Source organism: Amycolatopsis sp. NPDC004378 (genome assembly GCF_053602455.1).
In genome coordinates, this window is record NZ_JBSGDR010000017.1 from 167543 (window position 1) to 220077 (window position 52535).

Annotated in this window: 11 protein-coding genes and 1 pseudogene (1 of these 12 cut by a window edge); 1 reads left to right on the forward strand and 11 read right to left on the reverse strand. The window is 74.1% G+C overall.

What is annotated here, in order from left to right; all coding sequences use genetic code 11:
* The 11 genes and pseudogenes from ACWEN0_RS36600 to aceA all read right to left on the reverse strand — a co-directional run.
* A protein-coding gene (locus ACWEN0_RS36600; protein WP_451984136.1) for a type I polyketide synthase crosses the window boundary here: on the reverse strand, positions 1–3556 show its 5' portion. It extends 20621 nt beyond the left edge of the window; the window shows 3556 of its 24177 coding nt (coding positions 1–3556); it begins with the start codon at positions 3554–3556; its stop codon lies beyond the left edge, outside the window.
* 39 nt (positions 3557–3595) lie between these two features.
* Complete coding sequence (locus ACWEN0_RS36605; RefSeq protein WP_451984172.1) at positions 3596–16939, reverse strand: type I polyketide synthase; 13344 nt, start codon at positions 16937–16939, stop codon at positions 3596–3598.
* A gap of 95 nt (positions 16940–17034) precedes the next feature.
* Positions 17035–31320 (reverse strand): annotated as a pseudogene (locus ACWEN0_RS36610) (type I polyketide synthase); the annotation flags it as partial.
* Positions 31321–31343: 23 nt separating this feature from the next.
* Positions 31344–43067 (reverse strand): type I polyketide synthase, encoded by an 11724-nt coding sequence (locus ACWEN0_RS36615; protein ID WP_451984138.1) that lies wholly within the window; start codon positions 43065–43067, stop codon positions 31344–31346.
* A gap of 127 nt (positions 43068–43194) precedes the next feature.
* Positions 43195–44409 (reverse strand): cytochrome P450, encoded by a 1215-nt coding sequence (locus ACWEN0_RS36620; protein ID WP_451984140.1) that lies wholly within the window; start codon positions 44407–44409, stop codon positions 43195–43197.
* Positions 44406–45620 carry a macrolide family glycosyltransferase gene (locus ACWEN0_RS36625; RefSeq protein WP_451984142.1) on the reverse strand — a complete coding sequence of 405 codons (1215 nt, stop codon included), beginning with the start codon at positions 45618–45620 and terminating at the stop codon, positions 44406–44408. Before ACWEN0_RS36625 ends, ACWEN0_RS36620 begins: the two co-directional genes overlap by 4 nt.
* A 9-nt stretch (positions 45621–45629) precedes the next feature.
* A complete protein-coding gene (locus ACWEN0_RS36630; protein WP_451984144.1) occupies positions 45630–47057 on the reverse strand; it encodes a cation:proton antiporter domain-containing protein in 1428 nt (475 codons plus the stop codon).
* A gap of 85 nt (positions 47058–47142) precedes the next feature.
* Positions 47143–48492 carry an NAD(P)/FAD-dependent oxidoreductase gene (locus ACWEN0_RS36635; protein ID WP_451984146.1) on the reverse strand — a complete coding sequence of 450 codons (1350 nt, stop codon included), beginning with the start codon at positions 48490–48492 and terminating at the stop codon, positions 47143–47145.
* 32 nt (positions 48493–48524) lie between these two features.
* Entirely contained in the window at positions 48525–48797 is a 273-nt protein-coding gene (locus ACWEN0_RS36640; protein ID WP_451984148.1) for an acyl carrier protein, read from the reverse strand.
* A gap of 44 nt (positions 48798–48841) precedes the next feature.
* Complete coding sequence (locus ACWEN0_RS36645) at positions 48842–49462, reverse strand: hypothetical protein (protein WP_451984150.1); 621 nt, start codon at positions 49460–49462, stop codon at positions 48842–48844.
* Positions 49463–49572: 110 nt separating this feature from the next.
* Positions 49573–50868, reverse strand: a complete 1296-nt coding sequence (gene aceA / locus ACWEN0_RS36650; protein WP_451984152.1) for an isocitrate lyase — start codon at positions 50866–50868, stop codon at positions 49573–49575.
* Positions 50869–51059: 191 nt separating this feature from the next.
* Here aceA and ACWEN0_RS36655 point away from each other — a divergent pair.
* Positions 51060–52535, forward strand: a 1476-nt coding sequence (locus tag ACWEN0_RS36655; RefSeq protein ID WP_451984154.1) for a UbiD family decarboxylase, incomplete at its 3' end; no start/stop codon positions are given.

Below are 52535 nucleotides of genomic sequence, written 5' to 3' on the forward strand. Positions count from 1 at the left end.
CGAGGAGCCCGGCCACGGCGTCGCGGTCGCCGACGTCGCAGGCGGTGACGGTGACGCGGGTGCCGAGCGCGGCCAGTTCGTCCCGCAGCGCCGTGGCGCCGGGCGCGTCGAGGCCGCGACGGCTGGTCAGCACGAGGTGTTCGGCGCCGGCTTCGGCGAGGCTGCGCGCGACGACCGCGCCGAGCGCGCCGGTGCCGCCGGTGATCAGCACGGTCCCGGCCGGCGACCACGGTTCGGCGGCCGGGCCGGTGGTCCGCTTCACCCGGCGGCCGAACACGCCCGACGCCCGAAGAGCCACCTGGTCCTCGGCCGAGTTCAGTACCGCCGTCAGCCGGTCGAGGGCGCGTTCGCCGAGGTCTTCGGGCAGGTCGACGAGACCGCCCCAGCGCTGCGGGTACTCGAGCGCGGCCACCCGGCCGAGACCCCACAGCGGTGCTTGATCGACGGTTCGCAGCGGGTCGGACGACCCGGTGGAGACGGCGCCACGGGTGGCGACCCAGACCGGGGCGGTCGCGGCCCGCACCAGCTCGACCGTGCGCAGCAGCGTCGTCGTGACGGACGCGGTTTCGTCCAGGGCCAGCAGCGAAAGCACACCGTCCACAGCGGAGTGCGCGGCCAGCTCGGCCGGGGTGACGGGCACGAATCCGCGGCTCGTCAGGCCGTCCAGCACCGGCGACGCGAAGTCCGCGGCCGGGACGACGGCCAGCCAGGTTCCCGAGACCGGGCCTGGCAGGGAGACGGGCGTCCAGTCGATCCCGTACCGCCAGGAGTCCACAGTGGACTGCTCCTGGCGCCGGGCGCGGTAGGCCGAGAGCGCGGGCAGCAGTTCGCCGACCGCGTCCTCCGGCAGGTCGAGCACCTCGGCGAGAGTGCCGGAGTCCACCGCGGACCAGAACGCGTCGTCCCCGGTGCCGGTGGGGAGCGTGGGCTCCAGCCAGTAGCGCTGCCGCTGGAAGCGGTACGTCGGCAGGTCGACGCGGCGGCCGCCGGTCAGCACCTTCGCCCAGTCGGGCCCGTGGCCGGAGACGTGCATCCGGGCCAGGCCGGTCAGCGCGGCCGGCCCTTCCGGCCGGTCGCGGCGCAGGAGGGCGGCCACGGCGGCGCCGTCGGGCAGGCAGTCCTGGGCGAGCGCGGCCAGCGCGCCGTCGGGGCCCAGCTCGAGGAAGCCGGTCACGCCCGCCTCGCGCAGCCAGCCGACGCCGTCGGCGAACCGCACGGCCTCGCGGACGTGCGAGACCCAGTAGTCCGGCGAGGTGAGCCGGTCGGCGAGCGCCCCGGTGACGTTGGAGACGACCGCGATCTTCGGCGGGTGGAACGTGAGGCCGTCGAGGACCTGGCGGAACTCGGCGAGCATGCCGTCCATGCGGGCGGAGTGGAACGCGTGCGAGACGTCGAGGCGCTTGGTCTTGCGGCCCAGCTCGGCGAAGCGCGCGGCGGCGGCCAGCACTTCGTCCTCGTCACCGGAGAGCACGATCGACGACGGCCCGTTGACGGCCGCGACCGAGACCCCGTCGACCTCGTCTTCGGTCGCCTGGACGGCCACCATCGCACCACCGGCGGGCAGCGCCTGCATGAGCCGGCCCCGCGCGGCGACCAGCGTGCACGCGTCGGCCAGCGACAGGACCCCGGCCAGGTGGGCGGCGACGAGCTCGCCGATGGAGTGGCCCAGCAGGTAGTCCGGCCGGTAGCCCCACGACTCGGCCAGCCGGAACAGCGCCACCTCGAGCGCGAACAGCGCGGGCTGGGTGTACGCGGTCTCGTCGAGGTGCTCGCCCGAGGCGATGACCGTCCGCAGTGGACGGTCCAGGTGCCGGTCGAACTCCGCGCACACCTCGTCGAAGGCGGCGGCGAAGACCGGGAAGCGCCCGGCCAGTTCGGCACCCATGCCGCGGCGCTGCGAACCCTGGCCGGTGAACAGGAACGCGAGCTTGCCCGGCTGGATCGTCCCGCGCACCAGGCCGGGCGCGACGCCGTCCGCCGCGAGGGCGTCGAGACCGCGCAGCAGTTCGGCGCGGTCGGCGGCGAGGACGACCGCGCGGTCGTCCAGCGCCGCCCGGCCGGTGGCGAGCGACCAGGCCAGGTCCGCCAGGTTTCCTTCTTCCGCGACGGTCCGGACGCTCTCGGACTGCGCGCGCAAGGCGGCCGCACCTCGGGCGGAAACCAAGAACGGGTACGGGCCGGGCGCCGGGACCACTTCGGCCTCTTCGGCCACGGGCGGCTCGGACAGCAGGACGTGCGCGTTGGTGCCGCTGACGCCGAACGCCGACACCCCGGCGCGGCGGGGCGCGTCGCGCTCCGGCCACGGCATCGCCTCGCCCAGCAGCTCGACCGAGCCGGCCGACCAGTCCACATGGGACGTCGGGGCGTCGAGGTGCAGGGTCTGCGGCAGGTGCCCGTGGCGCAGGGCCAGCACCATCTTGATGACGCCCGCCGCGCCGGACGCGGCCTGGGTGTGCCCGATGTTGGACTTCAGCGCGCCCACGCGCAGCGGCCGGCTGGCCGGGCGGTTCTGCCCGTAGGTGGCCAGCAGGGCCTGCGCCTCGATCGGGTCGCCCAGCGTCGTGCCGGTGCCGTGCGCTTCGACGACGTCCACATCGGACGGTGAAAGTCCGGCCGCGGCGAGAGCCGCGCGGATCACCCGTTGCTGGGACGGGCCGTTCGGCGCCGTCAGGCCGTTGGACGCGCCGTCGGAGTTGACCGCCGAGCCCTCGATCACCGCGAGCACCGGGTGGCCGCGGCGCTGCGCGTCGGACAGGCGCTCGAGCAGCAGCAGGCCGACGCCCTCGCCCCAGCCGGTGCCGTCGGCGGCCTCGGCGAACGGCTTGCAGCGGCCGTCGCCGGCCAGGCCGCCCTGGCGGGCGAACTCGAGGAAGACGGCCGGGGTCGACATGATCGTCGCGCCGCCGGCCAGCGCGAGCGAGCACTCCCGCCTGCGCAGGGCCTGGCCGGCGAGGTGCAGGGCGACCAGCGCGGACGAGCACGCCGTGTCGACGGTGACCGCGGGGCCTTCCAGGCCGTAGCTGTAGGCGAGCCGCCCGGAGAGCACGCTGCCCGCGTTGCCGGTGAGCAGGTGCCCGGCGACCTCGCCGGATTCGCTGCCGATGCCGTAGCCGGACGGCGTCGAGCCGACGAAGACGCCGGCGGACGTGCCGGTCAGCGAACCGGGGTCGATCCCCGCGCGTTCGAAGACCTCCCACGACACTTCGAGCAGGAGCCGCTGCTGGGGGTCGGTGGCCAGCGCCTCGCGCGGGCTGATCCCGAAGAAGGCCGGGTCGAACGTCGTGGCGGTGTCGACGAACCCGCCCGTGCGCGCGTAGTCGCCGCCCGCGACGTCCCAGCCGCGGTCGCCGGGGAACGCCGACATCGCGTCGGTCCCCGCGGTGACCAGGTCCCAAAGCTCTTCCGGGGACGTGACACCGCCCGGGAACCGGCAGCCCATCGCGACGATCGCGATCGGCTCCCGCTCCCCCGCCTCCAGGTCCTGGAGGCGTTGCCGGGTCTCGGCGAGGTCGGTCGTGACCCACTTCAGGTAGTCCCGGAGCTTCTCTTCGTTCACCAGCGCCCTCGCCTGCGGTCCTCCACCGGCGCCGGGCCGTCACGACCTGCCGAGCTCCCGGTGGATGAAGTCGAAAATTTCGTCGTCCGTCGCGCCTTCCAGCTGCCGGGCGGCCCGCGGCCGGCCGTCGGACGCCCGCGCTTCTCCCAGCTTGTCCAGCATGGTCCGAAGTCGGCCGGTGATCAGGCCGAAGGCGTCATCCTCTGGGGAAACCCCTGAAACCAGCGCCTCGATCCGGTCGAGCTCGCCCAGCACGGAGACCTCCTCGCCGACCAGCGCGGACAGCAAGAACGCGGCCAGTGCCGACGGCGTCGGGTGGTCGAAGACGAGGGTGGCGGGCAGCTTGAGCCCGGTCGCCGCGCGCAGGCGGTTGCGCAGCTCCACCGCCGTCAGGGAGTCGAAGCCGATCTCCTTGAACGGCCGGTTCGCGTCGACCTCGTCCGCGCCCGCGTGCCCCAGCACGCGGGCGATCGCGTCGCGGACGTGGTCGAGGACCACCCGCTCCTGCTCGACGGGCGGCAGGCCGGTCAGCCGGCCGGCGAACGACTCGGGGGCCGGCCCGGGCTCGGCCGCCTGGGCCGCCAGGGCCCGGCGGACCGCGGGCAGGTCGTCGAGCAGTGGGCGCGGCCGCGCGGCGGTGAAGCCCCGCACGAACCGCTCCCAGTCGACGTCGGCGACCGTCAGCACGGTCTCGTCGCGGTCGATCGCCTGGCCCAGCGCGAGCAACGCCCGCTCCGGGGGCATCGCGCCGACGCCCCGGCGGCGCAGGTGCTCCTCGGCGTCGTTGTCGCCGGCCATGCCCGCGCCCCGCCAGGCACCCCAGGCCACCGACGTCGCGGTGAGCCCGCGGTCGCGACGGCGCTGGGCGAGCGCGTCGAGGAACGCGTTGCCCGCCGCGTACGCGCCTTGCCCGCCACTGCCCCAGACGCCGGCGTTGGAGGAGAACAGGACGAACGCGTCGAGGTCGCCGAGGAGCTCGTCGAGGTGCGTGGCGCCCGCGACCTTCGCGGACACGACCTCGGCGAACTCGCTCAGCTCGGTGTCGTCCACCGCCGTGCCCCGGACGATCCCGGCCGCGTGGAAGACGGCCCGGACGGGCGTTTCGGCGAGCTCGTCGAGCAACCGTGCCAGTGCCGCTCGGTCGGCGACGTCGCAGGCGGCGATCGTCACCTCGGCGCCGAGGGCGGCCAGCTCCGCGCGGAGTTCGGCCGCGCCGGGCGCCGCTTCGCCTCGACGGCTGGTGAGCACCAGGCGCTGCGCCCCGCGGCCGGCGAGCCAGCGGGCGACGTGGGCCCCGAGGGCCCCGGTACCGCCGGTGATCAGCACGGTCCCGGACGGCCGCCAGTCGCGGGCCGGGGCGCCGTCGCCGAGCGGCGCGGGCACCAGGCGGCGGGTGAGCACGCCCGACGCCCGGACGGCGACCTGGTCCTCGTCGCCCGCCGCGGCCAGGACACCGGCGAGCCGTCGCCGGTCGCGCTCGTCCGTCGTCTCGGGCAGGTCGACGAGCCCACCCCAGCGGTCGGCGTGCTCGAGGCCGATGACCCGGCCGAGGCCCCAGATCTGGGCCTGCGCGGCGTCGGCCAGTGCGTCGCCGCGGCCGGTGGTCACCGCGCCCGCTGTGGCGAGCCAGAGCGGGGCGGTGATCCCGGCGTCGCCGAGGGCCTGAGTCAGCAGCAGGGTGTTCGCGACGCCGCGGGGCAGCACCGGGTCGCCGGTCGAGTCCAGGGCGAGCAGGGACAGCACGCCGTCGACGGGCCCGGCGGCCAGGTCGACCAGCCGCTTGCCGAGCGTGGCGCGGTCGGTGTCGCCGACGGCGAGCGGGACCGCGGTCCCGACGGCCTGCCGGGCGGCGTCGAGCCACGGGTGGTCGCCACCCTCCGGCGTCACGACCAGCCAGGTACCGGTCAGCGGCTTTGCCCCGGCGTCCAGGGGTTTCCAGGTGATGCGGTACCGCCAGCCGTCCACTGTGGAGCGTTCGAGCCGGGTGCGCCGCCAGCCGGCGAGCGCGGGCAGGACGTCCGCGAGGGGTTCCGGTGCGACGGCGAGGGTATCGGCGATCGACGCCAGGTCTTCGCGCTCGACCGCCGCCCAGAAGGTGTCGTCGACCGGGTCGCCGGTGGTCGCCACGGCGGCCGGTGCCTTCGGCCAGTGGCGCCGGTGCTGGAACGGGTAGGTCGGCAGGGCGATCGTGCGCCGCTCCGGGACGACCGCCGCCCAGTCGACGTCGTGCCCCTGCGTCCACAGCTCGGCGAGCGAGGTCAGGAACCGGCGCGGGCCGCCTTCGCCGCGTCGCAGCGTCCCGACGACGACACCGGGCGTGTCGTCCAAGGTCTCCTGGATCGCGCTGAGCAGCACCGGGTGCGCGCTCACCTCGACGAAGAACCGGTGCCCGCCCTCGACGAGCGCCCGGGTCGTGTCGAGGAAGCGGACCGGTTCGCGCAGGTTGCGGTACCAGTACCCGGCGTCGAGGGTCGCGGTGTCGACCGGTCTGGCCGTCACCGCGGAGTGGAACGGGACCTCGCCCGTGCGGGGCCGCAAGCCGGTCAGGGCCTCGAGCAGCTCGTCGCGGATCCCCTCCACGTAGGCGGAGTGCGAGGCGTAGTCGACCGGGATGCGCCGGGCCCGGATGCCCTGCCCGGTGCACCGGGTGATCAGTTCGTCGAGCGCGGCCGGGTCGCCGCAGACCACCGTCGACGCCGGGCTGTTGTAGGCCGCGATCGCGACCCCGTCCGGCAGCAGGTCCGCGACGCGGCCGGCGTCGAGGGCGATCGAGGCCATGCCGCCCCGCCCGGCGAGCCCGGCGGCGATCGCCTTGCTGCGCAGCGCGACAACCTTCGCACCGTCCTCAAGCGACAGTCCACCCGCGACGACCGCGGCCGCGATCTCACCCTGCGAGTGTCCGGCGACGGCGTCGGGCTCGACTCCGTGCGCCCGCCAGAGCGCCGCGAGCGACACCATGACCGCCCAGGACGCGGGCTGCACGACGTCGACGCGTTCGAGGGCCGTCGCGTCGGCCAGGACGTCGGTCAGCGACCAGTCGACGTGTGGTTCGAGGGCCGCGGCGCATTCCGCGATCCGCTGCGCGAAGACCGGCTCGTCGAGGAGTTCGACGGCCATGCCCGCCCACTGCGCGCCCTGACCGGGGAAAACGAACACCGTCTCGCCCGCGGCCGCGGCGGTGCCGGTGACCAGGGACGCTCCGGCCGGTTCGCGGTGGTCGTCGAGCACGACCGCGCGGTGTTCGAAGGTGGACCGGGTGGTCACCAGCGACCAGGCGATCTCGGCGACGCTGCCGGGTGCGCCGGCGAGCGCGGCCACCTTGTCCCGGAGCGCCGCTTCCGACCGGGCGGAGAGCACCCACGGCGCCATCGTGTCGTCCACAGTGGACTCGACGGGCGGCTCGGGCACCTGCTCGACGATGATGTGGGCGTTCGTGCCACTGACGCCGAACGACGAGATCCCGGCGCGGCGCGGACCCTCGCGCTCGGGCCACGGGCGGGCCTCGGTCAGCAGGGACACCGCGCCGCTGCTCCAGTCGACGTGCTTCGACGGCTCGCCGACGTGCAGGGTGGCGGGCAGGACGCCGGTGCGGATCGCCAGCACCATCTTGATCACCCCGGCGACCCCGGCCGCGGCCTGCGTGTGCCCGAGGTTCGACTTGATCGAGCCGAGCCACAGCGGTTCTTCGCGGTCGCGGCCGTAGGTGGCCAGCAGGGCCTGCGCCTCGATCGGGTCGCCGAGCGTCGTCCCGGTGCCGTGCGCCTCGACGGCGTCCACCTCGGACGGTGCCAGCCCGGCGTTGGCCAGCGCCGCCCGGATCACCCGCTGCTGCGACGGGCCGTTCGGCGCGGTCAGGCCGTTGGACGCACCGTCCTGGTTCACCGCGCTGCCCCGCACGACCGCCAGCACCGGGTGGCCGTTGCGGCGCGCGTCCGAGAGCCGCTCCACGAGCACGACGCCCACACCCTCACCCCAGCCGGTGCCGTCGGCGTCGTCGGAGAAGGCCTTGCACCGGCCGTCCGGGGCCAGGCCGCGCTGGCGGCTGAACTCGACGAACAGGCCCGGCGTCGACATGACCGTCACGCCGCCGGCCAGCGCGAGCGAGCACTCGCCGGCCCTCAGGGACTGGGCGGCCAGGTGCAGGGCGACCAGCGACGACGAGCACGCGGTGTCGACCGTCATGGCCGGGCCCTCCAGCCCGAGCTCGTAGGAGATCCGTCCGGAAAGGACACTGCCCGCGCTGCCGGTGGCGAGGTAGCCGTCGACGCTCTCCTCGCCGAAGTGCAGCGCCGCGGTGTAGTCCTGGCCGTTGGTGCCGGCGAACACGCCGACCGGCGCGCCGCGGACCGACCGCGGGTCGATGCCCGCGCGCTCGAGGGCCTCCCAGGACGCCTCGAGCAGCAGCCGCTGCTGCGGGTCCATGGCCAGGGCCTCGCGCGGCGAGATCCCGAAGAACTCGGCGTCGAACTTGTCGGCACCGGCCAGGAACCCGCCTTCGCGGACGTAGGTCGTCCCGGCGTGGTCGGGGTCCGGGTCGTAGAGCGCGTCGGTGTCCCAGCCGCGGTCGGCGGGGAACTCCGAGACCGCGTCACGGCCCTCGGCGAGCAGCGCCCACAGCTCGTCCGGGTTCCGCACCCCGCCGGGGAACCGGCAGCTCATGCCGACGATGGCGATCGGCTCGTCGCTCTCCTGCGCGGCGGGTGCCGGTTCGGCCCCGGCGTCGCCGAGCAACTCGGCACGCAGGTGGGCCGCCAGCGCCGTCGCGGTCGGGTAGTCGAACGCGAGGGTGGCCGGGAGCCGCAGGCCGGTCGCGGTGTCGAGGCGGTTGCGCAGCTCGACCGCGGTCAGCGAGTCGAAGCCGAGCTCCTTGAAGGTGCGCCCGGCCGCGACGTCGTCGGCCGACCGGTGGCCGAGCGCGAACGCGACCTGTTCGCGCACGACTTTGAGCAGCACTCGGTCGGCGTCCGTCGGGGACAGTCCGGCGAGCCGGGCCGGCAGCGAATCCGTGGCGGCCGGCTCGAGCCGGCGCACCTCCGGCAGGTCGGCGACGAACGGGCTCGGGCGGCTCGCGGTGAGCGCGGCGGCGAACCGGGCCCAGTCGACGTCGGCGACCGTGACGGCGGCACTGCCGCGCTCGACGGCCGACCGCAGTGCGGCGACCGCCCGGCCGGGGCGCAGCGGGACGAGCCCGGTGCGGCCGACGTGCTCCTCGGCGGCGGCCGCCGCGGCCATCCCGCCCTCGGCCCACGGACCCCAGGCGACCGACGTCGCGACCAGGCCCCGTGCCCGGCGTTGTTCGGCGAGCGCGTCGAGGTAGGCGTTGGCCGCCGCGTAGTTGCCCTGCCCGGCAGCGCCGAAAGTGGCCGCGCAGGAGGAGAACAGCACGAACGCCGCCAGCGGCTGCCCGGCCGTGAGTTCGTGGAGGTGCCGCGCCGAGCCGGCCTTGACCTCGACGACCTCCGCCAGCTTCTCCGGGGTGAGGGCTTCGAGGACACCGTCGGCCAGGACCCCGGCGGTGTGCACGACGGCGGTCAGCTCGCCGACGCTCTCCAGGGTCGCGGCGAGCGCGGCGCGGTCGGTGACGTCGCAGGCCAGGACGTCGACCGGCACCCCGAGGGCCCGGAGCTCGTCGGCGCCCGGCGCGGCGGGGCCGCTGCGGCTGAGCAGGACGAGGCGCTCGGCCCCGGCGCCGGCCAGCCAGCGGGCGACGTGCCGGCCCAGCGCGCCGGTGCCGCCGGTGACCACGACGGTGCCGCTCGGCTGCCACGGGTCGCCCGCGGCCGGTGCGCACCGGGTCAGCCGCCGGGCCAGCACGCCGGACGCGCGCACGGCCAGCTGGTCCTCGCCGGTCGCGCCGCCGAGGATCGCGCCGAGGCTCGCGAGCGCCGTCTCGTCCGGTTCGGCGGGCAGGTCGACGAGGCCGCCCCAGCGGTGCGGGTGCTCCAGCGCGACCGTGCGCCCGAGGCCCCAGACCATGGCCTGCGCCGGGTCCGGCACGTCACCCTCGGCCGCGGCGACCGCGCCGCGGGTGACGCACCACAGCGGTGCGTCGATCCCGGCGTCCCCGAGGGCCTGGACCAGGGCGAGCTGACCCTCGACGTCCAAAGTAGACAGGACGCCGGCGAGTTCACGCCCACGCAGGCGATCGGCGAGCGACGCGCGATCGTCGCCGGGACCGACTTCGAGCACGTCGAAGGCCGGGAAGCCGGTGCCGGCCGGGACCACCGCGAGCCACGGCCCGGTGCGGGCGGCGGCGGCTGCCGGGACCGGCTGCCAGGTGATCTCGTACTGGTCCACCGGCGACGACCGGCGCTCGCGCCAGGCCCTCAGCGCCGGGAGGTCGCCGTTCTCGACGGCCGTCCAGAACCGCTCGTCCGGCGCCGGCCGCGTCTCCAGCCAGTACCGCGTCCGCTGGAACGGGTAGGTGGGCAGCGCGACCGGACGCGCGCTGTGCCGGGGGTGGGCCGCGCGCAGGACCGCGGTCCAGTCGACGGTGTGACCCCGCGTGTGCGCGTCGGCCAGCGCGGTGATCAGGCTCTCGTACTCCGGACGTTCCTTGCGCAGCACCGGAACCGCGGGGAAACCGGTCAGCGCCGAGAGCACGCCGTCCGGGCCGAGTTCGAGAGCCCGGGTGACACCGAGCCCGGTCAACGTCGTGGCCGCGTCGGCGAACCGGACCGGCTCGCGGACCTGACGCACCCAGTACTCCGGCGTCAGGATCTCCGCCCCGGCCACCGCACCGGACACAGTGGACACGAGCGGGATCGTCGGCGCGGTGAAGGACACCGAACCGGCGACGCGGGCGAACTCGGCCAGCATCGGATCCATCGACGCCGAGTGGAACGCGTGCGACACCGTCAGGCGCCGGACCTTCCGGCCCAGTCCGGCGAAGTGCCGCTCGACCGCGTCGACGGCGCCGGACACCACCACGGCCTCGGGCCCGTTGACCGCGGCCAGGCTCACGTCGTCATCCAGGAGCGGGACGACCTCGTCTTCGGTGGCCTGCACGGCCAGCATCGCGCCGCCCGCCGGCAGGGCCTGCATCAAGCCCGCGCGGGCCGTCACCAGCGTGCACGCGTCTTCGAGCGAGAACACCCCGGCGACGTGCGCGGCGGCCAGCTCGCCGATCGAGTGCCCGGCGACGTGGTCCGGCTTGACGCCCCAGGACTCCAGCAGCCGGAACAGCGCCACCTCGACCGCGAACAGCGCGGGCTGCGTGTACCCCGTCCGGTCGAGCGCCTCGGCGTCGCCGAACACGACCTCCCGCAGCGGGCGGTCCAGGTCCAGGTGCGCGCACACCGCGTCGAACGCGTCCGCGAAGACCGGGAACCGTTCGTACAGCTCGGCACCCATGCCGACGCGCTGGGATCCCTGACCGGAGAACAGGAACGCCGTCTTGCCCGGCTCCGCCGGCCGGGGGCCGAGAACGTCGTCACCCAGCAGCACGGTCCGGTACTCGAACGCCGAACGCGCGGCGAGCGCGAAAGCGATGTCCAGCGGTTCACCGTCGATGCCGGTCAGCCCGCGTGCGGCGTCGCGCACGGCCTGCTCGGTCCGGCCCGACAGCACCCGGGGCACGAGCCCGGTTTCGGGGGCATTGCGGACTTCCGCAACCGCCGGTGGCTCTTCGAGGATGACGTGGGCGTTCGTGCCGCTGACCCCGAACGACGACACCCCCGCGCGGCGCGGCCGGTCGCCGTGCGGCCACGGCCGGGCCTCCGTCAGCAGCCGGACGTCCCCCGCCGTCCAGTCGACCCGCTCCGACGGCCGGTCGACGTGCAGCGTCTTCGGCAACACCTCGCCGCGCATCGCCAGCACCATCTTGAGCACGCCCACCGCGCCCGACGCGGCCTGGGTGTGGCCCACGTTGGACTTGACCGAGCCCAGCCACAGCGGCTCGGCACGGTCGCGGCCGTACGTTTCCAGCAAGGCTTGGGCTTCGATCGGGTCGCCGAGCGAGGTGCCCGTGCCGTGTGCTTCGACGGCGTCCACATCGGACGGTGTCAGCCCGGCGTCCGCCAGCGCCGCGCGGATCACGCGCTGCTGTGACGGGCCGTTCGGGGCACTCAGGCCGTTGGACGCGCCGTCCTGGTTCATCGCCGATCCCCGCAGCAGCGCGAGCACCGGGTGCCCGAGCCGCTGGGCGTCGGACAGGCGCTCGACCAGCACCAGCGCGACACCCTCGCCCCAGCCGGTGCCGTCCGCGGCGTCGGCGAACGCCTTGCAGCGCCCGTCCGGCGCGAGCCCGCCCTGCTTGGCGAACTCCTGGAACGCGCCCGGCGTCGCCATCACGGTCACGCCGCCGGCCAGCGCCATCGACGACTCGCCGGAGCGGACCGACTGGGCGGCGAGGTGCAACGCGACCAGGGACGACGAACAGGCCGTGTCCACGGTGACCGCGGGTCCTTCCAGACCGAGCACATAGGACACCCGGCCGGACACGACGGCGCCGGCGTTGCCGGTGAGCAGGTGCCCCTCGACCTCTTCGGCCGCTTCGGTGTGGCCGGTCGCGTACCCCTGCGTGCCACAGCCGACGAACACTCCGGCCGCGCTGCCGCGCAGCGAACGCGGGTCGATGCCGGCGCGCTCGAAGACCTCCCACGCGCTCTCCAGCAGCAGCCGTTGCTGCGGGTCCATCGCCACCGCTTCCCGCGGCGAGATCCCGAAGAACCCCGCGTCGAACTCGTCGGCGTCGTGGACGAAGCCACCCACCCCGTCGAGGTCCCAGCCCCGGTTCACCGGGAACGCGGACAGGCCTTCGGCGCCCGTCGACACGAGTTCCCACAGGTCTTCCGGCGACCGGACGTCGCCGGGCAGGCGGCAGGCCATCGCCACGATGGCGATCGGCTCGCCGGTGTCCACTCGGGACACCAGCCGATCGGCCGCCACGGGGCCGGCGTCGAGCAGCTGGTGCCCGAGGAGCGCGGCGAGCCGCCGCGGGTCCGGGTGGTCGAACAGCACGACGGCGGGCAGTTTGAGCCCGGTCGCCGCGACGAGCCGGTTGCGCACTTCCAGCGCGATCAGGGAGTCGACGCCCAGGTCGCGGAAGGCCCGGTCCGGCTCGACCGAGCCCGGCCCGGGATAGCCGAGCACGGCGGCCGTCTCGGCGCGCACCAGGTCGAGCAGGGCTTCGGCCCGCGCGGCCTCGCTCTGCTCGGAAAGCCTTTGCACGAACGGAGACTCGGCTTCCGAAGGCGTCTCTTCCAGGGCCTGGCGGACCTCGGGCAGCTCGTCGAGCAGGGGCCGCGGCCGGGCGGCGGTGAACGCGGGCGCGAACCGCGCCCAGTCCATGTCCGCGACGGCGAGGAAGGTCTCGTCCGCGCTCAAGGCCTGCCGGAGCACGGTGAGCGCGAGTGCGGGGTCCATCGCCCGGACACCGCGGCGGCGCAGTTGCTCCCCGGAGTCGTCGCCGGTCATGCCCGCGCCGGCCCAGGCACCCCACGCCACCGACGTCGCGGTCAGGCCGCGGTCGCGGCGGTGCTGGGCGAGGGCGTCCAGGTAGGCGTTGGCCGCGGCGTAGGCGCCCTGGCCGCCGCCACCCCAGACACCGGCGTTGGAGGAGAACAGCACGAACGCGTCGAGGTCGCCGGGGAGCAGCGCGTCCAGGTTCACGGCCCCCGCGACCTTCGCGCACATGGTCGCGGCGACCTCGGCGAGGTCGGTCCCGGCGAGCGGCGCCGACCGGCCCACCCCGGCCGCGTGCACCACCGTGCGGACCGGCCCGACGTCGGCCAGCAGCGCGGCCAAGGCGTCGCGGTCGGCGACGTCGCAGGCCGCGATGGTCACCTCGGCACCGAGCGCCGTCAGCTCTTCGCGCAGCTCCGCGGCACCTTCCGCGTCCGGCCCGCGCCGGCTGGTCAGGACCAGGTGCCCGGCACCGGCTCCGGCCAGCCAGCGGGCCACGTGCGCACCGAGCGCGCCGGTGCCGCCGGTGACCAGCGCGGTCCCGCCGGTCCGCCACTCCGCCTCGGGACGAGCGCCGAGCGGGGCCGGGACCAGCCGGCGGACCAGGACACCGGACGCGCGGATCGCGACCTGGTCCTCGTCCGTCGCACCGGCGAGCACCCGGCACAGGCGGCTGAGGGCGCGCTCGTCGAGGTCTTCGGGCAGGTCGACCAGGCCGCCCCAGCGGTCCGGGTGTTCCAGGCCCACGACGCGGCCCAGTCCCCAGACCTGGGCCTGTTCCGGGCCGGTCAGCCGGTCGGACCGGCCGGTGGACACCGCGCCGCGGGTCAGCAGCCACAGCGGCGCGGGCACCCCGGCGTCGCCGAGCGCCTGAACCAGTTCGACGCTCAGCTGCAGGCCGGCGACGGCGAGGACACCGTCGACACCCTCGGCGGACTCCGCCAGCTCCTCGGCGAGCCACGCGCGGCCCGCACCCGGTTCGACGGTCAGCAGCACGGGTTCGCCACCGTGGGCGGCGAGGCCGTCGACCAGCCCGGCCGGAACGTGCCCGGCGGGGGCGACGACCAGCCAGCGGCCGCCGAAGTCCGTCTCGGGCGGGGTGACGGGCCGCCACGCGATCCGGTACCGCCAGCCGTCCACAACGGACTGCTCGCGGCGGCGCCGGTGCCACCGGGCGAGCGCGGGCAGGACGCCGGCGAGCGCGGTCGCGTCCAGGTCCAGGGATGCGGCGAGCGTGCCGGCGTCTTCACTGTCCACAGCGGACCAGAAGGAGTCGTCGGCCGGATCGGCGGCGAAGCCGGACTTTTCGGGACCGGTCAGCCAGTAGCGTTCGCGCTGGAAGGGGTAGGTCGGCAGGTCGACGAGCCGCGCGCCGGGGAAGAAGCCGGCCCATTCGACGGTGGCCCCGCGGCTCCACAGCTCGGCCAGCGACGTCAGGAAGCGCGGCAGGCCGCCTTCGCCGCGCCGCAACGAGCCGACGACCACGGGCTCGGTGTCCTCCAGGGTCTCCTGGACGGCGGCAGCCAGCACGGGGTGGGCGCTCACCTCGACGAACGTGGTGTACCCGGCGTCGGCGAGGCCGCGCACGGCGGTGTCGAACAGCACCGTCCGGCGCAGGTTCCGGTACCAGTAGGCCGCGTCCATGGCGCCGGCCCAGTCGCCGGTCACCGAGGAGTAGACGGGGATCCCGGCCTCGCGCGGGGTGATCGGCGCGAGCGCGGCCAGCAGTTCGGCCTCGATGGCTTCGACGTGCGCGGAGTGCGAGGCGTAGTCCACCGGGATGCGGCGGGCGCGGATGCCTTCGGCCACGCAGGTTTCGATCAGCTCGTCGAGGGCTCCGGGTTCGCCGGAGAGCACGACCGAGGCCGGGCCGTTGACGGCCGCGACGCCGATCCGGTCGTCCAGCCGGGCGGTGGCTTCGGCGAGGGGCAGCGCGACCGAGGCCATGCCGCCCTGGCCCGCCAGGTCCTTCGCGATGAGACGGCTCCGCAGCGCGACGACGCGCGCACCGTCCTCAAGGGACAACGCCCCCGCCACGACCGCGGCCGCGATCTCGCCCTGGGAGTGCCCGACGACCGCGCCGGGCCGGACACCCGCCGACTGCCAGAGCGCGGCGAGCGAGACCATCACCGCCCAGGACGCCGGCTGCACGACGTCGACCCGCGCCAAGGCTTCCGCGTCCGCCAGGACGTCGGTCAGCTTCCAGTCCACAAAGGATTCGAGCGCCGCCTCGCACTCGGCGAACCGGGCCGCGAACACCGGCGAGGACGCCAGGAGGTCCGTCGCCATGCCGGCCCACTGCGCGCCTTGGCCGGGGAAGACGAACGCCGTCTTGCCCGGCGCCGCGGCGACGCCCCGGACCACCTCGGCGGACGGCGTCGCGCCGGCGAGCGCGTCGAGCCCGCGGACCAGGTCCGGGAGCCGGTCGCCGACCACCGCGGCGCGGTGTTCCCAGTCGGTGCGGGCGGTGGCGAGCGTGAGCCCGACGTCGCCCGGCCGGACGTCGTCGCCGACGTGCGCGCGCAGCCGGCCGGCCTGCTCGCGCAGTGCCTCGGCCGTCCGCGCGGACAGCGTCCACACCACAGGTCCGTGGAGCGCCTCGGTTTCCTCCGCCGCGGGCTCGGCCGCCTCGAGGACGACGTGGGCGTTCGTGCCGCCGACGCCGAACGACGACACCCCGGCGCGGCGGGGTGCGCCGGTCTCGGGCCAGGCCGTGTTCTCGGTCAGCAGCTCGACCGAGCCGCGCGTCCAGTCGACCTGCGACGACGGCTCGGTCACGTGCAACGTGCGGGGCAGCACGCCGGCGCGCAGGGCCAGGACCATCTTCATCACCCCGGCCACGCCGGCAGCGGCCTGGGTGTGCCCGATGTTCGACTTGATCGAGCCCAGCCGGAGCGGCCGCTCGCGGTTGCGCCCGTACGTCGCGAGCAGCGCCTGCGCTTCGATGGGGTCGCCGAGCGTGGTGCCGGTGCCGTGCGCCTCGACGGCGTCCACTTCGGACGGTTCGAGGCCGGCGTTGGCCAGCGCGGCGCGGATGACCCGTTGCTGCGAAAGGCCGTTGGGCGCGGTGAGACCGTTGGACGCGCCGTCGGAGTTGACCGCCGAACCGCGCAGCACGGCGAGCACCGGGTGGCCGTTCTTACGGGCGTCGGACAGCCGCTCGACGAGCAGCACGCCGGCGCCCTCGCCCCAGCCGGTGCCGTCGGCGGAGTCGGCGAACGACTGGCAGCGCCCGGACGCGGAAACCCCGCCCTGACTGGTGAATTCGAGGAACACGGCGGGCGTGGCCATGATGGTGACGCCGCCGGCGAGCGCCATCGAGCACTCCCCCGCGCGCAGCGCCTGCACGGCCAGGTGCAGCGCGACGAGCGACGACGAACAGGCCGTGTCGACGGTGACGGTCGGGCCTTCGAGGCCGAAGGTGTAGGCGATCCGCCCGGACGCGACGGACACGGCGTTGCCGGTGAGCAGGTGCCCGCGGAGCTCGTCGGGCAGGCCGGCGAGGTCGCTGGAACCGTAGGCCTGGTTGCTGCAGCCGATGAACACGCCGGTGTCGCTGGCCCGCAGCCCCCGCGGGTCGAGCCCGGCGCGCTCGAACGTCTCCCAGGACACTTCGAGCAGCATCCGCTGCTGCGGGTCCATCGCGAGCGCTTCGCGGGGCGAGATGCCGAAGAAGCCGGGATCGAAGTCCCCGGCCTGCCGCAGGAACCCGCCCTCGGCGGTGTTGCTGCCGGCCAGCTCGTCGGCGGCCCAGTTCCGGTCGGCGGGAAAGCCGGAGACGGCGTCGACACCGTCGGCCAGCAGGGTCCACAGCTCGTCCGGGTTCCGCACGCCACCGGGGAAGCGGCAGCCCATCGCGACGATGGCGATCGGTTCCCTGGAGGCCGCCGCGAGCCGGTCGTTCTGCTCCCGCAGCCGCTTGTTGTCCCGCAAGGACGCCCGGAGCGCTTCGACGACCTTGTCCTTGTCCGAAGACACTGCCACCAGGTACCTCCAGGTTCACGGCGTGGTCGCCTCGAGTGAAACGCAAGCGGCGCCGCAAATCCCCTAGACTTCCTTCCGCGGCCGGGTCAGCCGAGGTCGAGGTCGTCGATCAGCGCGAACATCTCGTCGTCCGTGGCGGACTCCAGCTTCTCCTCCACCGCCGTCGCCACGCCGGTGCCCGCCGCGCCCGTCACCCTCGTCAGGAGGTCCTGCAGACGCGCCCCCAGCGTCGCGCGCGCCGCCGAGTCCGCCAGCAGGTCCGGCAGGGCGAACTCCACGCGGTCCAGTTCCGCCAGCGCCGGCAGGATCGCCGCCGGGACGTCCGGGACCAGCTCGGTGCGCAGGTACGCCGCCAGGACCGTCGTCGACGGGTAGTCGAACAGCAGCGTCGCCGGCAGCCGCAGGCCGGTGGCCGCGCCGAGCAGGTTGCGCAGCTCCACCGCGCTGAGCGAGTCGAAGCCCAGCTCGAGGAAGCCGCGGTCCGGCTCGATGGCGTCCGGGCCCGCGTAGCCCAGGACCGTCGCCGCCTGGGTGCGGACCAGGTCGAGCAGCGTGCCGTCCCGTTCGGCGTCCGACATCCCGGCCAGGCGGTGGGTCAGGTTGTCGACCGGGTCGGCCGGGGCGGCCCGGACCGCGCGCCGCACCGGAGTGCGGATCAGGCTGCGCAGGATCACCGGGATCGCGTCCTCGCCGACGCGGTCGCGCATCGCCTCCACGACCAGCCGGACCGGCAGCAGCACGGCCTCGTCGAGCGTGCAGGCGATGTCGAACAGCTCCAGCCCCTCGTCCGAGGGCATCGGCTCGACCCCGCCGCGCGCCAGGCGGGACAGGTCCGCCTCCGCGAGCTTCCCGGTCATGCCGCTGCGTTCGGCCCACAGGCCCCACGCCAGCGACAACGCCGGCAGCCCCTGCGCCCGCCGGACGTGCGCGAGCGCGTCGAGGAACGCGTTCGCCGCGGCGTAGTTCGCCTGGCCCGTGCCGCCGAAGGTGCCGGCCAGCGACGAGAACACCACGAACCCGGCCAGGTTCATCCCGGCGGTCAGCTCGTGCAGGTGCCAGGCCGCGTCGACCTTGGGCCGCAGGGCCGTGTCGAGCTGCTTGGTGGTCAGCGCGGACACCACGCCGTCGTCCAGGACGCCCGCGGTGTGCACCACCGCGGTCAGCGGGTGCTCGGCCGGGATGCCGGCGAGCAGCGCGGCCAGCGAGTCGCGGTCGGCGACGTCGCAGGCGGCCATGGTGACGTCCGCGCCCCACGCCCTCAGCTCGTCGGCCAGCTCGCGCGCGCCTTCCGCCGACGGCCCGCGCCGGCTGGTCAGCACCAGCCGCCGGGCTCCCCGGGCGGTCACCAGGTGCCGCGCGACGAGCGTGCCGAGCGTCCCGGTCGCGCCGGTGATCAGCACCGTGCCCTCGGGGTCCCACGCGGGGACCGGCTCGGGCGCGGTGGCCGGGACCCGCGCGAGGCGGGGCACCTGGATCGCGCCGATCCGGACCGCGACGTGCGGCTCGCCGCAGGCCACGGCGGACGGGAGCGCCGCGTAGGACACTTCGCGGTCGTCGAGGTCCACCAGCACGAACCGGCCGGGGTTCTCCGACTGCGCCGAGCGCACCAACCCGACTACGGCCGCCGTCGCCAGGTCGGTGATGCCTTCCCCGACGCGCGTCGCGATCGCGCCCCGCGTGACGAACACCAGGCGCGACCCGGCGAACCGTTCGCTCGCCAGCCACTCCTGCACCTGCTCCAGCGCGCCGTGGGTGGCGGTCCGGACCGCGCGGGCCACGTTCTCGTCGCCGTGCGAACCGCTGGTCACCACGACCACTTCGGGCACCGGGGCGCCCGCCACGACGGCCGCCTCGAGCGCGTCGAAGTCGGGGTACGACTCGACCGGGACGCCCGCCGACCCGAGGGCCTTGGTGACGCGGACGCCGACGTCGACCCCGACGACCGCCCAGCGTTCGGCCGCCGAGAGCCGGGCCGGGGTGATCGGGGCCATCACCCAGCCCACCCGGAACAACGACTCGTGGTGGGCCGACTTGGCGGCGTCGAGCTGCTCGGCCGAAACCGGGCGCAGGGACAGCGAACCGACGGTCGCCACCGGCAGCCCGTCCTGGTCGGCGACCGAGAGCGTCACGGTGTCGGCGTCCTGGCCGGTGACGCGCACCCGCAGGGCCGACGCCCCACCGGCGTGCAGCGTCACCCCCGACCAGGCGAACGGCAGGACCGCGCGGCTTTCGTCGCGCAGGGCGACGGTGTGCAGAGCCGCGTCGAGCAGGGCCGGGTGCAGGCCGAAGCGCCCGGCCTCCGCCCGTTCCTCCTCGGGCAGGTCGACCTCGGCGAAGATCTCGTCGCCGGCGCGCCACGCGCGGTGCAGGCCCTGGAACGCCGGCCCGTAGGCGAATCCGTTGTCCGCGATGCGGTCGTAGAGCCCGTCGAGGTCGATCGGCTCGGCTCCGGCGGGCGGCCAGGCGCCGGTGAGGTCACCGCCGGCCGGCACCGGCGTCGCGGCGAGGGTGCCGCTCGCGTGCGTGGTCCACGGCTCGTCCTCCATCGCGTCGCCGGCGCGGGAGTAGATGTCGATCGCGCGGTTGCCGTACTCGTCCGGGCCGCCGACGGCGACCTGCAGCCGCATGCCGCCGGTCTCCGGGAGCACGAGCGGCGCGGCGAGGGTGAGCTCCTCGACGCGTTCGCAGCCGACCTTGTCCGCCGCGTGCACGGCCAGCTCCATGAACGCCGTCCCCGGCAGCAGGACGTTGCCGAGCACGACGTGCTGCGCGAGCAGCGGATGACTGGCCGCCGAGAGGAGGCTGGTGAACAGTGCGCCGTCCGACCCGGCCAGCGAGACGGCCGCGCCCAGCAGCGGGTGGCGCGTCTCGGTGAGCCCGGCACCGGTGACGTCGCCGGTCACCGCCGGCGCGTCGAGCCAGTACCGCTCCCGCTGGAAGGCGTACGTCGGCAGCTCGACGTGCCCGCCGCCGCCGAGCACCGCGGCCCAGTCGACGTCGGCCCCGCTGACGTGCAGCCCGGCGAGGGCGGTGAGCAGCGTCCGCTCCTCGCCGTGTCCCTTGCGCAGCACCGAACCCACGCTCAGGTCGGCCCGGCCGGCGCAGTCCGGGACGAGCGCGGCGAGCACCGCGTCCGGGCCCAGCTCGACGAACCGGGTGACGCCCGCCGCGGCCAGCTCGGCGATCGCGTCGGCGAACCGGACGGCCTCCCGCACGTGCCGCACCCAGTACTCCGGCGTGGTGACGTCGCCGGCCGACGCCACCCGGATCCGCGGCTGGTGGTAGGTCAGGCTTTCCGCGATCGCGGCGAACTCCGCGAGCATCGGGTCCATCAACGGCGAGTGGAAGGCGTGCGAGACCTCGAGGCGCTTGGTCTTGCGGCCCAGCGCGGTGAAGTGCTCCTTCAGCGCCAGCACGGCTTCGGTCCCGCCCGAGATCACGACGGCTTCGGGCCCGTTGACCGCGGCCAGCGAGACGTGCTCGCCCAGCAGCGGCACGACTTCGGCTTCGGGCGCGGCGATCGCCACCATGGCCCCGCCCTCCGGCAACGCCTCCATCAACCGGCCGCGGGCGGCGACGAGCTTGGCCGCGTCGGCCAGCGAAAGCACCCCGGCGACGTGCGCCGCGGCCAGCTCGCCGATCGAGTGGCCGGCGAGGTGGTCCGCGTGGACGCCCCAGGCTTCGAGCAGCCGGAACAACGCCACCTCGACCGCGAACAGCGCGGGCTGGGTGAAGCCGGTCCGGTCGAGCCGGGCGGCGTCGTCGCCGAACACGACGTCGTGGAGCGGCAGGTCGAAGTGCGCGCACACCGCGTCGAAGGCGTCGGCGAACACCGGGAACCGCGCGTACAGCTCGCTTCCCATGCCGAGCCGCTGCGCGCCCTGCCCGGTGAAGAGGAACGCCGTCCGGCCGGTGCGCGCGGTGTGGCGCCGCAGCCCGGCGGCGGGCCGGTCGGCGGCCAGCGCGGCGAGCCCGTCACGCAGTTCGCCGAGCCCGTCGCCGACGACGACCGCGCGGTGCCCGAACCGCGAGCGGGCGGCGAGGGACCGGGCCACCGCGCCCGGGTCCGGTTCGGACTCCAGGAACGCCAGCAGCCGCCGCGCCTGGCCACGCAGGGCGGCTTCGGACTTGGCCGACACCGACCAGGCCGTCACCCCTTGCGGAGCCACGACTTCGTCGGCTGACGGCTCGGGAGCTTCTTCGAGAATCGTGTGGACGTTCGTGCCGCTGACCCCGAACGACGAGACCCCGGCGCGGCGCGGGTGGCCGTTGGCCGCCCACTCGACCGGTTCCGAGAGCAGCTCGACCCGGCCGGCCGTCCAGTCGATGTGCGGCGACGGCGTCTCGGCGTGCAGCGTGCGGGGCAGGACCCCGTTCCGCAGTGCCTGCACCATCTTGATCACGCCCGCGATGCCGGACGCGGCCTGCGTGTGCCCGATGTTCGACTTCACCGAACCCAGCCACAGCGGCCGCTCGCGGTCCTGGCCGTAGGTGGCCATGAGCGCCTGCGCCTCGATCGGGTCGCCGAGCGTCGTGCCGGTGCCGTGCGCCTCGACGGCGTCCACATCGGACGGTCGCAGGCCCGCGTCGGCGAGCGCCGCGCGGATCACCCGCTGCTGCGCGGGACCGCTCGGCGCGGTCATGCCGTTGGACGCGCCGTCCTGGTTCACCGCGCTGCCCCGGACGACCGCGAGCACCGGGTGCCCGCGCCGTCGCGCGTCCGAAAGCCGTTCCACCAGCACCATGCCGACGCCCTCGGCCCAGCCCGCGCCGTCGGCGTCCGCGGAGAACGCGCGGCACCGGCCGTCCGGCGACAGCGCGCGCTGCCGGCTGAACTCGACGAAGGTGTCGACCGACGAGATCACCGTGACGCCGCCGGCCAGCGCGAGGTCGCATTCGCCGGAGCGCAGGGCCTTGACCGCCCAGTGCAGGGCCACCAGCGACGACGAGCAGGCCGTGTCGACCGTGACCGCCGGGCCCTCGAGGCCGAAGGTGTAGGCGATCCGGCCGGAGGCGACGCTGCCCGCGCTGCCGGTCGCCAGGTGGCCCTCGAACTCGCCGGGCGCGTGCCGCAGCCGGCCGCCGTAGTCGTGGTAGTTGGAGCCGACGAACACGCCGGTCCGGCTGCCGCGCAGCCGCGCCGGGTCGATGCCCGCGCGCTCGACGGCCTCCCACGACGTCTCCAGCAGCAGCCGCTGCTGCGGGTCGATCGCGGGCGCCTCGCGCGGCGCGATCCCGAAGAACGCCGGGTCGAACTCCGCCGCGTCGTGCAGGAAACCACCGCCGCGCGTGTAGAAGGTGCCGGCCTTGTCCGGGTCGGCGTCGTACCGCCGGTCGAGGTCCCAGCCGCGGTCGGCCGGGAACTCGCCGACCGCGTCGACACCGTCGGCGACGAGCCGCCAGAGGTCGTCCGGGCCGGTGACGCCGCCGGGGTAGCGGCAGGACATCGCGACGATCGCGATCGGCTCGTCGGCGGCCGCGACGACCGGGGCCGCGGCCTCGGCCACGGCGCCCCCCACCAGCTCACGCCGGACGTGCTCGGCCAGCACGACGGCGGTCGGGTGGTCGAACACCAGCGTCACCGGCAGCCGCAGGCCGGTGACCTCACCGAGGCGGTTGCGCAGGTCGACGGCGGTCAGCGAGTCGAAGCCGAGGTCGCGGAACGCGCGGTCCGGCTCGATCGACCCGGGTGACGGGTAGCCGAGCGCCACCGCGGCCTGGGCCTGGATCAGCTCCAGCACCAGCCGGTGCTGCTCGGCCTCCGCCAGCCCGGTCAAGCGGGCGGCCCAGCCGGTTCCGGTGACCTCGCCGGCCGGTTCGGCCGCCTCGGGGATGCCCCGCAGCGCCGCGCTCGGGCGGCCCTGCGCGAGGGTCTTGCGGTAGCGGTCCCAGCGGATGTCGGCGACCGCGAGCACGGTCTCGCCGGTGTCGAGGGCCTGCTGCAGGGCGAGGATCGCCAGCTCGGGGTTCATCGCGGGCAGGCCCTGCTCGGCGAGTCCCTCACCCCGGCCGCCGGCCCACGCGCCCCAGGCGACGGACGTCGCGGGCAGGCCCGCCGCCCGGCGTTCGCGGGCGAGGGCGTCGAGGTAGGTGTTGGCCGCGGCGTAGCTCGCCTGGCCCGGCCCGCCGAGCGTGCCCGCCAGCGAGGAGAACAGGACGAACGCCGAGAGCTCGCGGTCGGCGGTCAGCTCGTGCAGGTGCCGCGCGGCGTCGGCCTTGGGCCGCAGGACGTCCGCGATGCGCTCGGCGGTGAGACCGTCGATGACGCCGTCGTCCAGGACGGCCGCGGCGTGCACCACGGCGGTGAGGTCCGGCAGCCCTGCCAGCAGGTCGGCGACCTGGGCGCGGTCGGCGACGTCGCAGGCCACGACGGTCAGCTCGGTGCCGAGGTCCGCCAGCTCGGCGGTCAGTTCGGGGACGTCCTGGCCGCGACGGCTCGTGAGCACCAGGCGTTCGGCACCGGCGCCGGCCAGCCAGCGCGCGAGGTGCGCGCCGATCCCGCCGGTGCCGCCGGTGAGCAGCACCGTCCCGGACGCGCGCCACGGCGTCGTGCTTCGCGCCGGTTCCGCGCGGACCAGCCGGCGGCCGAAGACACCGGACGCGCGGACGGCCACCTGGTCTTCGTCGCCGGGCGTGCCGAGCACGGCGGCGAGCCGGGCCACGGCGCGGGCGTCGAGGTCGGCCGGGAGGTCGACCAGCCCGCCGAAGCGCTGCGGGTACTCCACGGCCGCGATCCGGCCGAAGCCCCAGGTCGGCGCCTGGCCGGTGGCCCGGATCGGGTCGGCCGCACCGGTGCTGACCGCGCCGCTGGTGGCGCACCACAGCGGCGCGCCGATCCCCGCGTCGCCGAGGGCGTGCAGGAGCGTCAGGTTCGGGACGAGGCCGTCGAGCAGGGAGAGCACGCCCTCGCACGGTCCGGCCGCGCGCAGCAGCTCGGCCCATCGCGCCCGGTCCACTTCGGACGGGAGGTCGACGTGCCGGGCGCCGAGCCCGCCGGCGAGGCCGTGCGGGTCGGGGCCGGCGACGAGCCAGCCCGCCACCGTGGTGCCGGTCGCGACGGGCAGCGGCGTCCACTCGACGCGGTACCGCCAGCCATCCACAGTGGACTTCGCCTGCCGGTGGTCGCGCCAGGCGGCGAGCGCCTCGACGTCGGCCTGCTCGACGGCGGCCCAGAACTCGTCGTCCAGTTCGGCCCCGCGGGCGGGGGCGTCCAGCCAGTAGCGCTGGTGCTGGAAAGCGTAAGTCGGCAACGGGATCGGCGAGGCACCGGGGAACACCGGCGCCCAGTCGACGTCGACGCCGCGGACGTGCAGCTCGGCCAGGGACGTGCGGAACCGCGTCAAGCCGCCCTCCCCGCGCCGAAGGGTGCCGCTCACGACCGCCTCCGGGACCGCCTCCCCGATCGCGGAGGAGACAACCGGGTGCGGGCTGACCTCGACGAACACCGAGTGCTCGCGCGCCGCGAGCACGTCGACGGTCTGGCGGAACAGCACCGGCTGGCGCAGGTTGCGGTACCAGTAGCCGGCGTCCAGGGTCGCGGTGTCGACCGGTTCGGCGGTGACCGTCGAGTAGAACGGGACGTCGGACGAGCGCGGGCGGATCGGCGCGAGCACGTCCAGCAGCTCGGCTTCGATCGCCTCGACGTGCGCCGAGTGCGACGCGTAGTCGACCGGGATGAGCCGCGAACGCACTCCGTCGGCCGTGCACTGGGCGAGCAGTTCGTCCAGTGCTTCGGGTTCGCCGCACACGACGGTCGACGAGGGGCTGTTGAACGCCGCGATGGAGATCCGGCCGGCCCATTCGGACAAGAGCTTTCCGACCTGCTCGGCGCCGAGCGCGATCGACGCCATGCCACCCTTCCCCGCGAGCCCCGCGGCGATGGCCTTGCTCCGCAACGCGACCACCCGAGCACCGTCCTCAAGGGACAATCCACCCGCGACGACCGCCGCGGCGATCTCACCCTGCGAATGCCCCACCACCGCGTCCGGCGTCACCCCGTACGACTGCCACAGCGCCGCCAGCGAAACCATGACCGCCCACGACAACGGCTGCACCACATCGACCCGGTCCAACGAAGACAGCATCTCGAACGGCGACCAGTCCACAAAAGACTCCAACGCCACCGCACACTCCGCGAACCGCCCGGCGAAAACCGGCGACTCCGCGAGCAGCCCAGCCGCCATCCCGGCCCACTGCGCACCCTGACCCGGGAACACGAACACCGTGCGCCCCGCCGCGCCCGCCACCCCGGTCACAACGGACGCGCTCGGCGTCCCGGTGGTCAAGCCGGCCAGCCCCGCGAGCAGTTCTTCGCGGTCCGAACCCAGCACCACGGCTCGGTGCTCGAACGCGGTCCGCGTCGACGCGAGGGACCAGCCGACGTCGGCGATGTCCGGAGTGCCGGGCAGTGCCGCGAGTTTCGCCGCCTGCGCGGGCACCCCGGCCGCCGAACGGGCCGAGAGCACCCACGGCACCGGGCCCGCGACCGGCTCGCGCTCGGCAGCCGGTTCGAAGACGGGATCGTGTTCGAGGACGACGTGCGCGTTGGTGCCGCCGACGCCGAACGAGGACACGCCGACGCGGCGCGGGCCCGGCTTGTCCGGCCACGGCGTCGCCTCGGTGAGCAGTTCGAGCGCGCCGGACGACCAGTCGACGTGCGGCGTCGGGTGCTCGGAGTGCAGTGAGCGCGGGAGGACGCCGTGCCGCATGGCCAGGACCATCTTGATGATCCCGGCGGCACCCGCGGCGGCCTGGCTGTGCCCGATGTTGGACTTGACCGACCCGAGCCACAGCGGCGCCCGGCGGTCGCGGCCGTAGGTCGCCATCAGTGCCTGGGCCTCGATCGGGTCGCCGAGCGTGGTGCCCGTGCCGTGCGCCTCGACGGCGTCCACATCGGACGGTTCGAGCCCCGCGGCGGCGAGCGCCGACAGGATGACGCGCTGCTGCGACGGGCCGTTCGGCGCGGTCAGGCCGTTGGACGCGCCGTCCTGGTTGGTCGCGGTGCCGCGGACGACGGCCAGCACGCGGTGGCCGTGGCGGCGCGCGTCGGAAAGCCGTTCGACGAGGAGCATGCCGACGCCCTCGGCCAGGCCCATGCCGTCGGCTTCGGCGGAGAACGGCTTGCTGCGGCCGTCGGCGGCCAGCGCGCGCTGGCGGCTGAACGCGACGAACGGCGCCGGGGTCGACATCACCGCGACGCCGCCGGCGAGGGCGAGGTCGCACTCCCCCGACCGCAGGGCCTGGCCGGCCAGGTGCAGGGCGACCAGCGACGACGAGCAGCCGGTGTCGATCGTGACCGCCGGGCCTTCGAGCCCGAAGGTGTAGGCGACCCGGCCCGAGGTGACGCTGCCGGTGCCGCCGGTGACCAGGTGCCCCTCGACGCCTTCGGGGACTTCCTGCAGCCGCGGGCCGTAGTCGTGGCCGCTGGCGCCGACGAACACGCCGGTGCGGCTGCCGCGGACGGCGGCCTGGTCGAGCCCGGCGGCCTCGAAGGCCTCCCAGGCCGCCTCCATGACCACGCGCTGCTGCGGGTCCATCGCGAGCGCTTCACGCGGGCTGATGCCGAAGAAGCCGGGGTCGAACTCGGCCGCGTCGAGGAGGAACCCGCCCGCGCGGGCGTAGTTGTGGCCGGCGCTGTCGGGGTCGGGGTCGTAGAGCGCGTCGGGGTGCCAGCCGCGGTCGCCGGGGAAGTCGCCGATGACGTCGGCCTCGGCCATCATCAGGTCCCAGAGCTGCTCGGGACTGCCGACGCCGCCGGCGAACCGGCAGCTCATGCCGACGATCGCCAGGGGTTCGCCGGTCGCGACCGCGGCCACGGCGACCGGCGCGGGAGCGTCGGTGCCGAGCACCTCGGTGCGGACGTGCCGGGCCAGCGTGGTCGCGTTCGGGTAGTCGAACACCAGGGTCGCGGACAGCTTGAGGCCGGTGGCCGCGGTGAGCCGGTTGCGCAGCTCGATCGCGGTCAGCGAGTCGAAGCCCAGCTCCCGGAACGCGCGTGACGGGTCGACGTCGTCGGGCCCGGCGTAGCCGAGCACGGACGCCGCGTGCTTGCGCACCAGCGCGAGCAGCTCGCGTTCTTGGTCCACTTCGGACAGTCCGGACAGTTTGGTGCGCAACGCGCCCGCGGCGCCGGTCTGCTCCTCGGTGACTTCGGCCTCGGCGGCGAGCACGGCCGCGACCTCGGGCACCTCGGACAGCAGGGGCCGCGGCCGGGCGGCCGTGAAGACCGGCACGAACCGCGGCCAGTCGATGTCGGCGACGGCCAGGAACGGCTCGTCGTGGTCGAGCACCTGGCCGAGCCCGAGCAGGGCCGGTTCCGGGGCCATGAACGGGATCCCGCGCCACTTGAGCTGGTCGGCGACGACGTCGGAGACCATGCCGTCGCCGGCCCAGATGCCCCAGGCGACCGACGTCCCGGCCAGGCCGCGGGCGCGGCGGCTCTCGGCGAGCGCGTCGACGAAGGCGTTCGCGGCGGCGTACGCGCCGTGGTCACCACTGCCCCACACCCCCGCGACCGAGGAGTACAGGACGAACGCGTCGAGGTCGGCTTCGGGGAACAGCTCGTCCAGGTGACGGGCACCGGCCAGCTTCGCGCGGGCGCCCTCTTCGAACTCGGGCAGGTCCGTGTCGGCCAAGGGCGCGAGCAGGCCGACGCCGGCGGTGTGCACGACCGCCCGCACGTCCCGCAGGCCGCTGACCAGCGAAGACAGCGCGTCGCGGTCGGCGACGTCGCACGCGGCGATCGTCACCTCGACGCCCATCGCCTCGAGTTCCGCGCGCAGCTCGGCCGCGCCGGGCGCGTCGGGACCGCGGCGGCTGGTGAGCACGAGGTGCTCGGCCCCGCGGCCGGCGAGCCAGCGGGCGACGTGCGCCCCGAGCCCGCCGGTGCCGCCGGTGACCAGCGCGGTCCCGCTGGTCCGCCACTCGGGCGCGGAACCGCCGACGGGCGCGCGCCGCAGCCGGCGCTGGACCAGCCCGGAGTCGCGGACGGCCAGCTGGTCCTCGTCGCCGATCCCGGTGAGGGCCGCGCAGAGCCGGTTCGCGGCGCGCTCGTCGAGGGTCTCCGGGAGGTCGACCAGGCCACCCCAGCGGTCGGGGTGTTCGAGGGCGAGCACCCGGCCGAGGCCCCAGGTCGTGGCCTGCCCGGGCCGCGGGAGCTCGTCGCCGGGAACGACGGCGGCCGCGCCCTGGGTCGCGAGCCAGAGCGGCGCGCCGACCCCGGCGTCGCCGAGGGCCTGGGCGAGCAGGAGGTTCGCGGCCAGCCCCCGGGACAGCACCGGATGCGCCGGGTGGCTACCCTCGTCCAGCGCGAGCAGGGAAAGCACGCCCGCGAGGCCGGACTCGCCCCGCAGCCGCTCGGCCAGGGACGCGCGGTCGTCGGTCTCGTCGATGCGCAGGGTGCGGACGACCGCACCCGCCTTCTCCAGGGCGTCGAGGCAGACGTCGGGCGCGTGCACGACCAGCCAGGTACCGGACAGCGCGGGCACCGGCTCGGGAGCCGGGTGCCAGGTGATCCGGTAGCGCCACTGGTCCACTGTGGACAGCTCGGTGCGGCGGTTGCGCCAGTCCGCCAGCGCGGGCAGCACCTCCTGCCACGGCGTTTCCGCGGTGACGCCGAGTTCCTCGGTCAGCGCGCCGTCTTCGACCGCGCTCCAGAACTCGCCGTCCGCCTCGGCGGTTTCGGCCGGCGTCTCCAGCCAGTAACGCTGACGCTGGAAGGGATATGTCGGCAAAGCGACCGTGCGGGCCGCCGGGTAGACGGCGGCCCAGTCGACGTCGTGGCCGTGCGTCCAGAGCTGCGCCACCGACGTCAGGAACCGGGGCAGGCCGCCTTCACCTCGCCGGAGCGTGCCGACGACGGCCGCCGAGCCGGGGTCGAGCACCTCGTCCAGGGTCTCCTGGATCCCGCCGCCCAGCACGGGGTGCGGGCTCGACTCGACGAAGAACCGGTGCCCCTCGGCGACGAGCGTCCGCGTCGCGTCCTGGAAGCGCACCCGCTGCCGCAGGTTCCGGTACCAGTAGGCGGCGTCGAGCGTCCCGGCGGTCTCGCCGGTGACGCTGGAGACGAACGTGACCCGCGGTTCGCGGGGCTCGAGGTCCGCCAGGGCCTCGAGCAGCTCGGCCTCGAGAACCTCCACCACGGCGGAGTGGGAGGCGTAGTCGACCGGGATCCGGCGGACGCGCAGACCGTCGGCTTCCGCGCGGGCCAGGACGTCCTCGACCGCGGTGATCTCGCCGGAGATCACCACGGACGCGGGTCCGTTGACCGCCGCGATCGAGACACCTTCGGCAAGCAACGCTTCCACCTGCGCTTCCGGTGCCGCGACCGACGCCATCGCGCCGAGGCCCGCGAGCCGGCCGAGGATCAGCCTGCTGCGCAGCGCGACGACCTTGGCGCCGTCTTCCAACGACAGCGCACCCGCGACGACGGCCGCCGCGATCTCGCCCTGCGAGTGCCCGACGACGGCGTCCGGCGTGACGCCGTGCGCCGCCCACAGCGCGGCGAGCGACACCATGACCGCCCACGAGACCGGCTGGACGACGTCGACCCGGTCCAGGGCCGCCGCGTCCCCGAGGACCTCGGTCAACTTCCAGTCCACAAAGGACGAGAGAGCGGTCTCGCACTCGGCCATCCGGGCGGCGAAAACCGGCGAGGACGCCAGCAGGTCCACGGCCATCCCGGTCCACTGGGCACCCTGGCCGGGGAAGACCAGCACGGTCCCGCCGACGACCTGGGCCTCGCCGCCGACCGCGGCACCGGTGCCGGCCTCGGCGACCTCGCGGACGCCCGCGAGCAGCGTGGGCAGGTCCCGGCCGACCACGGCGGCCCGGTGTTCGAGGGCCGACCGCGTCCGGGCCAGGGACCAGCCGACGTCGGCGATGTTCCCGTCCTGCAGTCGGGCCAGCGCTTCGGCGCGGTCCTTCACCGCGGCGTCGGACCGGCCCGAGAGCACCCAGACCGCGGTGTCCACAACGGACTCGGACGGCGGCTCGGGTTCCTCGGTCACGCCCTCCAGCACGACGTGCGCGTTGGTGCCGCTGCCGCCGAACGAGGACACGCCCGCACGGCGCGGCGCGCCCGTCTCCGGCCACTCCTGGTGCTCCGTCAGCAGCGAGACGGCACCCGCGGTCCAGTCGACGTGCGGGGTCGGCTCGCCGACGAACAGCGTCTTCGGCAGGACGCCCGCCCGCAGCGCCAGGACCATCTTGATCACACCGGCGACCCCGGAGGCCGCCTGGGTGTGGCCGATGTTCGACTTGACCGTGCCCAGCAGCAGCGGCCGTTCGCGGTCCCGGCCGTAGGTCGCCTGCAGGGCCTGGGCCTCGATCGGGTCGCCCAGCTTGGTGCCGGTGCCGTGTGCTTCGACGGCGTCGACCTGCTCGGGCGCCAGCCGCGCGTTGGCCAGGGCCGCCTCGATCACGCGCTGCTGCGAGAGCCCGTTGGGTGCGGTCAGGCCGTTGGACGCGCCGTCCTGGTTGATCGCGGTGCCGCGGATGACGGCGAGCACCGGGTGCCCGTGCTTGCGCGCGTCGGACAGCCGCTCCAGGAGGACGACACCGATGCCTTCACCCCAGCCCGTGCCGTCGGCGTCGGCCGAAAACGCGCGGCAGCGGCCGTCGGAGGAGAGGCCGCGCTGGCGGCTGAACTCGACGAAGTTGCGGGGGTTGGCCATCACGGTCGCGCCGCAGGCCAGGGCCATCGAGCACTCGTCGTTGCGCAGCGCGGTGACCGCCAGGTGCAGCGCGACCAGCGACGACGAGCACATCGTGTCGACGGTGACGGCCGGGCCTTCGAGGCCGAAGGTGTAGGCGAGCCGGCCGGACAGCACCGCGGCCGAACCGCCGGTGAGCAGCAGCCCTTCGAGGCCCTCAGGCGCGGTGACCAGCCCGCCCGCGTAACCCTGGTTGCTGGCGCCGACGAACACGCCGGTCTTGCTGCCGCGCAGACCCGCCGCGTCGAGCTTCGCGCGTTCGAAGGCCTCCCACGTCGTCTCCAGCAGGAGCCGCTGCTGCGGGTCCATCGCGACGGCTTCGCGCGGGGAGATGCCGAAGAACGCCGGGTCGAACTGCGCGGCGCCGGTCAGGAAGCAGCCGTCGCGGACGTAACTGCGGCCGGTCCGCTCGGGATCGGGATCGTAGAGATCCAGGTCCCAGCCGCGGTCGGCCGGCCACGGCGAAACGGCGTCCCGGCCCTCGGCGATCAGGTCCCACAGCTGCTCGGGCGTGGTCACCCCGCCCGGGAACCGGCAGCTCATCGAGACGACGGCGATCGGTTCCCCGCGGCGCTCGGTGACGTCGTGCAGGCGCCGGTTGGCCACCTTCAGATCGGCCGTGACCCGCTTGAGGTAGTCACGGAGCTTGTCCTCGTTCCGCATCTGCGTCCGCTCCTGTTTCCCAGTCACGAAATCCCGAGTTCCCGGTCGATCGCCGCGAACATCTCGTCGTCGGTCGCCGTGTCGAGTTCGAGCTCGTCGTCCTCGTCGCCGCGGTCGTCGTCCCACTTCCACAGCAGCTTCCGCAGCCGCGCGGTGACCAGCTCGGCCGGCAGCGCGGCCAGCTCGGCCTCGATCCGGTCCAGCTCGTCCGTCGCGTTGTCCTCGGTGAAGAGCCCGTCGAGCACGTGCTTCGCGACCGCGGCGGGGGTCGGGTGGTCGAAGACGAGCGTGGCGGGCAGCTTCAAGCCGGTCGCCGCGCCGAGCCGGTTGCGCAGGTCGAGCGCGGTCAGCGAGTCGAAACCGAGTTCCTTCAGCGTCTGCGCCGGCCGGACGGCGTCGCGGCCGGGGAAACCGAGCACCGTGGCGACCTCGCCGCGCACCAGGTCGAGCACGACGCGGCCGCGTTCGCTCGCCGACGCCGTCCGCAGCCGCCGCACCAGCTCGCCGCCACTGTCCACAGGGGACTCTTCGGCTTGAGCCTGCGCTTCGGGCAGTTCCCGCAGCAGCGGGCGCGGCCGTGACGCCGTGTAGAGCGGGGTGAACCGCGCCCAGTCGATGTCCGCGACGACGCTCGCCGGGCCACCGGCGTCGACCGACGGCCGGATCGCGGTGACGGCCAGCTCGGGCCGCATCATCGGGACCCCGCGCCGCTCGAGCTGCGCGCCGACGGTCTCGTCGACCATGCCGCCGCCCGCCCAGGCACCCCAGGCGATCGACGTCGCCGGGAGCCCGCGGTCGCGCCGCTGCTGGGCCAGCGCGTCCAGGAAGGCGTTGGCGGCCGCGTACCCGGCCTGACCGGAGTTGCCCCAGACACCGGCGCCGGAGGAGAACAGCACGAACGCGTCCAGGTCGCCGCACAGCTCGTCGAGGTTGCGCGCGCCGCCGACCTTGGCCTCGGCCAGGTCGGCGAAGTCGGCCAGGGTCACCGCGGTGATCGGGCGCTCGACGTCGACCGCGCCGGCCGTGTGGACCACGGCGGTCACCGGCGGCAGCTCGGCCAGGAGGGCGCGCAGGGCGTCGCGGTCCGAGACGTCGCAGGCGGCGACGGTCACCTTGGCGCCGAGAGCGGACAGCTCGCCGGTGAGCTCCGCGGCCCCGGGCGCGTCGTCGCCCTTGCGGCTGACGAGCACCAGGTGCTCGGCGCCGTTCGCGGCGAGCCAGCGGGCGACCTGCCCGCCGAGCGCGCCGGTGCCGCCGGTGACCAGCGCCGTGCCGTGTGGCCGCCACCGGACGGGCGGGGACGCCGCGGCGCGGGCCAGCCGCCGGGCGAACACCCCGGACGGCCGCAGGGCCACCTGGTCTTCGCCGTCGTGGCCGGTGAGCACGGCCGCGAACCGGCCGGCGACGACGGCGTCCACGACCGGCGGGAGGTCGACGAGGCCACCCCAGCGGTCCGGCTGGTCGAGCCCGAGGATGCCGCCGAGACCCCAGGCCATCGCCTGGGGCGGGCTGCCGAGGGGGTCACCGGCGTCGACCGACACCGCGCCGCGCGTGGCGAACCACAGGGGGGCGGCGATCCCGGCGTCGGCCAGCGCCTGCGTGAGCAGGACGTTCCCGGCGAGCCCGGCGGTGAGCACGGGGTGCTCGGCGTGCGGTTCGTCATCCAGGGCCAGCAGGGAAACCACGCCGACCGGCGGTGCTTCGGCGGCCAGTTCGACGGCCAGGTCCGCGCGGTCCTGGGTGGACACTTCGAGGACGCGGACGTCCGGGCCGAGCAGGTCGCGGAAGTCGCGTCCGGCGGGCACCACGGCCACCCAGCCCGCGTCGAGCGTGGTGGCGCGCGGCGTGGTCACCGGGCTCCAGCGGACCTCGTAGCGGAGATCGTCCACAGCGGACCGGGCGACCGTTGCCGTCGTGCGCGGTTCGAGCCAGAACCGCTGCCGCTGGAACGGGTACGTCGGCAGCGGCACCGTGCGCTTGACCGGGTGCAGGACCGCCCAGTCGACGTCGTGGCCGTGCGCCCACAGCTGCCCCAGCGACGTCAGGAACCGCCGGAGGTCGCCGGCGTTGCGACGCAGGGTGCCGACGACGGCCGCCGAGTCCGTCGTCTCGTCGAGGGTCTCTTCGATCCCGCCGCCGAGCACCGGGTGCGGGCTGATTTCGACGAAGAACCGGTGCCCGGCTTCGATGAGCGTCTTCGTGGCGTCGTGGAACCGCACCGGCTGACGCAGGTTGCGGTACCAGTACCCAGCGTCGAGCGTGGCCGTGTCGACCGGGGTGCCGGTGACGCCGGAGACGTAGGTGATCTCGGACGTCCGGGGCCGGACCGGCGCGAGGACCTCCCGCAGCCCGGCTTCGATGGCCTCGACCGCGGCCGAGTGGGAGGCGTAGTCCACCGGGATCCGGCGGACCCGCAGGTCACCCGCCTCGGCGAGCAGCGCTTCCAGTGCTTCGACTTCGCCGGAGACGACGACCGAGCCCGGCCCGTTCACCGCGGCGAGCGAGAGGCGCCCGTCGTACGGCTCCAGCAGCGGCGCGACCACGGGCTCCGGGGCGGCGATCCACGCCATCCCGCCGTGTCCCGCGAGGCCGGCGGCGATCGCCTTGCTGCGCAACGCCACCACCCGCGCACCGTCCTCGAGGGACAGTCCACCCGCGACGACCGCGGCCGCGATCTCGCCCTGCGAGTGACCGACGACCGCATCCGGCTCGACGCCGTGCGCCCGCCAGAGCGCGGCGAGCGAAACCATCACGGCCCACGACGCCGGCTGGACGACGTCGACCCGCTCCAGCGCGGCCGCGTCGGCCAGGACCTCGGTCAGCGACCAGCCGACGTGCGGGGCCAGCGCGGCCGCGCACTCCGCGATCCGCTCGGCGAAGACCGGCGACTCGTCGAGCAGGTCGACGGCCATGCCGGCCCACTGCGCGCCCTGACCGGGGAAGACGAAGACGGTCTCGCCCGTGGTCGTGGTGCTCACCGGGCCCCCGGCGGCCAGCTCGCGCAGCCCGGCCGGGAGTTCGTCCCGGTCGCCGACGACCGCGGCCCGGTACTCGAACGCCGACCGGGTGCTGACCAGGGACCAGCCGACTTCGGCGACGCCGTGTTCCGTCTCCGTCAGGGCCGCGGCCCGCGCACGCACGGCGGCTTCCGAACGAGCCGACAGCGCCCAGATGCCGACGGTGTCCGGCAGTGGCTCGACCGGAGCCGGTTCGGGCGCCTGTTCCAGGATCACGTGCGCGTTGGTGCCGCTGATGCCGAACGCCGACACGCCGGCGCGTCGCGGGGCGCCCGTCTCGGGCCACGCCCGGTCTTCGCCGGTCAGCTCCACCACCCCGGACGACCAGTCGACCTCCGGCGTCGGCTCGTCGAGGTGCAGGGTCTTCGGCAGCCGGCCGTGCCGCATCGCCTCGACCACCTTGATCACCCCGGCGACGCCGGACGCGGTCTGGGTGTGCCCGAGGTTCGACTTCAGCGACCCGACCAGCAGCGGCCGGGCACGCTCGGGCCCGTACGCGGCGATCAGCGCCTGCGCCTCGATCGGGTCGCCCAGTGGCGTCCCGGTGCCGTGCGCCTCGACGACGTCCACTTCGGACGGTTCGAGCCCGGCGCCGGCGAGCGCGGCCCGGATGACCCGCTGCTGCGAAAGGCCGTTCGGCGCGGTCAGGCCGTTCGACGCGCCGTCGGAGTTCACCGCCGAGCCGCGCAGCACGGCGAGCACCGGGTGACCGCGGCGCCGCGCGTCGGACAGCCGCTCCACGAGCAGGACGCCGACGCCCTCGGCGAGCGCGAACCCGTCGGCGGCCGCGGCGAACGGCTTGCAGCGGCCGTCGGGCGCGAGCCCGCGCTGACGGCTGAAGCCGAGGAACTGGCTCGGCGTCGACATCACCATCGACGCGCCGGCGAGCGCCATCGAGCACTCGCCCGAGCGCAGCGACTGGGCCGCGAGGTGCAGCGCGACCAGCGAAGACGAGCACGCCGTGTCGATCGTGACGGCCGGGCCCTCCAGGCCGAGCAGGTAGGCGATCCGGCCGGAGGCGACGCTGGACACCGCGCCGGTGACCAGGTAGTCCTCGCCCTCGCCACCGGCTCCCGCGCCGTAGGACTGGTCGGTCATGCCGACGAACACGCCCGCCGGGGTGCCGTGCAGCGCGGCCGGGTCGATCCCGGCGCGTTCGAAGACCTCCCAGCAGACCTCCAGGAGCAGCCGCTGCTGCGGGTCCATCGCGGTCGCTTCCCGCGGCGAGATGCCGAAGAACGCCGGGTCGAACCGGGTCGCGTCGGCGAGGAACCCGCCGTGCCGGGTGTAGGTGGTACCCGGCCGGGACGCGTCGGCGTCGTAGAGCGAGCCGAGGTCCCAGCCGCGGTCGGCGGGCAGACCGGAGATCGCGTCGACGCCGTCGGTGAGCAGGGTCCACAGCTGTTCGGGGGTGGTGACCCCGCCGGGGAACCGGCAGCCCATCGCGACGATGGCGATCGGGTCGTCGTCCCGGACCGCCTGGACCGGCGCCACGTCCACAGTGGACTGTGGTGAGACTTCGCCGAGGAGGAACTCGGTCAGCTTCGCGGCCGTCGGGTGGTCGAAGACCAGCGTGCTCGGCAGCTTCAGGCCGGTCGCCGTGCCGAGCCGGTTGCGCAGTTCGACGGCGGTGAGCGAGTCGAAGCCGAGGTCCTTGAACGCCCGGCGGACGTCGACGGTCTCCGGGCCGGCGTGCCCGAGCGCGGCCGCGACCTGCTGCCGGACCAAAGTGGACACGAGCTTTTCCCGCTCCGGCGCGGACCGCGCGGCGAGCTGCCCGGCCCAGCCGGCGGTAGCAGGCTGCTCCTCGCGCAGCCGCTTGACCTCGGGCTGCTCGGCGAGCAGCGGGCTCGGCCGGACCGCGGAGAAGACCTCGGCGAACACGGGCCAGTCCAGCTCGGCCAGCGCGACGAACGCGTCGTCGTGGTCGAGTGCCTGTCCCAGGCCCGCCAGCGCCAGGTCGGGGGCGATCACCGGGACGCCCCGGCGGGCGAGGATGTCGTGCAGGCTCTCGGCGATCATGCCGCCGCCGGCCCAGGGGCCCCAGGCCACCGACAACGCGGTCCGGCCTTCGGCGCGACGGCGCAGCGCGAGCGCGTCGAGGTAGGCGTTCGACGCGGCGTAGGCGGCGTGGTCGGCGACGCCCCAGACTCCGGAGATCGAGGAGAACAGCACGAAGGCGTCCAGCTCGCGGTCGCCGAGCAGGTCGTCGAGGTGCCGCGCGCCGAGCACCTTGCCGCACAGGACCTCGGCGACGGCTTCGGGGTCGGTGTCGGCGATGGCGGCCAGGGTGCCGACGCCCGCCGCGTGGACGACGGTCCGCAGGTCGTCGATGCCGTCGAGGAGCCCGCGGACGGCGTCGGCGTCGGCGACGTCGCAGGCCACGACGCTCACCCGGGGCCCCAGTTCGGGCACCGCCACGCCCCGTCGGCCGACCAGGACGACGTGCTCGGCACCGCGGTCGAGGAGCCAGCGCGCGAGGTGCCTGCCGAGCGCACCGGTGCCGCCGGTGACGAGCGCGGTGCCCCGCGTGCCCCAGGTCCGGGCGGGCGTGGCGCCGCGCAGGGACGCCGGGACCAGCCGCCGGCCGAACACCCCGGACGGCCGGATCGCGACTTGGTCCTCGTCGCCCGTCCCGGTCAGCACGGCCGCCAGCCGCGTCGCGGTGTCGGCGTCCCACGTCCCGGGCAGGTCGACGAGCCCGCCCCAGCGGCCGGAGTGCTCCAGCGCGGCCACGCGGCCGAAGCCCCAGACCGCGGCCTGCGCCGGGTTCGGCGCGGGGTCGGTGTCCAGCGGGGCGACGGCGCCGGTGGTCAGGTACCAGAGGGGTGCCTCGATGCCGGCGTCGCCGAGGGCCTGGACCAGGACGGTCGCGCGGGTGACGGCTCGGATCGGGTCGTCGTCCGGGCCGGGCAGGGCGAGCACGCCGTCGGGGGTCAGCCCGGCCAGGCGTCCGGCGAGGGTCGCGCGGTCGCCGGTGTCGAGCACCTCGACGAGGTCCGCACCCAGCCCCGCGAGGGCTCCCGCGGTGGGCGTCACGACGAGCCAGGTGCCGGTCAGCGGCGGGGCGGGCGGCTCGGGCAGTGCACGCCAAGTGATCCGGTTGCGCCAGCCGTCCAGGCCTTCCCGGCGCCGCCACTGCGTCAGGGCGGGTTTTGCGTCGCGCCACGGCGTGTCGTCGGCGAGGCCGAGTTCGCGAGCCAGCGTGTCGTCGTCGAGGGCGGTCCAGAAGCGGCCGTCGTCGGCGGGCTTGGCGGCCGGCTCGAGCCAGAACCGCCGTCGCTGGAACGGGTACGTGGGCAGGGGGACCGTCCGCCGGTTCGGGTAGAGGGCCGACCAGTCGACGTCGTGACCGTGCGCCCACAGCTGGGCCGCCGACAGCAGGAACCGGCGGAGGCCACCTTCGGTGCGGCGCAGCGTGCCGACCACGGCCGCGTCCAGCGCCTCCTGGAGGCCACCGCCGAGCACCGGGTGCGGGCTGACCTCGACGAAGTACCGGTGCCCCCGCTCGGCGAGCACGTCGGCGGTCTCGCGGAACCGCACCGGCTGACGCAGGTTGCGGTACCAGTACCCGGCGTCCAAGGTCGCGGTGTCGACGGGCTCGGCGGTGACCGTCGAGTAGAACGGGACCTCGGCCGAGCGCGGCTCGATCGGAGCCAGGACCTCGCGCAGCTCGGCTTCGATCGCCTCGACGTGCGCCGAGTGCGACGCGTAGTCCACCGGGATCACCCGCGCGCGGACGCCGTCACGTTCGCAGCGCGCGACCAGGTCCTGCAACGCCGCGGGATCACCGGCCACGACCGTCGACGACGGGCTGTTGTACGCCGCGACCGAGATCCGGTCGTCCAGCATCGACTGGACCTGCGAGGCGTCCAGCGCGATCGACGCCATGCCACCCTTCCCCGCGAGCCCGGCCGCGATGGCCTTGCTCCGCAACGCGACCACCCGAGCACCGTCCTCAAGGGACAATCCACCCGCGACGACCGCCGCGGCGATCTCACCCTGCGAATGCCCCACCACCGCGTCCGGCGTCACCCCGTACGACTGCCACAGCGCCGCCAGCGAAACCATGACCGCCCACGACAACGGCTGCACCACATCGACCCGGTCCAACGAAGACAGCATCTCGAACGGCGACCAGTCCACAAAAGACTCCAACGCCACCGCACACTCCGCGAACCGCCCGGCGAAAACCGGCGACTCCGCGAGCAGCCCAGCCGCCATCCCGGCCCACTGCGCACCCTGACCCGGGAACACGAACACCGTGCGCCCCGCCGCGCCGGTGACTCCGGTGACCACGGCCGCCCCCGGGGTCCGCTCGGCGATCTCGGCGAGACCGGCGAGCAGTTCCGGGCGATCGCCGACCACCGCGGCGCGGTGCTCGAACGCCGTCCGCGTCGACGCCAGGGACCAGCCGACTTCGGCGACGCCGTGCCCGGTGTCCGTCAGGGCCGACGCCCGGTCCGCGACCGCGTCTTCGGACCGGCCGGACAGCACCCACACGCCCAGGCCGTCCTCGGCGGCCGGTGCCGCCGCGGGTTCCGGGACCTGCTCGACGATGACGTGCGCGTTCGTGCCACTGATCCCGAACGAAGACACCCCGGCCCGGCGGGGCGCGCCGGTCTCCGGCCACGGCTGCGCCGCCGAAGCCAGCGTCACGGCGCCGGCCGACCAGTCGACCCGCGGGCTGGGTTCGTCCGCGTGCAGGGTCCGCGGCACGACGCCGTGGCGCAGGGCCTGGACCATCTTGAGCACGCCGCCGATGCCCGCCGCGGCCTGGGTGTGGCCGAGGTTCGACTTCAGCGAGCCCAGCAGCAGCGGCCGTTCGCGGTCCTGCCCGTAGGTCGCGAGCAGGGCCTGCGCCTCGATCGGGTCGCCCAGCGGGGTCCCGGTGCCGTGCGCCTCGACGACGTCCACTTCGGACGGTTCGAGCCCGGCGTCGGCCAGCGCCGCGCGGATGACCCGCTGCTGCGACGGGCCGTTCGGCGCGGTCAGGCCGTTGGACGCGCCGTCGGAGTTCACCGCGGTGCCGCGCACGACCGCGAGCACCGGGTGGCCGTGGCGGCGCGCGTCGGAAAGCCGTTCGACCAGCACGAGCCCGACGCCCTCGGCCCAGCCCGTGCCGTCGGCGCCCGCCGAGAACGCCCGGCACCGGCCGTCGCGGGACAGGCCGCGCTGGCGGCTGAACTCGACGAGCATCCCCGGGCTCGCCATGATCGCGGCACCCCCGGCGACGGCCAGCGAGCACTCCCCCGCCCGCAGCGCGCGCACCGCGAGGTGCAGTGCGACCAGCGAAGACGAGCACGCCGTGTCGACGGTCAGCGCCGGGCCCTCCAGCCCGAGGACGTACGCGAGCCGGCCCGACGCGACGCTGCCGGTGGTGCCGGTGAGCAGGTGGCCGTCGAAGCCTTCGCCGCCCTCGTGCAGGCGCGGGCCGTACTCGGACGACGTCGCGCCGACGTAGACGCCGGTCCGGCTGCCCCGCAGCGTCGCCGGGTCGATCCCGGCGTGCTCGAACGCCTCCCACGCGGTCTCCAGCAGCAGCCGCTGCTGGGGGTCCATGGCCAGGGCCTCGCGCGGCGAGATCCCGAAGAAGTCCGCGTCGAATTCGGTGACGCCGGTGAGGAAACCACCGTGGCGCGCGTAGGTCTTGCCCGCCTTGCCCGGGTTGGCGTCGTAGAGGCCCTCGAGGTCCCAGCCGCGGTCGGCGGGCAGGTCCGCGATGACGTCGCGGCCGTCCGCGACCAGCTGCCACAGGTCGTCCGCCGAGCGCACGCCGCCCGGGTAGCGGCAGCTCATCGCGACGATGGCGATCGGCTCTTCGGTGCCGGTGGCGACCTCGGTCGGGGTGTCTGGGGAGATTCCGCTCAGCATCGCGGCGAGCCGGGCGGGGGTCGGGTGGTCGAACACCGCGGTGGCGGGCAGTTTGACGCCGGTCGCGAGGGACAGCCGTTCGCCGAGTTCGACGCCGAGGATCGAGTCGAAGCCGAGGTCCTTGAACGACGTCGTGGGGTCGATCGCGGCCGGGCCGGGGTGGCCGAGCACGAGGGCGGTGTGCGCGCGGACGGTTTCGAGCAGGTCTTGGGGCTGCGTCGGGTGTGCCTCCGGCCCCCGGTTTCCAGGGTATCGGCGGGCACCGACAGTTTCGGGGGCGTCGTCCAGCCAGAAGCGTTCGCGCTGGAAGGCGTACGTCGGCAGATCGACCGGGCGAGCGCCGGGGAACTCGGACGTCCAGTCGACGGCGCCGCCGCGGGTCCACAGCTCGGCGACCGACGTGCGGAAGCGGGCCGGGCCGCCGTCGCCGCGGCGGAGGGTGCCGACCGCGGCCGCCGGGAGTTCGTGGTGGGCCGCGGTCCCGAGGATGCCGCCGACGAGCACCGGGTGCGGGCTGACCTCGGCGAACACGCCGATGCCCGCGTCCAGCGCGGCGCGCACGGCCGGGGCGAACAGCACCGGCTGCCGCAGGTTGGCGAACCAGTGGTGCTCGTCCAGGCGCTCGGTGTCCAGCAGGCCGCCGGCCGTCGAGGAGTAGAACGGGATGTCCGTGGCCACGGGCCGGATCCCGGCGATCAGCCGCAGCAGCTCGTCCTCGAGCGGCTCGGCCTGCGCGGAGTGCGACGCGTAGGCGATCGCGATCCGGCGTGACCGCACCTCGCGCGCGGTCAGCTCGGCCTGCAGTTCGTCGAGGGCGTCGAGATCGCCGGAGACCGCCGTCGTCGACGGGCCGTTGACCGCGCCGACCGACAGCCGGCCCGGGTAGGCGGCCAGCAGCTCGGTCACGGCCTCGACCGGCAGGTCGACCGACAGCATGCCGCCGTGGCCGGCCATCCGGTCCGCCAGCAGCTTGGCCCGCAGCGCGACGATCCGCGCCGCGTCGCCGAGGGACAGCGCGCCGACGACCGCGGCGGCCGCCAGTTCGCCTTGGCTGTGCCCGAGGACGGCGGCGGGTTCGACGCCGCGGGCCCGCCACTCGGCGGCCAGCGACACGGCGACGGACCAGAACACGGGCTGCAGCACGTCGGTCCGGTCGAGCGACGGCGCTCCCGGCGTCTGCCGGAGCACGTCGACGACGTCCCAGTCGAGGTGGGGCGCGAGCGCGGCGGCGCATTCGGCCAGCCGCGCGGCGAACACCGGCGAGGCGTCGAGCAGCTCGGCGGCCATCCCGGCCCACTGCCCGCCCTGGCCGGGGAAGACGAAGACCACGCGGTCGTCCGACGTGGCCGTGACGCCCTGGGTGACGGCCATCCCGTCGGCGACCGCCTGCAGTCCGTCACGGCCGTCGGCGACCGCCCGGTGCTCGAACGCCGTGCGGCGGGTGGCCAGCGACCAGCCGACGTCCACAGCGGACAGTCCGGGGTGTTCGTCCACATGCGACAAAAGCCGGGCGGCCTGCGCCCGCAGGGCTGCCTGGGTGCGGCCGGAGAGCGGCCAAGGTGCCGTCCCGTCGGCGGCCTCGCGAGGTGCGACGGATTCGGCCGCTTCGAGCACGACGTGGGCGTTGGTGCCGCCCATGCCGAACGAGCTGACCCCGGCGACGCGCCGCTCGGCGGTCCAGCCGGCCGGTTCGGTGACGACCCGGAGGTTGAGTTCGGCCAGCGGGATCGCCGGGTTCGGCGTCGCGAAGTTGAGGCTGGCGGGCAGCGTCGCGTGCCGCACCGCGAGGACGGCCTTGAGCAGCCCGGCGATCCCGGCCGCGCCTTCCAGGTGCCCGATGTTGGTCTTGACCGAGCCGACCGGCAGCGGCTCCTCGCGCGCGCCGAAGACGTCGCCCAGCGCGGCCGCCTCGACGGGGTCGCCGACCTTCGTCCCGGTGCCGTGCAGTTCGACGTAACCCACGGCGGACGGCTCGATGCCGGCGTCCGCGTGGGCACCGCGCACGACCGCTGCCTGGGCCCGGGCGTCCGGCGTGGTGAGGCCGGTGCTCGCGCCGTCGTTGTTGACGGCGGTGCCGCGGAGGACGCACAGGATCTCGTCGCCGTCCGCCTGGGCCCTCGAAAGGGTCTTGAGGACGACGAGACCGCCGCCCTCACCGCGCACGAAACCGTTGGCGCGCGCGTCGAAGGTGAAGCACCGGCCGTCCGGGGAGAGGCCGCCGAACTTCGCCGTCGTGACGGCGTTGCCCGGCGAGAAGATCAGGTTGACCCCGCCCGCGAGCGCGACCGGGCACTCGCCGCGGCGCAGGCTCTGCACGGCCAGGTGGACGGCGACCAGCGAGGACGACTGCCCGGAGTCGACGGTGAAGCTCGGGCCGTGCGCGCCGAGCAGGTAGGAGACGCGGTTGCCGAGCAGGCTCCGATGGACGCCGGTGATGGTGTGGTGCGTGACGCCCCCGGTCCCGCGCGCGTGCCCGAGCGCGGCGTAGTCGTCCCACATGGCGCCGACGAACACGCCCGCGGTGCCGCCGTCGAGGCTCGCGGGCACGATGCCCGCGTTCTCCAGCGCCTCCCAGGCCAGCTCCAGCACCAGCCGCTGCTGCGGGTCCATTGCGGTGGCCTCGCGCGGCGAGATGCCGAAGAACGCGGCGTCGAAGCGGTCGACGGCGTCGAGGAACCCGCCGTGCCGGACACCGGCTTCGGCGGCGTCCCAGCGGCCGTCGGGGACTTCGGTGATCGCGCTGCGGCCTTCGGAGAGCAACCGCCAGAACGCGGCGGGGCCGTCCGCCCCCGGCAGGCGGCAGGACAGCCCGACGACGGCGATCGGCTCGCCCGGAGTGGTCGCGGAACCCGGCATCTCACGCTCCATGGGCGGGCGGAATCCTTCCTGTGGCGAGCGGTTGCTGCTCGACGTCCACGGCAACACAGGCGCGGCAACGCTGTCCACGGCGGACAGGTGAGGTCTAGTGCGGTGCCTAGAGGACTCAGGCGGTCCAGGTGACGGGAAGGGCGTGCACGCCGTAGTGCAGCATGTCGTCGCGCAACGGCACCTGGTCCGCGGGCACGGCGAGCCGCACCCCCGGGAACCGCTCGAACAGCGCCCGGAAGCCCACCTGCATCGTGAACCGCGCCAGGTGCTGGCCGACGCACTGGTGCACGCCGTGGCCGAACGCCACGTGCCCCTGGGTCACGCGGCCGATGTCGAGGGTGTCGGGGTCCGGGAACCGCTCGGGGTCGCGGTTCGCGGCCGGGAGGGCGACGACGACCGTTTCGCCCTTGCGCACCAGCTGTTCCCCGACTTCGACGTCCTCGAGCGCCGCGCGGCTGGCTCCCAGGTGCGAAACGGTCAGGTACCGCAACAGTTCTTCGACGGCGCCGGGCCACCGCGCCGGGTCTTCCCGCAGCCGGGCGAGCTGTCCGGGGTGCTCGAACAAGGCGAACGTCCCCAGTGCCAGCATGTTCGTCGTGGTGTCGAAGCCGCCGCCGATGAGCGCCCACGCCAGGTTGACCAGCTCCGGCCGGTCCAGTTCGCCCGTGCGGGCCAGGTCGCCGAGCATGCCGGCGCCCGGCTCGGCGAACGCCGCGTCGACCAGCCGCTCGAGGGTGCCGCCGACCACGGTGATCGCGGCGATCAGCTCCTCGAGCGAGTACCGCATCCGGGCGACGACGTTCAGGTGGTGCAGCAACTCCTCGCGGTCCGCCTCGGGCACGCCGACCACCTCGCACATCAGCCGGGTGGCCAGGGGCTCGGCGTAGTCCGCGACCAGCTCGGCCGCCGTTCCCCGGGCGGCCATCGCGGCCAGCAGCCCACCGGCGATCCGCTCCGCGGCCGGCACCAGCTCGCGCGTGCGCCGCACGGTGAAGTACTTCGCGACGAGCTTGCGGTAGCGCGCGTGGTCCGCGCCGTCCATCTTCGGGAACGCGCCCGGCGCGGCCGGTTCCGGTGCGTAGGTGTCCATCGGGAACGGCGGCGGCACCGCGAGCGCGACCAGGTCGTTGCGGTGGCTGAACCGCGCGTCGGCCAGCACCGCGCGCACGTCGGACAGCTTGGTCACCAGCCAGCCGGTGGCCGGGCCGGGACTGGCGTCGAACGCCAGCGGGCTGACCCCGCCGTTCTCGCGCGCGGTCCGGTACTCGTCGGGCGGGTCGAACGGGCAGCTGCGCTTGACGGGCAACGAGGACGGCTCCTGCGAAGTCACTTCCGGCTCCCTCCGGCCAGGTTCGTGACGGCCCTGGCCTCGATCTCGGCGGCGGCGCGGGCCGCTCCGCCGGCGGCGTGCACCTCGCGCTGCATGACCCGGACGCGCCGCCGGACGGCGTCGTCGCCCGCGACGGCCAGCACGGTGTCCCGGATGCGCTCGGGCGTCGCCGTGTCCTTGTCCAGCACGGCACCCAGCCCGATCCGGCGGACCTGCCGGGCGTTGATGTGCTGTTCCGGGTGGTGCGGCACGACGATCGCGGGCACCCCGAAGTACAGCGACTCCATCAGGCTGCCCATGCCGCCCTGGCAGAGGAACACCGAGCAGTGCGGCAGGACGTCGGCGTGCGACACCCAGCGATGGGCCTCCACCGTGGACGGCAACGGTCCCAGTGCCGCCGGGTCCACCCGGTTCCCCAGCGTCAGCACCACCTGCCACGGCTGGTCCGCGAACGCCTCGGCGCAGGTGCGGAAGAACTCCGGCCGGTCGTTCACGGTGGTGCCCAGGGTGATGAGCACGACCGGACGGCCGTCGCCCGGCGGCTGCCACCGCGCCGCCTCGGAAGGCGCGCCGACCGACGGCCCGACGAAGGCGAACCGGTCGTCGAAGGTCTCCCCCGCCGGCTGGAACGCGCGGGGCACGAACACGACCGTGAACTCGTCGCCGCCGGTGAAGAACTCCTCCAGCGTCAGCGCGCCGAGGCCGTGGTCGGCGAGGTACTCGCCCAGCCGCGTGACGAACTTCGCGATCGCCGGGTGCGCCGGGTCGACCGCCTCGCCGTAGGTCTGGTTCTCCTGGGTCAGCGAGAAGTGCTCGTTGGACGCGACGGTCGCGGAAAGCTGCACGGCCGGCAGTTTCCCTTTGCGCGCCAGCAACCGGCCCGGCGCCCACAACGTCGTGTCGTACACCAGCAGGTCCGGTGTGGACCGTTCGAAGGCACGCTCCACCGCGGGCAGCACGCCCATGGTGTCTTCGAGCAGGTGCAACGGCGCTCGGGCGGCCTCGTCGGCGTCCGTGATGTCCGGCTGTGCGGTGGACAGGTCACAGCCGTACGGGACGGCGTGGGCACCCGTCGCGACGACCCGCTCCGCGAACTCCCCGGACGTGAAGCACGTGACGCGGTGGCCGCGGCGCACGAGTTCCGCGACCACCGGCAGCACCGGCGTCATGTGCCCGTAGGCGGGGTAGGGCAGGAAGGTGATCTCGGTCATGACCGGCTCCTACGCGGCGGGAAGGGTCTCCGCCGCGCGGCGCTTGCGGCGCTCGATCAGCGAGAGCGCGGGCGAGGTGGCCACAGTGGTCACCAAGGTCATCACCACGAGCATCGCGAACATCGTCGGGCTGATCACCTTGAGGTCGAGCCCGATGTTGAGCACCGCGAGCTCGGTGAGGCCGCGGCAGTTCATCAACGCGCCCAGCGCCCACGAATCCCGCTTGCCGATCCCGGACAGCCGCGCGGCGACCAGGCTGCCGCCCCACTTGCCCAGCATCGCCACGACGACGATCAGCGCGCACCACAGCCACAACGCCGGGTCGGTGCCGATCAGGTCGAACTTCGTGCGGAGTCCCGTGTAGACGAAGAACAGGGGCAGCAGCAGGGTGACCGTCAGCGAGTGCATCTGTTCGGTGGCCTGGCGGATCGGCAGCGAACCACGCGGCGTCACGGCGCCGAAGAGGAACGCGCCGAAGATCGGGTGGATGCCGATGGCGTTGGTGGCCAGCGCCGACAACAGCAGCCCGGCCAGCAGCACGGACACGACCGCCGTGGTGGGCAGCGCCTTCTGGCCGTGCTCGGTCGGCGCGAACAGGCGGCGCAGCACCGGGCGCACGACGAACAGCATGAACGCGAAGAACGCGATCGTGAGCCCCACGGTCAGTCCCGTGGCGGCCAGCGAACCGGCGCCGGCGATGGCGACCACGAGCGCCAGCAGGCACCACGCGGTGATGTCGTCGACGGCCGCGCAGCTGAGCGCGAGCGCGGCGATCGGCAGCTTCGTCATCTTGCGGTCGGTGATGATCCGGGCCAGCACCGGGAACGCGGTGATGCTCATCGAGATCGCGAGGAACAGCGCGAACGGCAGCCGGTCCACGCCGGCGCCGAGCGCCGGGTGGAGCACGAACGCGAGCAGCACCCCGGAGAGGAACGGGATCGCGACACTGACGTGGCTCACCAGCACCGCGGCCTTGCTGCGACGGCGGACCAGCTCGACGTCGAGCTCGTAGCCGACCAGGAACATGAAGATGACCAGGCCGATCTGGGCGAACGTGTTGATCGTCGAGGCCAGGAAGTCGGGGAAGATCCAGTGGTAGGCGGCGGGCCACACCCAGCCGAGGAACGACGGCCCGAGCAGGATCCCGGCGAAGATCTCGCCGATCACCGTCGGCTGCGCCAGCCGTCGCGCGGCCGCCGAAAGCAGCCGGCAGGCCAGGAAGATCACCGGCAGGGCGAACAGCAGCTTGGCCACCGGGTCGGCCGCGCCGCCGGTGTGCCCGGGCGGCCGGTGGCCGTCGCCGCCCCCGGTGCGCAGCAGGAAGAACGCGGCCACGACCGGGAGGACCACCATGGCGAGGTAGGAGATCCACGCGCGCCCCTTCGGGGTCGCCGCGGGCGCGTCGGGCCCGGTGGTGCGCTCGTCGAGCGAGGACATGGCTGGTCTCTCCGATCGGACGCAGCCGGTCGTGGGTGTTCAGGGCGGCCGGAACCGCCCTGAACACCCACGACCGGTGAGGTGCCTAGAACAGGGCCAGCGCCGAAGAGGACGCCTTGAGGTTGCCGAGGTGCCCGTGCCACAGGTGCGTGGGGTCGGCCTCGACCGCGGCGACGTATTCCTTCATCGCGGTGAGCGCCGCCGGCTCCTCCGCGTCGTAGACGTCGCCCTGCAGCATCTGGATGACGTCCTTGCGGTAGCGGTCGTCGTCGATGAACGCGGTGAACAGCACGTTCAGCCGGTAGTACATCGAGATGAAGTCGTACCAGATGTTGACGCCCTTGCGGAGGGTGTTGACGTAGTTGTCGAACCGCTCCCGGCGGAAGTCGCCGGCCTGGTGCGCGGCGATGACGTCCTTGGCCGCCAGGCGGCCGCTGTTCATCGCGACGCTGACGCCGCTGGAGAAGATCGGGTCGACGAACCGGGCCGCGTCGCCGATCAGCAGGAGCGAGTCGCCGGCGATCTGCTTCATGCCGTAGCTGTAGTCGCCCTCGGTCTTGAACTTCCGCACGCGCTCGGCGTTCTTCAGCGCGTCCAGCATCTCCGGCCGGGTGCCGACGGAGTTCCAGAAGAAGCCTTCGAGGTCGTCCTTGTGCTTCTTGAAGTTCTCCTTCTGGGTGACGACGCCGATGGAGGTGATCGTCTCCGTGATCGGGATCTGCCAGACCCAGGTGTCCTCCTGCGGCAGGAAGTGCACGTGGATGTAGTCGGCGTCCTCGGGCCGGCGGGCCAGCGACGCGCGGTCCAGGCCCTCGAACCACGTGTGCACCGCGTACTGGTTGAAGACCTTGTCCGGCACCTTCACCTTGAGCTGGTTGCCCAGCAGGGTCTGGCGGCCGGACGCGTCGAGCACGCACCGGACGGCGACGTCGACCTGCTGGCCGCCGATCTTGGCCTGCAGCACCGGCCGGTCGCGGTCGGTGAAGTCGACCCGGTTGACCCGGACGCCCTGGTAGACCTTGGCGCCGAGCTCCTCGGAGTGCTTGAGCAGCAGCGAGTCGAACTGGCCGCGGTCGACGTGCCAGGCGTAGACGCGGTCGACGCCGTCCTGGTCACGCTCCTCGTAGGCGATTTCCGCGACGCCCAGGCCGTGCGACCCGGCGTCGAAGTCCAGCGTGCTGGTCGGGCGGGTGTCCGAAGAGGTCCACGCGGCGCCGTACTTGCGGGGGAAGCCGGCCGCCTCGACCTTCCCGATGACCCCGATGTCGTGCATCACGGGGATGACCGCGGGGACGAGGGACTCGCCGACGTGCTCGCGAGGGAACGTTTCGCCCTCGAAAACGGCCACCGAGAGGCCGGCCTTGGCCAGGTAGGACGCCGCCGTGGAACCGGCCGGGCCGCCACCGATGATGCCGACGTCGTAGTCGTAGGACACGGGTTCTCCGTTCTGGATCCGATACAGGGTGGTCAGGCGACCGGGGCGCGCAGCGAGGTCACCAGGTCGGCGATGCTTTCGATGTCCTTGAAGTGCCGGGCCACCATGTCCGTGGGCGGGACCCGCACGGAGAACTCCTCGCGGATGTAGGCGACCAGCCGGGTCGTTTCGATCGAGTTGAGCAGACCCCAGTCCAGCAGCGGCGTGGTCGTGGTCAGTTCCCCCACGTCCTTGCCGTCCAGCAGGTGCTTCTCGACGAATTCGGCGAGCTTCCGCGTGATCTCCACGCACTCGTCTTCTGCCATTGCTCTTCCTCCAGTGACGGCACAGGTCCAGGTTCGCGGGCGGATCAGTCGGTGCCCGCGTCGTGCGTGGCCTTGTTGCGCGAGCCACGCCGGGGGCGCTCCAGGCGCTCGGTTTCGGGGTTGATGTGCTTGCGCGGGGCGAAGGCGACGTAACGGCCGCCGGACATCTTGGCCTTGAAGTTCTTCATCCAGCCGTGGTGCCCGAAGTTGCCGTACTTGTCGAAGCCGACGAGCGAGATGCCGCTGCGGTCGTAGTGGCCGCCGACGAGCAGGCACCACTGCCGGTAGTCGGGGTACTCGTTGGTCAGGTGGCGGTAGGTCAGCACGAAGGCCAGGTAGCGGCGGAAGTCCATGCCGTCGAGGCCTTCTTCGTCGTACACGCGGGAAATCGCCTGGGTGCTCTGGCCGAGCATCTCCGGGATCGGCGAGGCCGAGCAGACGAGCCAGTGCGACTCGTCGGTCATCGGGCTCTTGATCATGTTCTGCTCGACTTCCCAGCGGAAGTTGGTGTTGAGCTTCCCCGTCTCGATCATCTGCGCCTCGGAGATCTCCTGCGGCACGTAGATGAGCATTTCGTTCGTGGTCTCGAGCTCGTCGATCTCGGCCTGCGTGAACGGGCAGGGCTTCACCGCGATTTCAGTGGTTCCATAGACTCCGTACACCATGTCTTCGAGATTTTCCGGCATGCGCATGAGCGACCGTCCTGAATTCCATTTATCGCGTGGCTGGATGTGGCGTCGATTCGTTTTTAGCACGGAACGGACTGGGGAAATGCTCAGTAGAATTGGGACTTCTCGGTGGAGTCCATCAGCGCGACGGTGTTGCTGGACGGGTTGACGACCGTGCTCACCAGGTCGAAGTACCCGGTGCCGACTTCGCGCTGGTGCCGCGTCGCGGTGTAGCCGGCGGCCTCCGACGCGAACTCCCGTTCCTGCAGCTCGACGTAGGCGGTCATGCCTTCTTCCGCGTAATCACGCGCCAGCGCGAACATCGAATGGTTCAGCGCGTGGAAACCGGCGAGCGTGATGAACTGGAACTTGTAGCCCATGTGCCCGAGCTCGCGCTGGAACTTCGCGATCGTCGCGTCGTCCAGGTGCTGCTTCCAGTTGAACGACGGCGAGCAGTTGTAGGCCAGCAACTGGTCGGGGTACACGGCCTTGATGGCCTCGGCGAACTGGCGCGCGACCTCGAGGTCCGGCTTGGACGTCTCCATCCACAGCAGGTCCGAGTACGGCGCGTAGGCCAGGCCGCGCGCGACGCACGGCTCGATGCCGCCGCGCACGCGGTGGTAGCCCTCGGGCGTGCGCTCGCCGGTCAGGAACGGCTTGTCGCGCTCGTCGACGTCGCTGGTGATGAGGTTCGCGGCCTGGGCGTCGGTGCGCGCGATGACGAGGCTGGGGACGTCGCAGACGTCGGCGGCCAGGCGCGCGGCCTGCAGCGTGCGGACGTGCTGGGCGGTCGGGATGAGCACCTTGCCGCCGAGGTGGCCGCACTTCTTCTCCGCGGCCAGCTGGTCTTCCCAGTGCACGCCCGCGGCGCCGCCGGCGATCATGCCCTTCATCAGCTCGAACGCGTTGAGCACGCCGCCGAAACCGGCCTCGGCGTCCGCGACGATCGGCGCCAGCCAGTGCGGGGCGTCCGGTTCGTCCTCGGCCCAGCTGATCTGGTCGGCGCGCAGCAGCGCGTTGTTGATCCGGCGGACGACCTGCGGGACCGAGTTGGCCGGGTAGAGGCTCTGGTCCGGGTAGGTGTGGCCGGAGAGGTTCGCGTCGGCGGCGACCTGCCAGCCGGAGAGGTAGATGGCCTTCAGGCCGGCGCGCACCTGCTGCACGGCCTGGTTGCCGGTGAGCGCGCCGAGGGAGTTGACGTAGTCCTCGGTGTGCAGGAGGCTCCACAACCGCTCCGCGCCCAGGCGGGCCAGCGTGTGCTCCTCGGTCACGCTGCCGCGCAGGCGGAGGACGTCCGCGGCGGAGTAGTCGCGGCGGACGCCGCGCCACCGGGGATCCTCGGCCCAGGACCGGGCCAGGTCGGCCGCCGCGGCTTCGCGGGGCGGCGCTGCGGTTACGGTCATGTCGTTCTCCTGACGTACGACGACGCGCGGGTTCGTGGACAGGACCATTTAGCACCGCCGAACCCCGGCCGGCGCCCGGACCTGCGGCACAACGAAGCATTCCCCTAGTTCTTCCGGCGTGCGCTCTCCGCGCTCCCGGCGCGCGCCCGATACTCGGTTCGCGAGCCACCGGTGCGAACGGAAGGCGTTTGATGGCGAAGGATCTGCGGACATTCCTGGCCGAGCTGGACCCGGGCCAGCTGAAGGTCGTGCGCAAGGAGGTCGACCCCGAGTTCGAGGTCACCGCCGTCGTCGACCGCATGGAGGACGACCCCGCGTACCCCGGTTTCCCCGCGGTGCTGTTCGAAAACGTCGGCGGCTCCGACATCCCGGTGCTCATCAACCTGCACGGCACCTACGAACGGCTGGCCCGCAGCATCGGCGCGGACATCCACACCATGGTGGCCGAATACGCCCGGCGCGAGGGTTCGGGGATCAAGCCGGTCACCGTGGCGACCGCGCCGGTGCAGGAAGTCGTGCTCACCGGCGACGACATCGACGTCGGCCGGCTGCCGCTGCTCAAGCACCAGGAACTGGACGCGGGCAAGTACATCACCTCGGCGGTGACCCTCTGCCGCGACCCCGACAGCGGCAAGATCAACGCGGGCATCTTCCGCCACCAGGCGCAGGGCCGCGACCAGGTCGGCATCCAGGTGAACCCGGCCCACCACACCGCCTACGTGCTGCGGAAGCTGCGCGAGCAGAAGAAGCCGATGGAGGTGGCGCTCGTCATCGGCCACCACCCGGCGCTGCTGATGGGCGCGGTGTCCAAACTGGAGGGCATCGGCGGCGAGCTCGACGTCGTCGGCGGCCTGCTCGGCGAGCCGCTGGAAATGGTGCCCTGCAAGACGGTCGGCCTCGAGGTGCCGGCGCACGCGGAGATCGTCATCGAAGGCGTGATCGACACCGACCCGGACGCGACGGCCGTCGAAGGCCCGTTCGGCGAGTACCCGCGGTTCTACACCCGCACCGGCCCGCAGCCGTACGTGAAGATCACCGCGATCACCCTGCGCCGCAAGCCGATCTTCGTCGACGTGTTCAACGCCCACACCGAGCACAGCATGCTCGGCGGGCTCCCTCGGATGGGCAGCATCCACCGCCGGGTCACCGAAGCGGTGCCCTCGGTGACCGGGGTGCACCTGCCGCTGTCGGGCATGGCGCGTTCGCACCTGTACCTGTCGATGAGCAAGCGCGTGGAGGGCGAGCCGAAGCTCGCGGCGTGCGCGGCGCTGGCCGTGGACCCGTTGCTGAAGCACGTGTTCGTGGTGGACGACGACGTCGACGTGTTCAACGAGGTCGAGACCCTGTGGTGCCTGGCGACGCGCTTCCAGGCGGACCGCGACCTGACGATCATGCCGGGCTTCCTCGGCGGCCAGCTCAACCCGGTGACCTACGGGCACAACCGGGACGAGAAGGGCCCGATGGAGACGAAGCTGATCTTCGACTGCACGAAGCCCGTGCCGCCGGCGGTGTTCCCGCCCTCGTGCCGGGTGCCGCCGGAGGTCGTCGCGCGGGTGGACCACCGCGCCCTGCTGGAGGACGAAGTTCCTCGCCGACATCGGTCTCGACGACTACCGCCCGCGGTACTCGCCGGTGGTGCGGGCGCTGCTCGCGCACGGTCCGCTGGC

Coding starts and splice junctions, on each gene's coding strand:
- ACWEN0_RS36615 (WP_451984138.1), bottom strand. CDS start 43,067: ATGCCGGGTTCCGCGACCACTCCGGGCGAGCCGATCGCCGTCGTCGGG.
- ACWEN0_RS36625 (WP_451984142.1), bottom strand. CDS start 45,620: ATGACCGAGATCACCTTCCTGCCCTACCCCGCCTACGGGCACATGACG.
- ACWEN0_RS36630 (WP_451984144.1), bottom strand. CDS start 47,057: ATGTCCTCGCTCGACGAGCGCACCACCGGGCCCGACGCGCCCGCGGCG.
- ACWEN0_RS36640 (WP_451984148.1), bottom strand. CDS start 48,797: ATGGCAGAAGACGAGTGCGTGGAGATCACGCGGAAGCTCGCCGAATTC.
- ACWEN0_RS36645 (WP_451984150.1), bottom strand. CDS start 49,462: ATGGTGTACGGAGTCTATGGAACCACTGAAATCGCGGTGAAGCCCTGC.
- aceA (WP_451984152.1), bottom strand. CDS start 50,868: ATGACCGTAACCGCAGCGCCGCCCCGCGAAGCCGCGGCGGCCGACCTG.